Source organism: Leifsonia sp. TF02-11 (assembly GCF_017565305.1).
Classification (GTDB): domain Bacteria; phylum Actinomycetota; class Actinomycetes; order Actinomycetales; family Microbacteriaceae; genus Leifsonia.
The window spans coordinates 56,118-112,116 of the sequence record NZ_JAGEKP010000003.1; the positions used below are offsets into that span (position 1 = coordinate 56,118).

The 55,999-nt window shown below is 70.2% G+C and carries 51 protein-coding genes, 2 rRNA genes and 2 pseudogenes (2 of these 55 only partly in view); 21 read left to right on the plus strand and 34 right to left on the minus strand.

Going from position 1 to position 55,999, the window contains the following annotated elements; translation table 11 throughout:
- A protein-coding gene (locus JNB50_RS02370; RefSeq protein WP_208039139.1) for an MFS transporter crosses the window boundary here: on the plus strand, positions 1–591 show its 3' portion. Its footprint begins 708 nt before the window's first position; the window shows 591 of its 1,299 coding nt (coding positions 709–1,299); its start codon lies off the left edge, out of view; it ends in the stop codon at positions 589–591.
- 219 nt (positions 592–810) lie between these two features.
- On the opposite strand, the gene JNB50_RS02375 is transcribed toward JNB50_RS02370, so the two are convergent.
- The 5 genes from JNB50_RS02375 to JNB50_RS02395 all read right to left on the minus strand — a co-directional run bounded on the left by JNB50_RS02375 (position 811) and on the right by JNB50_RS02395 (position 7,195).
- Positions 811–2,247, minus strand: a complete 1,437-nt coding sequence (locus JNB50_RS02375; RefSeq protein ID WP_208038515.1) for a rhamnulokinase family protein — start codon at positions 2,245–2,247, stop codon at positions 811–813.
- Complete coding sequence (locus tag JNB50_RS02380; protein ID WP_208038516.1) at positions 2,244–4,280, minus strand: bifunctional aldolase/short-chain dehydrogenase; 2,037 nt, start codon at positions 4,278–4,280, stop codon at positions 2,244–2,246. Before JNB50_RS02380 ends, JNB50_RS02375 begins: the two co-directional genes overlap by 4 nt.
- 54 nt (positions 4,281–4,334) lie before the next feature.
- The gene (rhaI, locus tag JNB50_RS02385; RefSeq protein WP_208038517.1) at positions 4,335–5,498 is read right to left on the minus strand and encodes an L-rhamnose isomerase; all 1,164 of its coding nucleotides are present in this window, start codon (positions 5,496–5,498) and stop codon (positions 4,335–4,337) included.
- A 61-nt stretch (positions 5,499–5,559) separates the two neighbouring features.
- Positions 5,560–6,855 (minus strand): MFS transporter, encoded by a 1,296-nt coding sequence (locus tag JNB50_RS02390; protein ID WP_307794577.1) that lies wholly within the window; start codon positions 6,853–6,855, stop codon positions 5,560–5,562.
- A gap of 22 nt (positions 6,856–6,877) precedes the next feature.
- Positions 6,878–7,195 carry an L-rhamnose mutarotase gene (locus JNB50_RS02395; protein ID WP_208038518.1) on the minus strand — a complete coding sequence of 106 codons (318 nt, stop codon included), beginning with the start codon at positions 7,193–7,195 and terminating at the stop codon, positions 6,878–6,880.
- Positions 7,196–7,311: 116 nt separating this feature from the next.
- Between JNB50_RS02395 and JNB50_RS02400 the strand changes: the two genes are divergently transcribed.
- Positions 7,312–8,322, plus strand: a complete 1,011-nt coding sequence (locus tag JNB50_RS02400) for a LacI family DNA-binding transcriptional regulator (RefSeq protein WP_208038519.1) — start codon at positions 7,312–7,314, stop codon at positions 8,320–8,322.
- Here JNB50_RS02400 and JNB50_RS24895 read toward each other — a convergent pair.
- A pseudogene (locus JNB50_RS24895) lies at positions 8,204–8,512 on the minus strand (hypothetical protein); the annotation flags it as partial. The gene JNB50_RS02400 and the pseudogene JNB50_RS24895 overlap by 119 nt on opposite strands.
- Positions 8,513–8,648: 136 nt before the next feature.
- Between JNB50_RS24895 and JNB50_RS02405 the strand changes: the two are divergent.
- Together JNB50_RS02405 and JNB50_RS02410 are read left to right on the plus strand one after the other, a co-directional pair.
- The gene (locus tag JNB50_RS02405) at positions 8,649–9,500 is read left to right on the plus strand and encodes a fumarylacetoacetate hydrolase family protein (protein WP_208038520.1); all 852 of its coding nucleotides are present in this window, start codon (positions 8,649–8,651) and stop codon (positions 9,498–9,500) included.
- Between the two features lie 44 nt (positions 9,501–9,544).
- Entirely contained in the window at positions 9,545–10,291 is a 747-nt protein-coding gene (locus JNB50_RS02410) for an SDR family NAD(P)-dependent oxidoreductase (RefSeq protein ID WP_208038521.1), read from the plus strand.
- Between the two features lie 83 nt (positions 10,292–10,374).
- On the opposite strand, the gene JNB50_RS02415 is transcribed toward JNB50_RS02410, so the two are convergent.
- The 4 genes from JNB50_RS02415 to JNB50_RS02430 form a co-directional block, all read right to left on the minus strand.
- Positions 10,375–11,655, minus strand: a complete 1,281-nt coding sequence (locus tag JNB50_RS02415) for an enolase C-terminal domain-like protein (protein WP_208038522.1) — start codon at positions 11,653–11,655, stop codon at positions 10,375–10,377.
- Between the two features lie 114 nt (positions 11,656–11,769).
- Positions 11,770–12,480, minus strand: a complete 711-nt coding sequence (locus JNB50_RS02420) for a GntR family transcriptional regulator (RefSeq protein WP_208038523.1) — start codon at positions 12,478–12,480, stop codon at positions 11,770–11,772.
- Between the two features lie 30 nt (positions 12,481–12,510).
- Entirely contained in the window at positions 12,511–13,494 is a 984-nt protein-coding gene (locus JNB50_RS02425) for an aldo/keto reductase (RefSeq protein WP_208038524.1), read from the minus strand.
- Positions 13,491–14,627 (minus strand): mandelate racemase/muconate lactonizing enzyme family protein, encoded by a 1,137-nt coding sequence (locus JNB50_RS02430; protein WP_208038525.1) that lies wholly within the window; start codon positions 14,625–14,627, stop codon positions 13,491–13,493. Before JNB50_RS02430 ends, JNB50_RS02425 begins: the two co-directional genes overlap by 4 nt.
- Positions 14,628–14,757: 130 nt before the next feature.
- Between JNB50_RS02430 and JNB50_RS02435 the strand changes: the two genes are divergently transcribed.
- Genes JNB50_RS02435 through JNB50_RS02445 form a run of 3 tightly spaced genes read left to right on the plus strand, consistent with a single transcriptional unit; the run spans position 14,758 to position 16,563 of the window.
- Positions 14,758–15,588: an amidohydrolase gene (locus JNB50_RS02435; protein WP_208038526.1), complete on the plus strand. Its 831-nt coding sequence runs from the start codon at positions 14,758–14,760 to the stop codon at positions 15,586–15,588.
- Between the two features lie 36 nt (positions 15,589–15,624).
- Positions 15,625–16,305, plus strand: coding sequence for a nucleoside/nucleotide kinase family protein (locus JNB50_RS02440; protein ID WP_208038527.1), 681 nt, complete (start codon positions 15,625–15,627; stop codon positions 16,303–16,305).
- A gap of 9 nt (positions 16,306–16,314) precedes the next feature.
- A complete protein-coding gene (locus JNB50_RS02445; protein WP_208038528.1) occupies positions 16,315–16,563 on the plus strand; it encodes a glutaredoxin family protein in 249 nt (82 codons plus the stop codon).
- Here JNB50_RS02445 and helR read toward each other — a convergent pair whose 3' ends face one another.
- Together helR and JNB50_RS02455 are read right to left on the minus strand one after the other, a co-directional pair.
- Positions 16,564–18,753: an RNA polymerase recycling motor ATPase HelR gene (helR, locus tag JNB50_RS02450; protein WP_208039141.1), complete on the minus strand. Its 2,190-nt coding sequence runs from the start codon at positions 18,751–18,753 to the stop codon at positions 16,564–16,566.
- A 156-nt stretch (positions 18,754–18,909) separates the two neighbouring features.
- The gene (locus JNB50_RS02455; protein WP_208038529.1) at positions 18,910–19,539 is read right to left on the minus strand and encodes an MBL fold metallo-hydrolase; all 630 of its coding nucleotides are present in this window, start codon (positions 19,537–19,539) and stop codon (positions 18,910–18,912) included.
- Between the two features lie 124 nt (positions 19,540–19,663).
- Between JNB50_RS02455 and JNB50_RS02460 the strand changes: the two genes are divergently transcribed.
- Both JNB50_RS02460 and JNB50_RS02465 read left to right on the plus strand, forming a co-directional pair.
- Positions 19,664–20,635, plus strand: a complete 972-nt coding sequence (locus tag JNB50_RS02460) for an aldo/keto reductase (RefSeq protein ID WP_208039142.1) — start codon at positions 19,664–19,666, stop codon at positions 20,633–20,635.
- A 14-nt stretch (positions 20,636–20,649) separates the two neighbouring features.
- Positions 20,650–21,510 (plus strand): aldo/keto reductase, encoded by an 861-nt coding sequence (locus JNB50_RS02465; RefSeq protein WP_208038530.1) that lies wholly within the window; start codon positions 20,650–20,652, stop codon positions 21,508–21,510.
- Between the two features lie 35 nt (positions 21,511–21,545).
- Here the strand turns inward: JNB50_RS02465 and JNB50_RS02470 are convergent, their stop codons facing one another.
- From JNB50_RS02470 to panD, 4 genes and pseudogenes are all read right to left on the minus strand, one after another.
- Positions 21,546–22,436 carry a LysR family transcriptional regulator gene (locus tag JNB50_RS02470; protein ID WP_208038531.1) on the minus strand — a complete coding sequence of 297 codons (891 nt, stop codon included), beginning with the start codon at positions 22,434–22,436 and terminating at the stop codon, positions 21,546–21,548.
- Positions 22,437–22,528: 92 nt separating this feature from the next.
- The gene (locus JNB50_RS02475; protein WP_208038532.1) at positions 22,529–22,849 is read right to left on the minus strand and encodes a MazG nucleotide pyrophosphohydrolase domain-containing protein; all 321 of its coding nucleotides are present in this window, start codon (positions 22,847–22,849) and stop codon (positions 22,529–22,531) included.
- 29 nt (positions 22,850–22,878) lie between these two features.
- Positions 22,879–23,409: a hypothetical protein gene (locus JNB50_RS02480; RefSeq protein ID WP_208038533.1), complete on the minus strand. Its 531-nt coding sequence runs from the start codon at positions 23,407–23,409 to the stop codon at positions 22,879–22,881.
- A gap of 77 nt (positions 23,410–23,486) precedes the next feature.
- A pseudogene (gene panD, locus JNB50_RS02485) lies at positions 23,487–23,714 on the minus strand (aspartate 1-decarboxylase); the annotation flags it as partial.
- Positions 23,715–23,788: 74 nt separating this feature from the next.
- Between panD and JNB50_RS02490 the strand changes: the two are divergent.
- On the plus strand, positions 23,789–24,691 hold the full coding sequence (locus JNB50_RS02490; protein ID WP_208038535.1) for a hypothetical protein: 903 nt from the start codon (positions 23,789–23,791) through the stop codon (positions 24,689–24,691).
- Positions 24,692–24,695: 4 nt separating this feature from the next.
- Here the strand turns inward: JNB50_RS02490 and JNB50_RS02495 are convergent, their stop codons facing one another.
- The 5 genes from JNB50_RS02495 to ddaH all read right to left on the minus strand — a co-directional run bounded on the left by JNB50_RS02495 (position 24,696) and on the right by ddaH (position 29,495).
- A complete protein-coding gene (locus tag JNB50_RS02495; RefSeq protein ID WP_208038536.1) occupies positions 24,696–25,358 on the minus strand; it encodes an MOSC domain-containing protein in 663 nt (220 codons plus the stop codon).
- Positions 25,359–25,420: 62 nt separating this feature from the next.
- Positions 25,421–25,702 (minus strand): hypothetical protein, encoded by a 282-nt coding sequence (locus tag JNB50_RS02500; protein WP_208038537.1) that lies wholly within the window; start codon positions 25,700–25,702, stop codon positions 25,421–25,423.
- Between the two features lie 61 nt (positions 25,703–25,763).
- Positions 25,764–27,269 carry a peptide MFS transporter gene (locus JNB50_RS02505; RefSeq protein WP_208038538.1) on the minus strand — a complete coding sequence of 502 codons (1,506 nt, stop codon included), beginning with the start codon at positions 27,267–27,269 and terminating at the stop codon, positions 25,764–25,766.
- A gap of 59 nt (positions 27,270–27,328) precedes the next feature.
- Positions 27,329–28,594 carry an ornithine--oxo-acid transaminase gene (rocD, locus tag JNB50_RS02510; RefSeq protein ID WP_208038539.1) on the minus strand — a complete coding sequence of 422 codons (1,266 nt, stop codon included), beginning with the start codon at positions 28,592–28,594 and terminating at the stop codon, positions 27,329–27,331.
- A gap of 40 nt (positions 28,595–28,634) precedes the next feature.
- Positions 28,635–29,495, minus strand: a complete 861-nt coding sequence (gene ddaH, locus JNB50_RS02515; RefSeq protein WP_208038540.1) for a dimethylargininase — start codon at positions 29,493–29,495, stop codon at positions 28,635–28,637.
- A 203-nt stretch (positions 29,496–29,698) separates the two neighbouring features.
- Here ddaH and JNB50_RS02520 point away from each other — a divergent pair, with 203 nt between their 5' ends.
- From JNB50_RS02520 to JNB50_RS02530, 3 genes are all read left to right on the plus strand, one after another.
- Positions 29,699–30,136: an Lrp/AsnC family transcriptional regulator gene (locus JNB50_RS02520; protein WP_185275485.1), complete on the plus strand. Its 438-nt coding sequence runs from the start codon at positions 29,699–29,701 to the stop codon at positions 30,134–30,136.
- Positions 30,137–30,268: 132 nt separating this feature from the next.
- On the plus strand, positions 30,269–30,985 hold the full coding sequence (locus JNB50_RS02525) for a response regulator transcription factor (RefSeq protein WP_208038541.1): 717 nt from the start codon (positions 30,269–30,271) through the stop codon (positions 30,983–30,985).
- Complete coding sequence (locus JNB50_RS02530; protein WP_208038542.1) at positions 30,982–32,415, plus strand: cell wall metabolism sensor histidine kinase WalK; 1,434 nt, start codon at positions 30,982–30,984, stop codon at positions 32,413–32,415. Before JNB50_RS02525 ends, JNB50_RS02530 begins: the two co-directional genes overlap by 4 nt.
- Before the next feature lie 7 nt (positions 32,416–32,422).
- On the opposite strand, the gene JNB50_RS02535 is transcribed toward JNB50_RS02530, so the two are convergent.
- On the minus strand, positions 32,423–33,274 hold the full coding sequence (locus tag JNB50_RS02535; RefSeq protein ID WP_208038543.1) for an aldo/keto reductase: 852 nt from the start codon (positions 33,272–33,274) through the stop codon (positions 32,423–32,425).
- Between the two features lie 49 nt (positions 33,275–33,323).
- On the opposite strand from JNB50_RS02535, the gene JNB50_RS02540 reads away from it, so the two are divergent.
- On the plus strand, positions 33,324–33,569 hold the full coding sequence (locus JNB50_RS02540; RefSeq protein WP_208038544.1) for a hypothetical protein: 246 nt from the start codon (positions 33,324–33,326) through the stop codon (positions 33,567–33,569).
- Between the two features lie 21 nt (positions 33,570–33,590).
- Here the strand turns inward: JNB50_RS02540 and JNB50_RS02545 are convergent, their stop codons facing one another.
- Positions 33,591–37,295: a bifunctional proline dehydrogenase/L-glutamate gamma-semialdehyde dehydrogenase gene (locus JNB50_RS02545; RefSeq protein ID WP_208038545.1), complete on the minus strand. Its 3,705-nt coding sequence runs from the start codon at positions 37,293–37,295 to the stop codon at positions 33,591–33,593.
- A gap of 162 nt (positions 37,296–37,457) precedes the next feature.
- Between JNB50_RS02545 and JNB50_RS02550 the strand changes: the two genes are divergently transcribed.
- The 3 genes from JNB50_RS02550 (at position 37,458) to JNB50_RS02560 (ending at position 40,645) form a co-directional block, all read left to right on the plus strand.
- The gene (locus tag JNB50_RS02550; protein ID WP_208038546.1) at positions 37,458–38,384 is read left to right on the plus strand and encodes a LysR family transcriptional regulator; all 927 of its coding nucleotides are present in this window, start codon (positions 37,458–37,460) and stop codon (positions 38,382–38,384) included.
- A gap of 23 nt (positions 38,385–38,407) precedes the next feature.
- On the plus strand, positions 38,408–39,994 hold the full coding sequence (locus JNB50_RS02555; protein WP_208038547.1) for an NAD(P)/FAD-dependent oxidoreductase: 1,587 nt from the start codon (positions 38,408–38,410) through the stop codon (positions 39,992–39,994).
- Positions 39,995–40,090: 96 nt separating this feature from the next.
- The gene (locus JNB50_RS02560; protein WP_208038548.1) at positions 40,091–40,645 is read left to right on the plus strand and encodes an SRPBCC domain-containing protein; all 555 of its coding nucleotides are present in this window, start codon (positions 40,091–40,093) and stop codon (positions 40,643–40,645) included.
- A gap of 25 nt (positions 40,646–40,670) precedes the next feature.
- Here the strand turns inward: JNB50_RS02560 and JNB50_RS02565 are convergent, their stop codons facing one another.
- Complete coding sequence (locus tag JNB50_RS02565; RefSeq protein ID WP_208038549.1) at positions 40,671–41,624, minus strand: DNA-3-methyladenine glycosylase; 954 nt, start codon at positions 41,622–41,624, stop codon at positions 40,671–40,673.
- A 118-nt stretch (positions 41,625–41,742) separates the two neighbouring features.
- On the opposite strand from JNB50_RS02565, the gene JNB50_RS02570 reads away from it, so the two are divergent.
- Positions 41,743–43,113, plus strand: coding sequence for an FAD-binding oxidoreductase (locus JNB50_RS02570; protein ID WP_208038550.1), 1,371 nt, complete (start codon positions 41,743–41,745; stop codon positions 43,111–43,113).
- 28 nt (positions 43,114–43,141) lie between these two features.
- Here JNB50_RS02570 and JNB50_RS02575 read toward each other — a convergent pair whose 3' ends face one another.
- Positions 43,142–43,693 carry an acyl-CoA thioesterase gene (locus JNB50_RS02575; RefSeq protein WP_374222234.1) on the minus strand — a complete coding sequence of 184 codons (552 nt, stop codon included), beginning with the start codon at positions 43,691–43,693 and terminating at the stop codon, positions 43,142–43,144.
- Between the two features lie 86 nt (positions 43,694–43,779).
- Between JNB50_RS02575 and JNB50_RS02580 the strand changes: the two genes are divergently transcribed.
- Positions 43,780–44,694 carry a LysM domain-containing protein gene (locus JNB50_RS02580; RefSeq protein ID WP_208038551.1) on the plus strand — a complete coding sequence of 305 codons (915 nt, stop codon included), beginning with the start codon at positions 43,780–43,782 and terminating at the stop codon, positions 44,692–44,694.
- 18 nt (positions 44,695–44,712) lie between these two features.
- On the opposite strand, the gene menD is transcribed toward JNB50_RS02580, so the two are convergent.
- Positions 44,713–46,512 carry a 2-succinyl-5-enolpyruvyl-6-hydroxy-3-cyclohexene-1-carboxylic-acid synthase gene (menD, locus tag JNB50_RS02585; RefSeq protein WP_208038552.1) on the minus strand — a complete coding sequence of 600 codons (1,800 nt, stop codon included), beginning with the start codon at positions 46,510–46,512 and terminating at the stop codon, positions 44,713–44,715.
- Positions 46,505–46,861 (minus strand): PLDc N-terminal domain-containing protein, encoded by a 357-nt coding sequence (locus JNB50_RS02590; protein ID WP_208038553.1) that lies wholly within the window; start codon positions 46,859–46,861, stop codon positions 46,505–46,507. Before JNB50_RS02590 ends, menD begins: the two co-directional genes overlap by 8 nt.
- 42 nt (positions 46,862–46,903) lie before the next feature.
- Here JNB50_RS02590 and JNB50_RS02595 point away from each other — a divergent pair, with 42 nt between their 5' ends.
- Positions 46,904–47,209, plus strand: coding sequence for a DUF4229 domain-containing protein (locus JNB50_RS02595; protein ID WP_307794578.1), 306 nt, complete (start codon positions 46,904–46,906; stop codon positions 47,207–47,209).
- Here the strand turns inward: JNB50_RS02595 and JNB50_RS02600 are convergent.
- From JNB50_RS02600 to JNB50_RS02610, 3 genes are read right to left on the minus strand one after another with little or no spacing between them, the layout of a single operon-like run.
- Positions 47,197–48,180, minus strand: coding sequence for a 1,4-dihydroxy-2-naphthoate polyprenyltransferase (locus JNB50_RS02600; protein ID WP_208038554.1), 984 nt, complete (start codon positions 48,178–48,180; stop codon positions 47,197–47,199). The genes JNB50_RS02595 and JNB50_RS02600 overlap by 13 nt on opposite strands.
- Positions 48,181–48,206: 26 nt before the next feature.
- Positions 48,207–49,424 (minus strand): AMP-binding protein, encoded by a 1,218-nt coding sequence (locus JNB50_RS02605; protein ID WP_208038555.1) that lies wholly within the window; start codon positions 49,422–49,424, stop codon positions 48,207–48,209.
- 40 nt (positions 49,425–49,464) lie between these two features.
- Positions 49,465–50,376: a 1,4-dihydroxy-2-naphthoyl-CoA synthase gene (locus JNB50_RS02610; RefSeq protein ID WP_208038556.1), complete on the minus strand. Its 912-nt coding sequence runs from the start codon at positions 50,374–50,376 to the stop codon at positions 49,465–49,467.
- 57 nt (positions 50,377–50,433) lie between these two features.
- Between JNB50_RS02610 and JNB50_RS02615 the strand changes: the two genes are divergently transcribed.
- A complete protein-coding gene (locus tag JNB50_RS02615) occupies positions 50,434–51,426 on the plus strand; it encodes an o-succinylbenzoate synthase (protein ID WP_208038557.1) in 993 nt (330 codons plus the stop codon).
- A 21-nt stretch (positions 51,427–51,447) separates the two neighbouring features.
- Here the strand turns inward: JNB50_RS02615 and JNB50_RS02620 are convergent, their stop codons facing one another.
- The 4 genes from JNB50_RS02620 to JNB50_RS02635 form a co-directional block, all read right to left on the minus strand.
- The gene (locus JNB50_RS02620; RefSeq protein ID WP_208038558.1) at positions 51,448–52,467 is read right to left on the minus strand and encodes an HAD-IIA family hydrolase; all 1,020 of its coding nucleotides are present in this window, start codon (positions 52,465–52,467) and stop codon (positions 51,448–51,450) included.
- Positions 52,442–53,335 carry a hypothetical protein gene (locus JNB50_RS02625; RefSeq protein WP_208038559.1) on the minus strand — a complete coding sequence of 298 codons (894 nt, stop codon included), beginning with the start codon at positions 53,333–53,335 and terminating at the stop codon, positions 52,442–52,444. The genes JNB50_RS02620 and JNB50_RS02625 overlap by 26 nt, the downstream gene beginning before the upstream one ends.
- A 1,001-nt stretch (positions 53,336–54,336) precedes the next feature.
- A 5S ribosomal RNA gene (gene rrf, locus JNB50_RS02630) occupies positions 54,337–54,453 on the minus strand.
- Positions 54,454–54,587: 134 nt separating this feature from the next.
- A 23S ribosomal RNA gene (locus tag JNB50_RS02635) occupies positions 54,588–55,999 on the minus strand; it runs 1,700 nt beyond the window's last position.

Sequence of the window (55,999 nt, forward strand, 5' to 3'; positions counted from 1 at the left end):
TTCCCGATCTTCATCTCGACCATGTCGGTGAGCGTGTTCCACCAGGGCGCCGGCGAGTACGGACTGTTGTCGTCGATCATGGCGATCGGCTCCGTGATCGGCGCGCTGCTGGCCGCCCGCCGCGAGCGGCCGCGGATTTCGATGCTGTTCGCCGGCGCCGCCTTCTTCGGCGCGGGCTGCGCGATCGCCGCCGTCATGCCGACCTACTGGCTGTTCGCGCTGGCGCTCATCATCATCGGCGTCTCGTCGCAGACCTTGATGACCACGGCGAACGGCACCGTGCAGATGACGACGGACCCGCTCCTGCGCGGACGGGTGATGGCGATCTACATGGCGATCTTCATGGGCGGAACGCCCATCGGCGCGCCGATCGTCGGCTGGGTCGCCGACGCGTTCGGCCCGCGCTGGGCGCTGGGGGTCGGCGCGGCGAGCGGTTTCGCGGCGGCCCTGGTCGGCGTCTTCTACCTCGTGAAGTACCGCGGGATGCGCGTGCGCTTCACCGGCCTGCGCCCGCGCGTGGTGCTGAGCCCGCGCGAGGAGGCCCGCGAAGAACTCGAGGAGGTCGAGGCGACCGCGACTCGCGCCAGCTGAGCCGGTCGCCAACGGAGGAGCTGCGGCCACGGCACCGGCGTGTCGGCAGCCACCGGAGGACATCCGGGCCACCCCGTGCCCAATCTCCTCCGTTGCCCGCATCCGCGGGGCGGTGCGGGCGTCGGAAACGGAGGACATCCGCGCCACACCGTGCCCAATCTCCTCCGTTGGCCGCCACAGCGCGGCGCGCTCCCGCGGATCTCCTCCGTGCCCGACGCGTCAGCGCGGCTCGTACCGCACCGGCGCGTAGTTGCGGGCGACCAGCGCGCGCAGCGTCTCCAGGTCACCGGACACCAGGCCGGCGGCACGCGCCTGGACGAGCGCGTTGCCGAGCGCCGTCGCCTCCACGGGACCGGCCAGCACCGGCAGCCCGCAGCGATCGGCCGTCGCCTGACAGAGCAGCGCGTTGCGGGCTCCCCCGCCCACCACGTGCACGGTCTCGACCCGCACCCCCGACAGTTCGGAGGCGGTGCGCACGGAAGCGGCGAAGGCCTCGGCCAGGGACTCGATGATCACGCGCACCGTCCCGGCGGGGCTCGCCGGCGCACGGAGGCCGCGCTCCGCGAACCACTCGGCGATGCGCGAGGGAAGGTCCCCTGGCGCCAGGAAGCGCGGGTCGTCCACGTCGAACAGCTCCGACGGTCGCGGAAGCGCCGCCGCCTCGGCGAGCAGCCTCTCCAGGTTCACGGGGAGGCCACGCCGCTGCCACTCGCGGATCGACTCGCTGAGCAGCCAGAGCCCCATCACGTTGTGGAGGTAGCGGATGCGGCCGTCGACTCCGCCCTCGTTCGTGAAGTTGGCTGCGCGACCCGCTTCGCCGACGACCCGCTCGGCCAGCTCCACCCCGACCAACCCCCACGTTCCGCAGGAGATGTAGGCGGCCCGCGAGGCGTCCATCGGCACGGCGACCACCGCGGACGCCGTGTCGTGCGACCCTACGGCGGTGACAGTGGGACCGGACCCGGAGAACGGGAGGTCGAGCGACGGCAGTAGGGAGCCGACTCCGGTTCCGGCGTCGACGAGCGGAGCGAAGAGCCCGCGTCGCAGCCCCAGCCGTTCGATGAGCGCGTCGTTCCACGATCCGTCGGCGGAGAGGAGCCCGGTCGTCGAGGCGTTGGTGCGCTCGGCGATCGTCTCGCCGCTGAGCCAGTACGTGATGAGATCGGGAACGAGCAGGAAGCCGTCGGCCGCTTCCGACACGCCGGTCTCCTGGTCGTGCGCCAGCTGGTACAGCGAGTTGAAGGGGAGGAATTGCAGGCCGCCCTCGCGGTACAGCTCCGCGGGAGAGACGCGGGCGTGCACCAGCTCGACCCCTTCTGCCGTGCGCTCGTCGCGGTAGTGGTACGGCTCGCCGAGCAGCCGGCCGTCGCTCAGCAGCCCGTAGTCGACGGCCCAGGAATCCACGCCGACGCTCGCGAGGTCCGGCTCCGATCGCGCGACGGAGCCCAGCCCCTCCAGCACGTGCGAGAACAGGCCGGTCAGATCCCAGTGCAGGGCAGAACGACTCCCTTCCCACAGTCGCACGGGCGTGTTGGGGAAGCGCGCGGCCTCGGTGAGCTCCACCGTGTTCGCGCCGACCCGCGCGTGCATGACGCGGCCGCTCGTCGCTCCTAGGTCGACGGCGGCGACCGCACCGGCCGAGCTGGGCGTGTTCATCGGAGGAAGGCTGCGGCGACGCCGGCGTCGACGGGGATGTGGAGGCCGGTGGTGTGGTCGAGGTCGCTGGAGGTGAGCACGGCGACCGCGTTGGCGACGTTCTCGGGCAGCACCTCTCGCTTCAGCAGGGTGCGCTGCGCGTAGTACTTGCCGAGCTCTTCCTCCGGCACGCCGTAGACCGCGGCGCGCTTGGCGCCCCAGCCGCCCGCGAAGATCCCGGAGCCGCGGACGACGCCGTCGGGGTTGATCCCGTTGACCTTGATGCCGTGGTCGCCGAGCTCGGCGGCCAGCAGCCGCACCTGGTGGGCCTGGTCGGCCTTGGTCGCGGAGTAGGCGATGTTGTTGGGCCCGGCGAACACGGAGTTCTTGGAGGAGATGTAGACGATGTCACCGCCGAGGCCCTGCTCGATGAGGACCTTCGCCGCCGCCTTGGAGACCAGGAACGACCCCTTGGCCATGACGTCGTGCTGGAGGTCCCAGTCGGCTTCCGTGGTCTCCAGAAGCGGCTTGGAGATCGACAGGCCGGCGTTGTTGACGATCAGGTCGAGTCCGCCGAACTGCAGCAGGGCCGCCTGGATGCCGGCCTGGATATCGGCCTCGCTGGTGACGTTCGCCGCCACCCCGATCGCGACATCGGTGCTGCCGAGCTCCGCCGCCGCGGCCTGCGCCTTCTGCAGGTCGAGGTCGGCGATGATCACGCAGGCGCCCTCGGCCGCCAGACGGGTGGCGATCGCCTTGCCGATCCCGGAGGCCGCGCCCGTGACCAGCGCGATACGGCCCGCGTGCGACTTCGGTTTCGGCAGCCGGGCCAGCTTCGCCTCCTCCAACGACCAGTACTCGATGTTGAACTTCTCCGCCTCATCGATCGGCGCGTAGGTCGAGAGCGCCTCCGCACCGCGCATCACGTTGATCGCGTTGATGTAGAACTCGCCGGCAACACGGGCGGTCTGCTTGTCCTTGCCGTAGGAGAACATCCCGACGCCCGGGATGAGCACGATCGCCGGGTCGGCGCCCCGCATCGCGGGCGACTCGGGCGTCGCGTAGCGCTCGTAGTACGCGGTGTACTCCGCTCGATACTGCTCGTGCAGCTCTGTCAGCCGCGCGATCGAGTCCTCGATCGAGGCGTCGGCGGGGAGGTCGAGGATGAGCGGCTTGACCTTGGTGCGCAGGAAGTGATCCGGGCACGAGGTGCCGAGCGCACCCAGGCGGACGTGCTCCACCGAGGCGAGGAAGTCGAGGACCACCCCGTCATCGGTGAACGAACCCACCTGGGGCTTGTCGGTCGATGCCAGCCCGCGGATGGTCGGTGCCAGAGCCGCCGCCTTCGCCCGACGCTCGGCCGGGGTCAGCGGCTCGTTCGCCGGGATGCGCGCACCGAAGGGCTCCGGACGGCCGTGCGCTGCGATGTAGTCGGCGGCGGTCTGGATGATCCACAGCGAATTCGCCTCCGCCTCCTCCGATGTGTCGCCCCACGCGGTGATGCCGTGGCCGCCGAGCACGGTGCCGATCGCGTCCGGGTTCGCCGCCTTGATCGCGGCGATGTCCAGCCCCAGCTGGAAGCCGGGACGGCGCCACGGCACCCACACCACTCGACCCCCGAACACCTTCTCGGTCAGCGCCTCGCCATCGGCCGCCGTCGCGATCGCGATGCCGGAGTCGGGGTGCAGGTGGTCGACGTGCGCGGCGTCCACGAGGCCGTGCATGGCCGTGTCGATCGACGGCGCGGCACCGCCTTTGCCGTGCAACGTGTAGTCGAACGCGGCGACCATCTCGTCCTCACGGTCCACGCCCGGGTACACGTTCTGGAGGGCACGCAGCCGATCGAGCCGCAGCACCGCGAGGCCCTGCTCCGTGAGCGTGCCGAGGTCGCCGCCGGAACCCTTCACCCACAGCAGCTCGACCGGTTCCCCCGTCACCGGGTCGGTCTCGGTGCCCTTGGCGGAGGTGTTGCCGCCGGCGTAGTTCGTGTTCTTCGGGTCGGCGCCGAGGCGGTTCGACCGGGCCAAGAGGGCCGCGACGGTCTCATTCGTCATTGTGCGTGATTCCTTCTGCGTGATGGTCTGCGAGGGTGAAACCGGGATGAGAGGTTACGCGCCCCAGCCGGCCTGGGTGCCGCCGACGCGCTCGGTCTCGATCTTCTGCTGGTAGCCGGAGGCCTTGTAGGCGGCCATCGGGTCGGCCGGGAGGCCGCGCGACTCGCGCCAGGCGGCCAGATCGGCGCGCACGTCGGTGTTGAACGCGTCCATGAACACGGTGTTGGCGGCGAGCACATCACCGGCGGCCTGGGCGGCGGCGAGCGCCTCGGTGTCGACCAGCAGAGCCTTGGCGGTGGCCTCCTGGACGTTGAGCACCGAGCGGATCTGGCCCGGGATCTTCGCCTCCAGGTTGTGGCACTGGTCGAGCATGAACGCGACGTCCGGGTTGGCGTAGCCGCCGCCGCGGATGACCTCGAACACGATCCGGAACAGCTGGAACGGGTCGGCCGCGCCCACGATCAGATCGTCGTCGGCGTAGAACCGGCTGTTGAAGTCGAAACTCCCGAGCTTCCCCAGGCGCAGCAGCTGCATGACGATGAACTCGATGTTCGTGCCCGGCGCGTGGTGCCCGGTGTCCAGGCACACCATCGCGCGCTCGCCGAGCGCCGCGGTCTGCACGTAGCTCGTCCCCCAGTCCGGGACATCGGTGTGGTAGAACGACGGCTCGAAGAACTTGTACTCCAGCACCAGCCGCTGGCCCTCGCCGATCCGCTCGTAGATCTTCGCGAGCGAGTCCGCCAGGCGGTCCTGCCGCGCCCGCATGGAGTCCTGACCCGGATAGTTCGTCCCGTCGGCGAGCCAGATCTTCAGGTCGCGCGACCCGGTCTCGTTCATGATGTCGATGCACTCGAAGTGGTGGTCGATCGCCTTCTGGCGGATCCGGTCGTCCCAGTGCGTGACCGACCCGAACTTGTAGTCGTCGTCCTGGAACGTGTTCGAGTTGACCGTGCCCAGCTCCACGCCGTTGTCCTCCGCGTGCTTACGGAGGTCGGCGTAGGAGTCCACCTTGTCCCACGGGATGTGCAGGGCGACCGTCGGCGCGAGCCCGGTGTGCTTGTGCACCTGCGCCGCGTCCGAGATCTTCTCGAAGGGGTCGCGCGCCGTTCCGGGGGTGCCGAACACGCGGAAACGCGTGCCCGAGTTGCCGAACGCCCAGCTCGGGAGCTCGATCGCTTGCAGCGCCAGCTGCGAGCGGATGTCATCGGTGAGGGTCATGGTCTCCCTTTCGTCGGGACGGGTGGAAGGTGGGGCGGGTGGACGGTGGGGCGGGTGGTGATCAGACGCGCGCGTCCTCGCGCGCGCCACGTGAGGGGCTATAACGCTCGGCCTCGATCTGCCGCAGCGACTTCCCCTGCGTGGCCGGGGCCCAGATCACACCGATGAGGAGCGCGACGGCGAGGAAGCCGATGAGGATCAGACCGACCGTCGGCACTCCGCTGCTGGCGAGCAGGAGCGGGAAGACCGAGCTCAGCAGGCCGACGGCGATACGGGCCGCGAAGAACAGCACGCCCTGGGCGCTCGCGCGGTACGGGGTGGCGAACAGCTCGGCCGTCCAGACCCCGTAGAACGCCTGCGCGCCGATGCCAGAGGCCACACCCCAGGTGATCGCGAAGGTCAGCAGGGTCGGGAGGCCGGGAGGGGCGAAGACCAGGACGAACCAGGCCACGATGCCGAGCAGCGCGCCGATTCCGTAGAGCACGCGCCGCGACATCCGGTCGCCCAGCTGCATGAAACCGAAGTAGGTCGCGGCGACGGTGCAGCCCCAGACCAGCACCTGCAGGAGGTCCTGCTCGACGGCGCTGTGCACGCCGGCGGCCTCGTAGACGCGCGGCATGAAGATGCCGGCCTGGCCCGCGACCAGATTCCAGAACCCGTAGACACCGAAGAGGAAGAGCAGCGCGGTGACGTTCACGCGCTTGGAGAAGAGGGCACGCATTCCGCGACCGGAATCGGCGGTGGACACGGCGCCCGTCTTGACGTCCGTCCAGAGCTTCGACTCCGGCAGGCCCTGACGGACCCACCAGACGATGCCGGCCACCACGAAGAGGTGGAAGAAGATGATGCGGCTGCCCAGCAGACCGAGCGGAGCAAGCGCAGCCGCGAGCGCGAAGCCGACGAGCGGGCCGATCGACCAGGCGAGCTGCGCCATCCCGACGTGCTTTGCACGCGCGTGGTCGGGCGCCTGCTCGGCGATGTAGGTCCAGGAGGCCGGCACTCCGGCGCCGACGGCGATCCCGGTGATGAGGAACGCGGCGAAGAGCATCCCGGGGTTCAGGGCGAACACCGCGAGGAGGACGCCGATCATGTAGAGCAGAAGGTCGTACGTGTAGATGAACTTGCGGCCGAGGCGGTCGGTGAGCGGGCCGCCGAGGATGGCGCCGATGGCCGCGCCGAACGCGTTCGCGCTGAAGGCGGCGAGGATGCCGACGAACCCGTCGGTCAGGTGGAACTCCGCCTGCCAGAACCCGAGGCTGGTGGCGATCGCGATGATCGACCCCGACTCGATGTAGTTGCTCATGGCGACCGAGCTGGTGGCCCGCCATCCGGTGGTGCTGCTGCTTCCGACTCTCACGTCGTTGTGTTTCCTTTACTGCTCACTTGAGAAAGAAGTACTCGGTCAACCGCTTCATGGTGGAGTCGGGCGCGGCCTCCTCGGCGAAGAAGCCGGCCATGGTCGCCTGCCAGCGCGCGTTGACCTCGCGCTCATTCATCGCGGCGATCGCACCCTCGAAGTCGTCGGTCTCCAGGACACCGACGACCAGGGCAGCCTCGCGGTCGACGTACAGCGAGTAGTTCGACCAGCCGGTCTCGCGCAGGGCGTCGAGCATCTCCGGCCAGACGACCTCGTGCGCCGCCAGGTATTCCTCCACCCGCTCCGGCTTGAGCCGCATCGTGAAGCACACCCGTTCCACATCAACCTCTTCGTCGCAATGAATCGATTCAACCTGAATCGATTCAAAGCGTATCACGGAACCGGACGCCTGCGCCGCCCGCTCCATTACGATTGCTGGCGGGAGGGAATCGCTTCATGGCTTCTGCAAGCGTCAAAGACGTCGCGGCGCTCGCTCAGGTGTCGGTGGGAACCGTGTCGAACGTGCTCAACCGCCCCGACATCGTCTCCCCAGAGACCGTCGAGCGGGTGCACCTCGCGATGGAGAAGCTCTCGTACGTGCGCAACGAGGCGGCACGCCAGCTCCGCCTCGGCCACAGTCAGGCGATCGGCCTCATCTCGCTCAGCGGTGCAAACCCGTTCTTCACCGACGTCGCGACCGCGGCCGAGAACGCGGCATCCGACGCGGGCTACGAGGTCATCGTCGGCAACAGCAACGAACGCAGCGAGCGCGAGGCCGGCTATCTCAACCTCTTCGAGGAGCTCCGCGTGCGCGGAGTGCTCCTCTCGCCGGTCGGCGACGTGGCCCCGCGTCTGCGCCGGATGCGCGACCGAGACATCCCCGTCGTCCTGGTCGACCGCGAGAGCAGCGACAGCTCGTTCAGCTCGGTGACCGTCGACGACGTCGCCGGCGGCGCCCTGGCCGCTCAGCACCTCATCGATACCGGGCGCACGCGCCTCCTGTTCGTGGGAGGCCCCGTCGCCATCCAACAGGTGAGCGACCGGCTCGCCGGCGCCCGGTCGGTCGTCGACCAGTACCCCGGCATCGCACTGGAGGAAGTCTTCGGCGACGCGCTCACCGTGCTCGAGGGCCGCAGGATCGGCCAGACGATCGCCGACCGCGCCCCCGGCGACCGGCCGGACGCGGTCTTCGCCGCCAACGACCTGCTGGCCATCGGCCTCCTGCAGTCTCTGTTCGTCGGCGGAAGGCTGGCCGTCCCCGACGAGATCGCCCTCGTCGGCTACGACGACATCCTCTTCGCCGGAGCCTCCGTCGTGCCGCTGACCTCGATCCGGCAGCCGAGCCACCTCATCGGCGAGACCGCCGTCCGGATCCTCCTCGAGGAGGCGGACGACCGGTCGCTGGAGCCGCGGCACATCCGCTACCAGCCCGAGTTGGTGGTCCGGGAGAGCACGACGCCGCGCTGAGCCGGACCGGCACCCGAGAGGCCGCGGCGCTCCGGGCCGCGCGGTGGGCGGGGTAGGTGCCGGCGATGACGCCGATCACGGATCCGGGCGCGGGGAGCAGCGACGTCGCACCCAGCGCGCGGCGGAGGCCGATCTCGCCTGATCTCTCCTTGACCGACAGGATCGTCACGTCGATGATCCCGAGTGCGCCGAGTTCCTCGCAGCGTCGTCGCACGTACATCCCGCGAGAGCGGTGGCGACGCGCATCGGATGTCCCTCTCCCGGACCCGATCTTGGATTCCTATAGGAAATAGTAATAGGCTGTAAGTCCCTGCGAAAGGACCCCGATGCGATACATGCGACTCGGCCCCGCCGGCGCGGAGCTCCCGGTCGTCAGCGACGGCGAGACCGCGTGGGATCTGCGCCCCCTGACGGCCCACATCGACGGCGCCTTCCTGGCCTCCGACGGACTCGCCCGCGCGGAGGCCGCCGTCCTGGCGGGGACGCTTCCCGCGATCGACACGGCAGGGCTCCGCGTCGGCGCTCCGATCGCCCGCCCGCAGGCGGTCATCTGCATCGGGATGAACTATGCGGCACACGCCAGAGAATCCGGAGCCGAGCCGCCGAGCGACATCGTGGTGTTCTACAAGCACCCGAACACCGTGGTCGGGCCGAACGACGACATCCTGCTCCCGCCGGGCTCGACGACGACCGACTGGGAGGTGGAGCTCGCGGCCGTCATCGGCACCCGCGCCCGCTACCTCTCCTCCCCCGCCGAGGCGCTGGGCCACATCGCCGGATTCGCTGTCTCGAACGACGTGTCGGAGCGCGAGTATCAGCTCCAGCGCTCGCTGGGCCAGTGGAGCAAGGGCAAGAGCTTCGAGACGTTCAATCCGCTCGGCCCCTGGCTCGTGCCGACCGCGGAGGTCGGCGACGGGTCGGGGCTGCGGATCTGGTCCACGGTCGACGGCGAACCCCGGCAGGACTCGAACACCTCCGACCTGATCTTCGGCGTCGCCGAGATCGTCTACCGGCTCAGCCAGTTCACCGCCCTCGAGCCGGGCGACCTGATCAACACCGGCACACCGGAGGGCGTCGGGCTCTCCGGGCGTTTCCCCTACCTCGGCGTCGGCGACGAGGTGCGAATCGGGATCGACGGTCTCGGCGAGCAGGCGAGCACGGTCCGCGCGGCGCGCTGACCCGGCGAACACGAACAGATCACACCAGCGCGAAGGAGACGTCGTTGTCCGATTTCGAAGGGCTCGTGGCCGCGGTCACGGGTGGAGCATCCGGCCTCGGCAGGGCCATCGCCGACGAGCTCGCGAGCCGAGGCGCCCGCGTCTACGCGCTCGACCTCGACGCGGCAGCGGTCGCCGCACCCCACGTCGGCATCCGCTGCGACATCGGTGACGACGCCAGCGTGCGCTCCGCGATCCAGCAGGTGGCCGCCGACGCCGGCCGGCTCGACATCGTGATCGCCAACGCCGGCATCGGCGCCCAGGGCGACGTGGAGGCCAACGACGACGCCGAGTGGACGCGCGTCCTCAACGTCAACGTGATCGGCTCCGCCCGCACCGTCCGACACGCGCTTCCCCACCTGAAGGCCTCCCCCTCGCCGGCAGTCGTCTTCACCAGCTCCATCGCCGCGTGGGCCGGCCTCCCCCAGCGCGTGCTCTACTCCGCCTCCAAAGGCGCCATCTCGGCCATGACCCTCGCGATCGCAGCCGACTGCCTCCCCCTCGGCATCCGCGTCAACGCCGTCGCGCCGGGAACCGCGGACACCCCGTGGGTGGGCCGCCTCCTCGACGACGCCGCCGACCCCCACGCCGAACGCGCCGCACTGGAAGCCCGCCAGCCCAGCGGCCGGCTGGTGCAGCCGCAGGAGGTCGCCGACGCCGTCGCCTACCTCGCCTCGCCACGCTCGACCTCCACCAACGGCGTCATCCTCGCCGTCGACGGCGGCATGTACTCCCTCCGCCCCCGCCGCTGACGCAGCCGAACGGGAGTGCCGAAGGGCACGTTGTTGTCCCTTTCGCGTGCCGAAAGGGACAACAACGTGCCCTTCGGCGTCCGTCAGGGGAGGTAGCGGTGCGCGTACAGCGACTCGGGCAGCATCTCCATGCCGGTGCCCGGCGTCAGCGGAGCGCGGTAGCGGCCGCCGACCAGCTCGACCGGAGCGACGAAGTGCTCGTGGAGGTGCTTGGTGTACTCGATCATGCGACCCTCCTGGCTGCCGGAGACCGCGACGAAGTCGAACATCGAGAAGTGCTGCACCGCTTCGCAGAGCCCCACGCCGCCGGCGTGCGGGCACACCGGTACACCGAACTTCGCGGCCAGCAGCAGGATGGCAAGGTTCTCGTTCACCCCCGCGACGCGCGTCGAGTCGATCTGCACGATAGCGGTGGCGTCGGCCTGCAGCAGCTGCTTGAACAGCACGCGGCTCATCGCGTGCTCCCCGGTCGCGATGGGCACGGGTGCCACGGCGCGCGCGATGGCGGCGTGGGCGAGCACGTCGTCGGGACTGGTCGGCTCCTCGACCCAGGCGAGGTCGAACGGCTCGAGTGCGCGGATCCACTCGACGGCCTGGTCGCGATCCCAGCGCTGGTTCGCGTCGATGGCGATCCGGATGTCGGGTCCGACCTCGTCGCGCGCGATCCGGAGGCGACGCAGGTCGTCCTCCAGCCGGTCGCCGACTTTGAGCTTGATCTGCAGGAAGCCGTCGTCCACGGCTTCTCGCGCCAGCCTGCGCAGCTTGTCGTCGGAGTACCCGAGCCAGCCGGGCGTCGTCGTGTAACCGGGATAGCCGGTTGCCAGGATCTCCGCCTCGCGACCGGCGCGGCTGGGCTCCGCCGCGCGCAGGAGCGCGAGCGCATCCTCCGGCGTCAGCGCGTCGCTGAGGTAGCGGAAGTCGACCAGAGCGACGAGCTCCTCCGGCGTCATCCGCGCGAGGAGCTGCCACAGCGGGAGGCCGGCGCGCTTGGCCTTGAGATCCCAGAAAGCGTTGACCACGGCGCCGATCGCCATGTGCATGACGCCCTTCTCGGGACCGAGCCAGCGCAGTTGCGAGTCGTAGACGAACTCGCGCCAGAATCCGCCGAGGTCGTCGAGGATCGCCTCAACGTCGCGCCCGATCACCCGCTGCGCCAGCGCCTCGATGGCCGCGACCTGGACGTCGTTTCCTCGACCGATGGTGAAGACGAAGGAGTGGCCCTCCAACGCGTCCGGGGCGTCCGTGCGCACGCGCAGGTAGGCGGCGGAGTAGTCGGGGTCGGGGTTCATCGCGTCCGAGCCGTCGAGGAACGCCGAGGTCTCGAAGCGCACGTCCAGGGTCTCGAAGCCGATCACGGTGCTCATGTCAATATCCTATTGGATATAGCCACAAAGTCTCCAGCTGAGACCCGCGCACACGCGAGAACGCCCACGTGGTCAGGCACGTGGGCGTCGTCTCGACGGCGTCTCTCGCGGGAGTTACCGGGCCTCGGCGGCCTTCAGGCTCGACGAGATGCGCGCGTACGACGTGGTGAGATGGTTGCGCATCGCCTTCTCGGCCCGAGGTCCGTCGCCGGCACGCAATGCCTCCAGCACCGCCTCGTGCTCTCCGGAGGTCTCATCGACGACACCGTGCGTGAAGTAGATGCGGTACTGGTGGAGGTGAGGGCGCAGCCGCACGATCGCGTCGGCCAGCAGCCCGTTGCCGGAGTGGATGGCGATCAGACGGTGGAACTCGGCATCCTGGTTGGCGAAGTCTTTGTAGTCCTTGAACCGGTCGTCTCCGGAATGCGACGCCTGGCCGCTGCGGTGCATGTCTTCGCAGAGCTGCTCGAGCTGATCGAGGGTCTCCGCGTCGATCTCGCCGGCGGCATGGCGGGCGGCGTACGGCTCCAGCAGCCGCCGCATCTCGAACAGCTCCCGGAGTCCCTCGCTGTCGAGCAACGGCGCGGCCGTGTAGCCCTTGAGCGCCTTCTTCACGACGAGCCCTTCGGACTCCAGCCGCGCGAGCGCCTCGCGCACCGGCGTGGGTGAGACGCCCAGCTGGCGCGCGATCCCGTCGATGCTTGCGCGGCTGCCCGGCTCGATCACCTGGTCCATCAGCAAGCCGAGCACCGCGTCGTAGACGTCGTCGGCCAGCGCGCGACGCGCGGGCAGCAAGTGTTCGCCAGCGGAAGGTTCGATGCTCATGTGCACATCCTAGGCTCGCGAGCCCGATCGCTAGAGGAAAGAGGATGCAGGATCGACGGGAGCGATCAGACGCTCCGCATCCAACTCGGCCCAGAGCGCAGCCGGAACGTCAGGCGCGGCCAGGGCGGCGTTGCGGACGATCTGCTCCGGGGTGTCCGCGCCGAGCACGACGGTTGAGACCGCGGGATGCCGGAGCGGGAATTGCACCGCCAACTGCGGGAGCGTGACGCCGTAGAGTGCGGCGACATCGGCGATCCGGTCGACGCGTCGGATCAGCGCTTCCGGGGCCGCGGCGTAGTCGAACGTCGCCCCGGCGACAGGCCGATCGGTGGCGAGGAGGCCGGAGTTGAACACCGCCGCGACCACCACCTGCACGCCGCGCTCCTCCGCCGCCGGCAGCAGATCGGCCGCAGCCGTGCCGTCCAGCAGCGTGTACCTGCCCGCGCACATGACGATGTCGAGGTCGGTCTCCCGAACGAACCGCGACAGCATCGCGGACTGGTTCATCCCGGCACCGTAGGCGCGGATCACGCCTTGCGACCGCAGCTCCGCCAGGGCGGGGAAGGCGCCGTCGAGCGCCTCCCGTTCGTGGTCGTCGGGATCGTGGACGAACAGGATGTCGATGCGGTCGAGACCGAGCCGGGTCAGGGAGTCCTCCACGGACCGCAGCACGCCGTCGCGGGAGAAGTCGAAGCGGCGCCGCAGCGTCGACGGCACGTCGAACAGGTTGCCGATGTCGCTCTGGCCCGGGCGGTAGTCCGGGTTCGGTTCCAGCAGGCGGCCGATCTTGGTCGACACCACGTACTCGTCTCGCGGCAGGCCGCGCAGGCCTTCGCCGAGCCGCTCCTCCGCCAGCCCGAGCCCGTAGTGGGGTGCGACGTCGAAGTAGCGGATCCCGGCCTCCCACGCGGCGGGGATGATCGCCGGCCACACGTCGTCCGGGCGAGCGGCGTACAGATTGCCGAGCGCGGCGACGCCGTACCCGATCGCGCCCAGCTCCACGCTCGTCATCATGCCACGCGACGGTCGTCGATCGCGTCGAAGTCCCAGTCGATCCCGAGCCCCGGGGCGACGGGCGCCACGCCGTGCCCGTCGCGGATGACGAGTTCTCGCTTCGTCACGGCGCGCAGCTGCGGGATGTGCTCCAGATAGAGCGCGTTCGGCACCGCGCAGCAGAGCGACACGTGGAGCTCCATGAGGAAGTGCGGCGCGACCGCGACGTTGAACGACTCGGCCAGGTGCGCGACCTTGAGCCACGGCGTGATTCCGCCGACCCGCGCGACGTCCACCTGCAGGATGGAGGCCGCACCGGTCTGCAGGTACTCGCGGAAGTGCCCGACCGAGTAGAGCGACTCGCCCACCGCGACCGGGAGCGTCGTCGACGCGGCCAGCCGGCGGTGGCCCGCGACGTCCTCCGCCGGAAGCGGCTCCTCGAACCAGAAGATGTCCAGCGGTTCGAAGAGTGCCGCCCGGCGGATGGCCTCCGCTGCGGTCAGCGACTGGTTGGCGTCGACCATGAGGTCCATGCCAGGCCCGACCGCGGCGCGCACGGCCGCGAGGCGCTCGGCATCCTCGTGGCCGCGCGGCTTGCCGACCTTGATCTTCACGCCGCCCAGCCCGCGCCGCTGCGACTCGAGCGCCTGGGCGACCAGCTCGTCGGTGTCGAAGTGCAGCCAGCCGCCCTCGGTGTCGTAGAGCGGGATGCTCGGCCGCGCGCCGCCGGCGGCGACCCACAGGGGAAGCCCGGAGGCCTTGCACCGCGCATCCCAGACGGCGGTGTCCACGGCGGCGAGCGCCAACGACGTGATCGCGCCGACCGTGGTCGCTCGCGTCGCCGAGAAGAGCGCCCGCCAGACGGCCTCCGGGCGGTGGGCGTCCAACCCGATCAGCACGTCGAGCAGGCACGTGCGCAGCAGGCTGAGCACAGCCTCGCCTCCGGTGCCGATCGTGTAGCTGTAGCCGATGCCCTCAACGCCGCCCGCGGTGCGGAGGCGGACGAAGATCGTCTCCTGCTTGAGGAAGGACTGCACGGCGTCGGTCCGGACGGTCTCGACCTCGAGGTCGCTCAGCCATGCCTCCGCGCTGACGATGGTGCCGTCGACGGCCGTGTGGGAGGCGGGGGCGAGGTGGGGCGGCGCGGGTGTCACGGGGCGGACTCTCCTTCGCGTGGATCGCGGGTCGGGGATCTTTCGGCCAAAGCCTATTGCCTATAGGATATGGAGAGTCCGTGTGATCCACAATCGATACATCCACCGCGCTTTCGAGGAGGAGCCGACCATGACCGTCGACGCCCACCTCCATCTCTGGGACCTGGAGCGGGTCGCGTACCCCTGGTTGACCGAGGCGCTGGCACCGATCGACCGCACATTCGCTTTCGGAGAAGCCCAACCCCAGCTGGAGCGGGCGGGTGTCGACCGAGTCGTCCTGGTGCAGGCCGCGAACTCGGTGGAGGACTCGGCCGCGATGTTCGCGGTGTCCTCCCCGATGGTCGCGGGTGTCGTGGCCTGGGTCGACCTGCTCGACCCTGCCACGGCCTCCCGTCAGCTCGACGCGTGGTCGGAGCATCCCTCGTTCGTCGGCGTGCGGCATCTGATCCACGACGAGCCGGACCCCGACTGGCTCGGGCGGCCGGTGGTGCGCTCGTCGCTCGGGCTGCTGGCGGCACGCGGTCTGACCTTCGACGTGATCGGGGTGCTCCCCCGCCACCTGGAACACGCGATGGCACTGGCCGACGAATACCCGTCGCTGCAGCTCGTGATCGACCATCTCGGCACCCCGCCGGTCGGCGCAGCGACGGCGGAACCGTGGGCGGGCCTGCTCACGGAACTCGCGCGCCGCCCGAACGTCTCCGTCAAGCTCTCCGGCCTGACCACGCTCCGCGGCGGCTCGGACGCTCCCCGACTGCGGCCATACGTCGAGCACGCCCTCGAGGCGTTCGGCGCGTCCCGCGTGCTCTACGGCGGCGACTGGCCGGTGTCGACGCTCGTGGGCTCCTATGCGCAGACGCGGGCGGTCGCCGACGAACTGCTCGCCGGGGCGTCCGCGGAGGAGCGAGCCGAGGTGTTCGCGCACTCGGCCGAGCGGGCGTATCGGCTGCCGACGGGCTGAGATCCCGTCGAGGCGATCTGCACCGACAATGGTCGAATGGACTTCGACCCGTCGCCGACCGACCCGGCCGCCCTCGCGCACCGCGCGCTCGCCCTCGTCCCGGCCGAGGGACGGGCGATCGTCGGCATCGCAGGCAGTCCCGGATCGGGCAAGACCACGCTGGCCCGCGCGGTCGTGGCGGCGGCGAACGCCGCGGCCGGTGCGGAGGCCGGGTCTGAGGTCGCCGCGTACCTCCCGATGGACGGCTTCCACCTCGCCGACGCGACCCTGGAGGCGTTGGGCCGCGGCGAGCGCAAGGGCGCCATCGACACCTTTGACGGCTGGGGCTTCGTCGCGCTACTGCAACGGGTCCTGGCCGATCGCGCGAACACGGTTTATGCGCCCGCGTTCGACCGGGCGGTCGGTGAACCTGTCGCCGGCAGCATCGCGATCGACCCCGGCGTGCGACTCGTCGTGGTCGAGGGCAACTACCTCCTCGCGCCCGCTGAGCCGTGGGCGCGCATCCGCGACCTCCTGGCCGAGAGCTGGTTCGTCGCGACGCCGGAAGCCGAACGGCTGCGGAGGCTGATCGAGCGCCACGTCCGGCACGGCCGCACGCCGGAGGCCGCCCGGGCGTGGGCGACCGACGTGGACGGCGCCAACGCCCGCCTCATCGAGCCGACGGCCGCGACCGCCACACTGATCGTGGACGGCGGACTCCCAGTCGCCGCTCCGTAGGCTGGGAGGATGACCGACTCGTTCGAAACCGTCACCGTGTTCGGCGCCGACTGGTGCCGCGACTGCATCCGCTCCAAGGCCCTCCTCGACCGCCTCGGCGCCGACTACGAGTACATCGACCTCGTCGCGCGCCCGGAGGAGGCCGACCGCGCCCAGGCGATCAGCGGCCGCACCAACATCCCGGTGATCGTGTTCCCCGACGGCCGCCACCTGGTCGAGCCGACCGATCCGGAGCTCGAGGCGGCGCTGGCGCTCTAGCTAGCTCAGCACCACCAGCTCCCGCGTCGACCGCGTCATCGCCACGTAGTGGTCGACGGCGCCCTCGATCCCCTCGCCGAAGCCATCGGGGTCGACCAGCACGACGAGGTCGAACTCGAGCCCCTTCGACTGTGCCGGCGTGAGCACGCGCACGCGATCGGAGGGCGGGACGACCGCCGCCGCGGCCTCGATTCCGGCCGGCTCCGCGATGACGCAGCCGATTCCGGCCGGGTCGGCTGCGAGCCACCCGGCGACGCTCGCGGCGAGGTCGCCGCGCATCCCGTGCGCGACCGGGAGCCCGCTGCTGCGCACCGAGGTCGGCACGTTGGCGTCCGGGATGGCCGCGCGGATCACCGGCTCCGCCTCGGTCATGATCTCCTGCGGAGTGCGGTAGTTGATGCTCAGCGTCGACACCCGCGCGTCCGGGATGCCCACCGCGGCCAGCCTCGTCGCCCACGCCTCCGTGAAGCCGTGCCTCGCCTGGGCCCGGTCGCCCACGATCGTGAAGCTGCGCGACGGGCACCGCCGTAGCAGCATCCGCCACTCGGCGTCGGTGAGCTCCTGCGCGTCGTCGACGACGATGTGCGCGAACGGCCCGGCGAGCACGTCCGGGTCGAGGGTGGCGAGCGCCGCCTCGTCGATCAGCGAGGTCTGCGCGTCCGCCCCTCTCAGCATCGTCACAAGGCCCTCGCCGTCGTCGGCCGCGATCAGGTCGTCGACCACGCGGTTCCTGCCCTCGCGCTCGAACGCGAGCACCGCCTCGCGCTCGCGACGCACCCGGGTCGCCGCCGGGTCGCCGATGCGCTGGCGCGCGGCGTCGAGCAGCGGGAGGTCGGAGAGCGTCCACGCGCGCGGGTCGTCGCGCTGCAGCAGCGCGACCTCCTCCGCGGTCAGCCCGGGCGCGCACTCCCGGAGGTAGGCGGGCACCGAGAAGAGGTCGCCGAGCACACCGGCCGGGTCGAGGAGCGGCCAGGCGCGGGTGAACGCGGTACGCAGCGCAGCGCTCTGCACGAGCTGAGCACGCAACGGTGCGGCGGCGACGGAGTCTCCGGCCTTCGCCTCCAGGATCGTGAGCAGCTCCTCCCACACCTCGTCGCGGGCTTCGTCGTGCGGGGTGCCGGCGCCGGCCACGTCGAACGCGTCGGCCCAGTCGTCGGGCGTGAGCGGGAGGTCGGCCCACTCGGTCTCGACCACCATCCCGCGCGACGGCGGCGTCTCGTAGTGGCGCACTGCCCTCTCGACGGCCGCGACCAGCGCCGACGACGCCTTCAGCCGGGCGACCTCCTCGTCGGCCTCCGGCGCCGCGGTCGCCCCCTCGGCGACGAGGTCGCGCAGGGTGCACAGCTGCACGCCGTCCTCACCCAGGCTCGGGAGCACATCGGAGACGTACGCCAGGTACGCGGGGCTGGGACCCACGAACAGGACGCCGCCGTGGCCGCGCGAGAGCCGCGGGTCGGCGTACAGCAGGTAGGCGGCGCGGTGCAGCGCGACGACGGTCTTGCCGGTGCCCGGGCCGCCGTCCACGACCAGCGCGCCGCGGGAGCCGTCACGGATGATGGCGTCCTGATCGGCCTGGATGGTCGCGAGCACGTCGCGCATCCGCGGCGACCGGCTCGCCCCGAGGCTCGCGATGAACGCCGACTGGTCGTCCAGCGCCGCGCGGGATGCCGCGTCGTCCAGCGCATCCGGTGCGAAGACCTCGTCCCAGTAGTCGGTGACGCGACCGTTCGTCCACCGGTAGCGCCGCCGGCTGACGAGCCCCATCGGGTCGCCGTGGGTCGCACCGAAGAACGGCTCGGCGGCGGGCGATCTCCAGTCGACCAGCAGCTTTCGTCCGTCGCCGTCGGTGAGCCCGAAGCGACCGATGTAGGTCGGCTCCCCGCCGACCGCGCCGCCGTCCGGGGCGGCAGGGACCATGCGCCCGAGGCAGACGTCGCGGCCGTACCGGCCGAGCGCGCGCAGTCGAGCGCTCAGCCGGCGGACCTCGGTGTCGCGGTCGAGCGCTTTCTGGCCGTGGCCTCCCGGAGCGCGCAGCTCGGCGGCGAGCTGGTCGGACAGCTCGGCGACGGTGCGGCGGAGGGTCTCATCGACGGCGGCGAAGTGCTGCTCATCCCGGGCGATGAGGGCGGGATCGGCTTTGAATTGAAGGTTTTCGGGCAGGGCGAAGGCAGTGGAGGTCGCAGTCACGATCGTCGATTCTGCGCCGCCACCACCCCCTTGCCGCAAGCCCCACCCGGTCGCATATCCTGGAACTGCAGGCACACACCGCCGCGCACGCGAAATCTCCGCGTGGTCGGCGGTTTTTCGTTGAGTTCGGGCGTACTCGCGGGCTACGCGTTCCCGTGGCTACGCGGTCAGGCGGGCCGGGGCGCCATGGCCCGGGCAGACGAGCCGCGGCGTCGAGGCCGAGAGCGCGGAGAGCGTTGCGTCGGCGGCCGGGCGGTCGCTGATCAGGAAACCGGGGAAGTGCACGAGCCGGCCCTTCGAGACGCGAGCGGCATCGCCGATGAAGGCGACCCCGCGCCAGCGCACGATGTGATGGCCGGGCGTGTGGCCCGGCGCCGGCTCGGCCACGATCGCTGGAGCGATCTCCACGCCGACGTCGCCCGGCAGCGCGGTCAGCTCGGGAAGCTCTGCGCGTCCCAGCCACCCCGACCGGAACATCGCGCGACGCAGCCGCGTCGGCGCCTCGGTCTCGCCGCGAAGGATGCGGATGTCGAGGCCTCCGAGCCAGACTCGGGCGCCGGTCGCGCGCTGAACGGCGGCCGCACCCCCGACGTGGTCGGGGTCGTAGTGCGTGAGCACGATGTCGGTGAGCTTCGCGATGCGGGCAGCGGACAGCTCCTCGACCACGGCGTCCGCGCTCGAGGGCAACCCGGTGTCGACGAGGACGGCCCGGTCGCCCTCCTCGATCAGGTAGGCGTTGCCGCCGCTGGCGGAAGTCAGCCGGTGGACACCGGGGATCACGTCGCGCATGAGTGGGATGCTAGCCCGCGTGTGCGCTGCTGACGCGCGATCCATCACCGCCGGCGCACAATCCCATCACGACCTCCTGTTGGACTTCTCGTCCGGACGGGCGGAGGCTGGCGGCATGACAGACATGCAGTACACCCACCTGGGGCGTTCCGGCTTGTCGGTGTCCCGGCTGGTGCTCGGCACGATGAACTTCGGGCCGGAGACGACGGCGGAGGACTCCTTCGAGATCATGGATGCCGCTCACGCCGCCGGCATCAACTACTTCGACACCGCGAACGTCTACGGACGCAGCAAGGGCCGCGGCGCGACCGAGTCGATCATCGGCGACTGGTTCGCGAAGGGCGACGGGCGCCGCGAGCGCACTGTCCTCGCCACCAAGCTCTACGGCGCGATGGGCGACTGGCCGAACGAGGGCAAGCTGTCGGCGCTCAACATCCGCCGCGCTCTCGACGCCAGCCTGAAGCGGCTGCAGACCGACTACATCGACATCTACCAGTTCCACCACGTGGACAGGGACACCCCGTGGGACGAGATCTGGCAGGCGATCGAGGTCGCCATCACCCAGGGAAAGATCCTCTACGCCGGCTCGAGCAACTTCGCCGGCTGGCACATCGCGACCGCGCAAGCCGAGGCCCGCAAGCGCGACGCCCTCGGCCTCGTGAGCGAGCAGTCGATCTACAACCTCCTCACCCGGCAGGTCGAGCTGGAGGTGCTGCCCGCCGCCCAGGCCAACGGCGTCGGCGTGATCGCCTGGTCGCCTCTTCACGGCGGCCTGCTCGGCGGGGTGCTCCGCAAGCAGAACGAGGGCCGACGTCGCCTGGAGGGGCGCGCTGCCGAGACGCTCGCCACGCAACGCGACGCGATCGAGGCCTACGAGTCGTTCGCGGCCGACCTCGGCCACGAGCCGGGCGACGTCGCGCTCGCCTGGCTGCTCAGCCGCCCTGGCGTCACCGGACCGATCATCGGCCCGCGCACCCGCGAACAGCTGGAGGCCGGCATCCGCGCCCTCGACGTCCACCTCGACGGCGCAGCGCTCGACCGTCTCGACGAGATCTTCCCGGGCCACGCGACGGCGCCCGAGGACTACGCCTGGTAACGAAAGGATCCCGAGTGAAGAACCGCAGAATCGGCGATGTCGAGGTCTCCGCGATCGGCTTGGGCGGCATGCCCATGTCGATCGAGGGGCGCCCCGACCGCAAGCGCTCCATCGACACCCTCCACGCCGCCCTCGACGCCGGTGTGACGCTGCTCGACACCGCCGACGCGTACCACCTCCACGCCGACGAGGTCGGCCACAACGAGGAGCTGTTCGCCGAAGCGCTGCGCACCTGGAGCGGCGACGCCTCCACCGTGCTGGTCGCCACCAAGGGCGGCCACCTGCGCCCCGGCGACGGCAGCTGGTACGTGGACGGCCGCCCCGAATACCTGAAGGAGGCCGCCAAAGCCTCCCTCGCCCGCCTCGGCGGAGATGCACTGGGCCTGTACCAGTTCCACCGGCCCGACCCCGCCGTTCCGTACGAGGACTCGGTCGGAGCGATCCGCGACCTCCTCGACGAGGGTGTCATCCGGCTGGCCGGCATCTCCAACGCGAACCCGGAGCAGATCCGCCAGGCTCAGAGCATCCTCGGCGGCCGCCTGGCGTCGGTGCAGAACCAGTTCTCGCCGGCATTCCGCTCCAGCGAGCCCGAACTGCGCCTCGCGGACGAGCTGGGCATCGCCTTCCTGCCGTGGAGCCCGCTCGGCGGCATCACCCGCGCCGGTGACCTCGGCGACCGGTTCGCGCCGTTCGCAGAGATCGCGTCGGCGCGCGGGATCAGCCCCCAGGTGGTCGCGCTCGCGTGGGAGCTGGCGCAGAGCCCGCACGTCATCCCGATCCCGGGCTCCTCGCGCCGGGAGACCATCCTGGACTCGATCACGGCGGTGGACGTCGTCCTCACCCCCGAGGAACTCGCCCGCCTCGACGCCGCCTGACCCCGCGGCTCGCTGGCGCCCTGCCGAGGGGGGCGTCAGGCGGGCTGCGTCGGCGCCTCGACGCGCGCCAGCTGGCGCAGGAAGGCCGCAGCGGCCGGGCTCGGCTCATCGGAGACCGCCACGGCGACCGTCCACTCGGGCACGTCCCCGCTGAGGGCGACAGCGCGCAGCTGGTCCGGACGCTTGCGGGCGAAGCTCTGCGGCACCACGGCCACGCCGAGGTTGTAGCCGACGAGGTCGAGCAGCGGGTGCACGTCGTTGACCTCCATCGCAGCGCGGTAGTCGAACCCGGCCGCAGCGAAGGCGCGCCGGGCGAGCGCCTGGGCGCCCCAGCCCTCCTGGAACCCGACCAGCGGCTCGCCGCGCAGCGCGTCGATCGGGATGCTGGTCTCGGCAGCGAAGCGATGGTCGGGATGGCAGAGCACCAGCAGCTGTTGCGTGCTCAGCGCGCGCAGCCGCACGCCGCTGGGCGCGTGACCGGTGTCGACCACCACGGCGACGTCGGCGCGACCGCCGGCGACCGCATCCACCAGCTCCTCCGATCCCGAGTAGCGCAGCCGCACCTCCACGCCGGGGTTCGCCGTGCGGAACGCCGCCAGTTCTGCCGGCAGGTCCACCGATCCGAGGCAGGGCTCTGCACCGATGGTGAGCCGGCCGCGCAGCAGCCCCCGCACCGCGGCCACGGCATTGCGCGCGGCCGCCGCGCTCGCGAGCGTGCGCACCGAGTCGGCGAGCAGTGCCTGACCGGCCGTCGTCAGCTCGACGCGCCGGGTGCTGCGGATGAAGAGGGAGGTGCCGAGCTCCTGCTCGAGCGAGCGGATGGAGGCCGACAGCCCGGACTGTGAGATCTGCAGCAGCTCGGCGGCGCGAGTGAAGTGCCGCTCTTCGGCGACCGTGACGAAGTGTTCGAGCTGGCGGAGTTCCATTCAGCAAGGATACTGGTCAATACACCCCGCATCATCGACGCGGGCGGATAGGGAGTACCCGCCCGCCGCTCATTTTCAGCGGAGGCCACGGCCTAGTCGCCGGACTGCTGCGGCTTCCACACGAACCATTTGCGTGCGACCTCCGCCTCCAAGTCCACGTCGAACCGGCGCGCGATCAGCAGCACCTGCGCCAGAACGTCGGACAGCTCGGCGCGGAAGTCCGCCTCCCGCTGCGGCTCCGTTCGGCCCTTGTCGCGCGTCTGACCCGACCTCGCGAGATACGCCTGCATCAGCTCGCCGACCTCCTCGCCGAGCTTGAGCAGGAACCAGTCGTCCGTGCGGTCGATGTCGTGGCGCTCCGCGTAGTGCGCGGACACCGCCTCGACCTCGTCTTGCAGTGCTGCGATCTCCATGCTCCGATCCTGGCAGCGACCGCAGACCCCTACCGCCGCAGCACACTCGGCCGAGGCAGTCCCAGGTCTTCGAGCAGGTCGCCGAGCATGCGGTCGAGCTCAAACCCGGCCTGCGTGATCTTGTTGTTGCCGAAGCCGCGCAGCGGAGCGCTCGGCTGGTCGGCGCTCAGCACCGTGCTGCCCTCCCCCGCCGCGTGCAGCTCGACCCGGAACGGCGCATACAGCGCTGCGGACGCGTCGTGCCGGTACATCCGCGCAGCCGTCGCGTAGTCGCCGACGAGGTAGCCGACGCCGGGGACGTCGATCCCGCCCACCCGCATCACGGCGGTCGCGTCGCTGCTCCAGAAGCGCACCAGCCGGTGCGATCCGGGCCCGGCGAGCGAGCGCGTCAGCGTCGTCCAGTCGGCGCCGGAGTCGAGCAGACGGCGCAGGAGGTCGTGGTCGAGTTCCGGGACCTCCGCCTCGAACGCGGCGCGCAGTGCGGCGAACGGCACCTCGGCCTCCAGCTCGATGCGGGTCCCGTCGATCGGATGGAGGCGCTCGGTGGCGCGGTAGGTCACGCCGGCCCAGCGGTCGACGCGGCTGCCGGGCCACCGACCGCCACGGCGAACGGCGGCGCGCCCACGCCCTCGGCGAGCGCCTCGGCCGGATCGACGCCGATGACTCCGCTGCCGCGCGCCCCCGCGATCAGGTAGGTCTCGAACCGGGAGCCGTTGGTGACGTCCACCACCGCGACCTGCTCGCCCGGAAGCAGGTCGGCGGCCTCCATCAGGTCGAGGTCGACGGTCAGCGAGCCGACGTAGTGGAGGTCGGCGTGGGTGACCGTCGCACGGTGGATCTTCGACGTGAACATGGTGCGGAGCACGGCCGGTCCTTTCGTGGTCTCCTCCCATTGTCCCGCGGGTTCGGAGGGCACCGGCCGCAACGGGAGAATGGAGCGTGCACAACCTCGGACTCCTCTTCGACGTCGACGGCCCGATCGCCAGCCCCGTCACCCGGACCATCGCCATCCGCAGCATCGTCACCGACCTGGTCGCCATGACCGCGGCAGGAGTCCCGATCGCCTTCATCACCGGCCGTTCCGGCGACTTCATCCGCAACCAGGTGGTCGCTCCGCTGTGCGACGCCGGTCTCGGCGAGGCGCTCGCGTCGCACGGTGCGCGGATGTTCGGCGTCTTCGAGAAGGGCGGCGCGTGGGCGCCGATCACGGGCGACGGGATGGGCGAGGTCGCCGTCGACGCCACCGTCGCTCTTCCCGAGGCGGCGGTCGACGGCATCCGGCGCCTGGTCAGGGACCGCTTCGCCGACACGATGTTCTTCGACGAGACCAAGCGCGCGATGATCTCGGTCGAGCAGCGCACCGATGTCGACTCCGAGACCTATGCCGGGGCGCAGAGCCGTTTCCAGGACGCCGCCTTCGACCTGCTGTCCGGGCTCGGCCTCGGCCTGCGGTACGGTGAGCGCGTCGCGCCCGACGCCGACGGCGCCGTGCCGTTCCGCATCGACCCGACGATCATCTCCTCCGACATCGAGTCGGTGCTCCTCGACAAGGACCGGGGCGCCCAGCGCGCCTTCGACTACTTCGCAGAGCGCGGCCCGCTCCCGCACCGCTGGCGTTCGATCGGCGACTCGCGCAGCGATTACAAGATGGCCGACTTCGTGCACAGCACCGGCCGGGAGGTCGCGCATGTCGACGTGCGCCCGGCCGACGGTGTACTCGATCGCCCCTACGAGGTGATCACGATCGGGGGCGCCGTCCACGACACCGCCGGCGCCGAGTTCCTCGCCCACTGGAGGCGCGAACTGGGGCTCGACGGCGACGAGGGCGACGGCGCGGTCTGACGCCTCACGCGGCCCGGCCGCGCACCTTCGCGATCGACTCCGTCATCTCGCGGTACAGCTCGACCTGTCCGTCGGCCTCCGCGGCGAGCAGCGCGTCCGCCTGTGCGGCATCCGCTCCGGCGAACCACGACGCGACGGTGACGCCGTGGCCCGGCTTGCGGACGACCTCCACCGTGTCACCCGCGCCGACGGTGCCCGTGTGCACGACCGCGAGGTAGGCGCCGACGCGTCCGGCCTCGGTGAAGCGCCGCACCCACTGCGGCTCGCCCATGCGTCGTTGAAAGGTCGCGCACGGCGTTCGCGGGCAGGTGACCTCGACGACGAGCGTGTCGCCGATGCGCCAGCGCTCGCCGATCTCCGCACCGTCGACGTCGACGCCGACGGTCCGCAGGTTCTCGCCGAACAGCCCGGGCGGGATCGCCCGGCCGAGCTGTGCCGCCCAGTAGTCCGCCGCCTCGTCCGCGTACGCGTAGAGCGCTTTGCCGACGCCGCCGTGGTGCTTGCGATCGGCCTGCACGTCGCCGTAGAGCCCGAGGGTGCGCACCTTCAATCGCGGCGTGACCGGCTGCTTGTCGATCGCGGTCACGCCGACGTTGCCGTCGTCGGGCCGCAGCTGCGCCACGCGACAGACGGCGAGGATGCGTGCGGTGCTGTCGTACGGAGCCATGCCTCCAGTATGACAACCGGCCGCCGGAGGTCGCTATCGCACCCTGCGGACGCCTGTTCGCCTCACGCCGGACGCGGCCGCACGAAGGCCACGACGGCACCGGCCAGAAGCACGAGGACCCCGATGCCGGCAACGCCGAGCGCGAGCCACAGCCCCGTGTAGTCGGGCACGATGCTGCGCTGCGTGTACTGGGTATAGACGTTCACCGGCAGGGTCATCATCGGGCCAGAGGCCACCGACCGCCCCGCCGCCTCGATCGCCGCGAAGGCCCACACGACCCCGACGACCGTCGCCAGGCCGCCGGCCCCGAGCAGCCACACGACGTACGGGCGGTGAGATCGCATGAGAAGACCCTAGACCCGGCTGTGTCCCGTGGCTAGCTGACCGACTACAGCTAGCGGCCCGCTAGCGCACCCCGCGCATCATCCGCAGCACCCACGGGCTCAGCAGGGCGAGGAGGAGGCCGATCACGACGGCGACCGCACCGATCACTCCGAAGTAGATGCCCTCCGTCGCCGGCGAGTACAGCTTGGCGAGCTGCCCGGCCATCGCCGTCCCGAGCGCAACGGAGAGGAAGTACAGGGCGACCATCTGCGCCTGGAACGCGTGCGGAGCGAGCTTCGTCGATGCCGAAAGCCCGACCGGGGATATCAGCAGCTCGGCGACCGTGAACACCAGCAGGATGCCGACCATCGCCAGCAGCGGGGTGCTGTTCTTGCCGCCGCCCGCCCAGAACAGGAACAGGAAGAACGCCAGTCCCATGACGACCGTCCCCGCGGCGAACTTCAGCGGAGTCGGCGGCTGCCGGTCGCCCCACTTCGTCCAGATCGCGGCGAAGACGCCCGACAGGATGATGATGAAGATCGGGTTGATGGACTGCACCCACGAGACCGGGAACTCCCAGCCGAACAGGTTGCGATCGAGCCGCTTGTCCGAGTAGATCGTGACGACCGTGAACTGCTGCTGGTACAGCGACCAGAACGCCGCGTTGGTGATGAACAGCGGGATGAACGCGATGATCCTGCTGCGCTCGTCGCCGGTCAGCAGACGCGAGCCGAGGATGACCACGAAGTACGCGATCGCCGCGACGATCGTGACGCCGATCACCCAGAGCGCCAGGTTGATCGCGTTGATCACACCGGAGAGCACGAGGGCGACGATCACGATGATCCCGGCGACGCCGATCCCGATCACCAGTGGATAGCGGCCGGAGGGCAGCGGGTTCGGCACCTCGCGCGCGGCATCGGGGAGGCGCTTGCGGCCCAGCGAGTACTGGATGAGACCGATCGCCATCCCCACCGCGGCCAGACCGAACCCCCAGTGGAAGCCGAGCGTCGACTGCAGCAGTCCCGTGAGCAGCGGTCCGAAGAACGCACCGAGGTTGATGCCGAGGTAGAACAGCGAGAAGCCCGCGTCGCGCCGCGAGTCGTGCTCGTCGTAGAGGGTGCCGACGATGCGGGTGGCGTTCGCCTTGAGGCCTCCGCTCCCGACCGCGACGAACAGGAGGCCGACGATGACGCCTGCATAGCTCGGCAGCAGGGCGAGCGCGATGTGCCCGGCCATGATGACCACGGCGCTCCAGAACAGCACCCGCTCCGACCCGAACAGCCGGTCGGCCAGCCACGCGCCGAGGATCGTCGACAGGTAGACGGCGCCGCCGTACGCCCCGACGACCCCCGCAGCGGTCGCCTGGTCGATCCCGAGGCCGCCCTGCTCCGCAGAGTAGTAGAGGTAGATGAGGAGGATGCCCTGCATCCCGTAGAACGAGAACCGCTCCCACATCTCCACGCCGAAGATGTTCGCGAGGGAGCGCGGCTGCCCGAAGAAGCCCCGACTCGCGTCGCTTGTGGCGGTCGCGCCCGCGCCGCGGGTCTGGCCTTCCGGCCGGTTGCTGCTGCCCGTGTCGGTCATGCCGCCCATGCTCCCACCGCGACCCGCCGAGGTGAACACTGCGTTCTACGTCGGCGGGCTCAGGAGCGCGCGGCGAGGTCCTCCAGCACGGCCTCCAGCTGCTCGACCGCCCAGTCGAGGTCGGCCGGTTCGACCACGATCGGCGGGGCCAGTCGGATGGTGGAACCGTGGGTGTCTTTGGCGAGCACGCCTCGCTCCATCAGCAGTTCGCAGACCTCCCTGCCGGTGGCGAGGGCCGGGTCGATGTCGATGCCGGCCCACAGGCCGGCGCCGCGCACGCGCAGCACGCCCTGACCGACCAGCCGCTCGAGGGCGGCGCGCAGGCGAAGGCCGAGGAGCTCGGCCCGCTCCTGCGGCTCACCGGTCGCCAGCAGCGCCACGACCGCGCGGCCGACTGCAGCTGCCAGAGGGTTCCCGCCGAAGGTCGACCCGTGCTCTCCGGGGCGCAGCACCCCCAGCACCTCGCGGTCGCCGACCACCGCCGACACCGGCACGATGCCGCCGCCGAGCGCCTTGCCGAGCAGGTAGAGGTCGGGCACGACGCCGACCAAGTCGCACGCGAACGTCGAGCCCGTCCTGCCCAGACCCGACTGGATCTCGTCGGCGATCAGGAGCACGCGACGCTCGTCGCACAGTGCCCGCAGCGCAGGCAGGAACTCCGGCGGCGGAACGATGATCCCGGCCTCGCCCTGGATCGGCTCGACGAGCACGGCGACCGTGTTCTCGTCGATCGCTGCTGCGACAGCGTCGGCGTCACCGTAGGGCACGCTCCGGAATCCCGGCGTGTACGGGCCGAACCCGGCCCGCGCGTCCGGGTCGTCGGAGAAGCTCACGATGGTCGTGGTGCGACCGTGGAAGTTCCCGGCCATGACGATGATGTTGGCCTGCCCGTCCGCGACGCCCTTCACGCGGTAGCCCCAGGCTCTGGCGACCTTGATGGCGGACTCCACCGCCTCCGCGCCGGTGTTCATCGGCAGCACCAGGTCTTTTCCGGCCAGCGCCGCGAGCTCGGTGACGAAGGGGCCGAGCTGGTCGTTGTGGAAGGCGCGGCTGGTGAGCGTGATGCGTTCGAGCTGGGCGCGGGCGGCGTCCAGCAGCAGCGGGTTGGAGTGGCCGAAGTTGACCGCGGAGTACGCGGCGAGGCAGTCCAGGTACCTCCGCCCGTCGATGTCGGTCACCCACGCTCCCAGACCTTCGGCGACCACGATGGGAAGCGGATGGTAGTTGTGCGCCGCGTGCTCGTCCTCGAGTGCGATCGCCTGCGCCTGGCGGTCCGTCGGGGCGGGGCTCGAGGGGTGGATCCGGTGGGCGACGGTGTCGGTCATGGTCGTCCTCTCACTGTTCTGTCTCATCGTGGGCTCGGCGTCATCGCCGGAGTTCGAGCGTGCAGCACTTGACGCCGCCACCACCGAGCAGCAGCTCGGAGAGGTCGACGCCGATGGGTTCGTAGCCGTGATCGCGCAGCTGGCGGGCGAAGCCGACGGCACGGGAGGCGATCACGACGTGGTAGCCGTCGGAGTAGGCGTTGAGGCCGAGCACGGCGGCGTCGGCTCCGTCGACGAGGATCGCGTCGGGGTACCGCTCGGCGAGGAGCGCGCGGCTGTCGGCGTCGAACGCGCGCGGGAGGTACGCGATGTGCTCCCGCCCCGGGGCGTCGTCCAGCACTGCGAGGGCGGTGTCCAGGTGGTAGAAGCTGGGATCGACGAGACGCAGCGTGACCACCTCACGCCCGAACACCTCGGCGAGCTCGCGGTGGCTGGCATCGCTGCTGCGGAATCCGGTTCCGGCGAGGATCGTCTCGCCGACGAGGAGGAAGTCGCCCTCGCCTTCGTTGATCTCGTGGGGCGCCACGACCTCGAAGCCTGCGGTGCTCAACCAGTCGCGGTACGCGGGACCCTCCGGTTGTCGTTCCGCATACGCGAAGCTCGCGCCATAGGCGACATTGCCGATCACGAAGCCGCCATTTGCGGCGTAGACCATGTCGGGGAGGCCGTCGAGCGGCTCGATGAGCTGCACATCGAAGCCGAGAGTGACGTAGAGGCGGTGCAGTTCCTCCCACTGCCGCATCGCGAGGGGCGTGTCCGTCGGCAGGCCGGGATTCATCCACGGGTTGATCCGGTACACCACCTCGAAGTGCTCCGGCGGGCACATCAGGACCGCTCGCGCCCGGGGAGTGCGCACCGGGCGCTCGGCGCGGGCGCGCTCCTCCTCGTCGGTGATGGACATGACGACCGTGTCACATACGATTGTCAGCGATTGTCTGCGTCTGAGCGCACGAAATCGCCGTCGAATCGCGGTTCGCGCACTCTTCTTGCGATCGGGGAGCCGTCGACGGCGATGAGCAACGCCCACGCGCATCCTTTGCGCGACGGCGCACGATCCTCGCGTAATCTTCCCCTTCGCGCAACGATCCACCGTATGCTTGCGCCGTGGACAACCTCGATCGCAGCATCCTCGACCTGCTCCGCCAGAACGCGCGCGCCGGCTACGGCGACATCGGCGGGGTCGTCGGCCTGTCGGCCTCGGCGGTCAAGCGCCGCGTCGACAAGCTGGTCGCCGACGGGGTTATCCGCGGCTTCACCATCCAGGTCGACCCCGCGATCGACGGCATGAGCACGGAGGCCTACGTCGAGCTGTTCTGCCGGGGGACGGTCTCTCCCGAGGAGCTGCTGCGAATCCTCTCCGCGGTTCCGGAGGTCGTGGACGCCGGCACGGTCACCGGCAGCGCCGACGCGATCGTCCACATCCGCTCCCGCGACATCCCGAGTCTGGAGGCCGCGCTCGAGAAGGTGCGACTGGCGCCCAACGTCGACCACACGCGGAGCGCCATCGTGCTCTCCCGGCTCATCAACCGCGGCAACAGCTGACCGCGCACCGAGCCGGCTCCGGACCGCGATCAAGCAAACCTGACGGTCGTTCTGCGAGAACATTCAGCAGACGCTAAGCAAGGGAGGCCGTGATCCGAGCGCGGACACGGCGATCAGTGGCACGATGGGCGCATGAAGCTCCTCGTTGTCGAAGACGATCCGGACATGGGAGGCCTCGTCGAGCGCGGCCTGGCCGCTGAGGGTTACGACGTCACCCTGGTCACCAACGGCGTCGACGCCCTCATCGCCCTGCGCGGCGACGCGTACTCCGCCGCCGCGATCGACGTCATGCTGCCCGGCATGAGCGGCTTCGAGCTGTGCCGCCACATCCGCGAGGCCGACAACTCGATGCCGATCCTCCTGCTCACCGCACGCGACGCGATCGAGGACCGCGTGCACGGCCTCGACTCGGGCGCCGACGACTACCTGACCAAGCCGTTCGCGTTCGCCGAGCTCGCAGCCCGGGTCCGCGCGCTGCTGCGCCGCGAGCCGAGCGGCATGCGCCCCCAGGTGAGCGTCGGCCGGCTGACGATCGACTCGCACGAGCACCAGGCGCTCGTCTCTGGACACGAGATGCCGTTGAGTCGGCGCGAGTTCACGCTGCTTCGACTGTTCGCGACGAATCCCGACAAGACGCTGTCGCGTTCCGACATCCTCGAGTCGGTGTGGGGCACCACGGACAACATCGGGACCAACGTCATCGACCAGTACGTCTCGTACCTCCGCAAGAAGCTCGACCTCGCCGGCGCCGGTCTGTCGATCGTGACCGAGCGCGGTCGCGGCTACCGGCTGGACGCGAAGAACGCACTCGACGCGAAGCAGCCGTCGGCGGAGGCTCCGGCGCCGTGACCTGGCTGCGGCGCCTGTCGATCACCGCGCGCATCACGATCGGCAGCCTCGTCGTCGCCACCCTCTTCGGCCTCGTCGCCGTCGTCGTGATCCGGGTCGGAGTGGCCTCCATCCTCCACAACGCCACCAACACCCTGCTGACCAACGATGTGACCGCGCCGGCGGCCTCCGTCGAGGCGAACCCGGCCGGCCCGTTCGACCTGCCCGGCGGAGGCCAGGAGCTGGCCGTCGTCGACGCCAACGGCGACATCCTCGCCTCGACCCTCCCCGAGTCGCTGGAGGACCGCATCCCCCGGCTCCTCGCGCTCGGCTCCTCCCCGTCGACGTTCTCGGTCAACGGCAACACCTACGACGTCCTGGTGCGCACCGTGGCGACGACCGCGGGCGATGTGCACGTGATCGCGGCCCGCAACGACGAGACGACGTCCCTCATCCTCGACCGCCTGACACTTGCCCTGTTGGTGGGTGCGCTGGTCCTGATCCTCGGCTTCGGCGCTGCGTCGTGGTTGCTGGCGCGCACGGCGTTGCGCCCGGTGAGCCGGATGCGCGAGCAGGCCGACCGCATCGCGGGCGGCGAGAGCACCGGTTCGGGCGACGATCCGGAGGGGCTGCTGACGGTCGGCCCCGCCCAAGACGAGCTCTCCGAGCTGGCGACGACCCTGAACGACCTGATCAGGAGGCTGCGCGCCTCGGCGGATCGGGAGCGCCAGATGGTGTCCGACGCCAGCCACGAGCTGCGCACGCCGCTGGCGGTGCTGCGCGGGCAGCTCGAGCTCGCCGAACTCGACGCGGGAGATGCGGACGCGCTCCTCGACGACATCCGCTCGTCGCATTCCACGGCTCTGCGGCTCGGCCAGTTGGCCAACAACCTTCTGGAGCTGTCCCGCATCGAGGCCGGCCCGTCGAGCGGTCGCATCGACTGGCGCACGCTCGTCGACGAGCTCACCGACGCCATCGACCGTGCCCGCCTACTGGTAAGCAGCGACGAGGACGCCCGCCCGATCTCGGTGGACTTCGACTACGACCCCAAACGCCGTCCGGACCCGGCGTCCCGGGTCGCTCTCTCGCCGACGGACTTCGGGCGCATCCTGGACAACCTCTTGGGCAACGCCATCACCGCGATCCGCACCAAGAAGGCGGGAGCGGGCCCAGAGGACGTGGTGAGCGCGACCCTGAACGTCGAGACGCGCTCGGTGGTGTTGACGGTGCACGACTCGGGTCCGGGGATGCCGGAGGACTTCATCCCGGTCGCGCTGGACCGGTTCACGCGCGCCGACGGCGCCCGCACCTCGACGTCGGGAGGCGGAGGCGGACTCGGGCTGGCGATCGTCGCAGCGCTGGCCGGCGCCGCGGGAGGCTCGGTGCAGCTCGCGAACGCACCGAGCGGCGGCCTCGTGGTCACCGTGCGGTTGCCGCTGGTGCGCGTGTAGAGCCTGTTCAGTGCCCGGTGCGGTCGGAGTCGACGCCCGCGTCGGGGCCCTGGTCGAGCCCGTCGAGCACAGCGAGGTCGTCGGTGTCGAGTTCGAAGTCGAAGACCGCGAGGTTCTCGGCCATCCGCTGCGGGTTGCGCGACTTGGGGATCGCGACGAGCCCGTTCTGCACGTGCCAGCGCAGCACGATCTGGCCGGGGGTGCGACCGTGCTTGTCGGCGACCGCTGCAAGCGCGGGCGACGCGAGCAGGTCGCCGGAGCCGCCGATGGGGCTCCACGATTCGGTCACGATCCCGTGCTCGACGCCGTAGGCGCGCTGTTCGAGCCGCGGGATGGCGGGGCTGAGCTCGATCTGGTTGACCGCCGGCGTCACTCCCGTCTCGGCGATGAGCCTGTCGATGTGCGCCGGCTTGAAGTTGGAGACTCCGATGGCCCGTGCTTTGCCGCTCTGCTGCAGTGCGATGAAGGTCTGCCAGGTGGAGACGTACTGGTCGCGCGCGGGCAGCGGCCAGTGGATGAGCAGCAGGTCGACGTAGTCGAGTCCGAGCCGCTGCAGGCTGGCGTCGAGTCCGGCGACCGCACGGTCGTCGCCCTGGTAGCCGCCGTCCAGCTTGGTGGTCACGAACCAGTCGTCGCGTGGGAGTCCGCTGGCCCGGATCCCGCGACCGACGCCGGTCTCGTTGCCGTACTTGGCCGCCGTGTCGACGTGCCGGTAGCCGACCTCGGCCGCCGCGACGATCGCACGCTCGACCTCCGCGTCGTCGAGCGGCCAGGTGCCGAGACCGAGCTGGGGGATGCTGGTTCCGGAGTTCAGCGCGATCGCGGGCACGGCCGTGGAGAGGGACGGATTCTCGGTCATGCGTCTCAGCGTACGCCCGGGTAAGGTGGCGCTCGTCGGAAGGAGCGTCATGACCGTCATCCCACCCGTCCCGTCCGATCCGGACGACGTCGCCCTCGCGGTGGAGGCCGCGATCGAGGCCGAGGACCTCGCAGCGCTGCGGCGCCTCGCGGACGCCGGCAGCTCCGACGCCGAGGACGCCCTCGTCGAGCTCGCGGCCGAGCGCGGCGACCTCGATGAGCTACGTCGCCTCGCGGCAGCGGGCAACACCGATGCCGCCGACGAGCTCCTCGAACTGGAGGAGGAAGAGGAGTAGACCGCTACCGGCGGCGAGTCTTCAGATCACCCCCTCGGACAGCCGCGTCGGGTTGCCGAAGCGGTGGTTGGTGATCGAGATCGCCTGCTCGTGCACGAACGGCAACACCTCGACGCGACCGGAGGGGGTCACGGCGCCGCTGTAGACCGCGACATCGGGGCTTCCGCCGAGCGCGGCGGCCAGTGCGGCGGGGTCGCCGCCGATGAGTCGGATGCGGTGGGCGCTGATGCGGCGTCCCCGCACGCGGGAGAGCCAGTGCGCGTCGGTCTCGACGACGACCTCCACGTCTCTGGCCTTGAGCACCTGTTGCGTCGCGCGCGGGAGCGTGATGCTGGTGCTCACGGTGAACGGAGAGCGGGCGACGGTCGCCGCAGCGAGCACCCGCAGCAGCTCAGGCAGTCCGCTGCCCTCCGACAGCCGGATCGCCACGGGGACGGGCCGGTACCGGAAGATGTTGCGCTCGACCCCGAGTCCCGAGACGTCTTTCGCCTGGTGGTACTCGGTCGCGACGGCGATCGCATCGCTGAGGGCGGACCGGCGCACGAGGTCGAAGGCCGGGTAGTCCATGGCGGACTGCCCCGATTCGATGAGGTCCGTCACGCGCGGTTCGAGACCGCGCAGGTGCAGGCTGGAACTCGAGGCACCCGTCTCCGCCTCCCACGAGCCCAGCCCGATCAGATAGTTGGGTCCGCCGGCCTTGGCGCCAGCCCCGACAGAGGACCGTTTCCAGCCGCCGAACGGTTGACGACGCACGATGGCGCCGGTGATGCCGCGGTTCACGTAGAGGTTTCCGGCTTCGACGGTGTCCAGCCACAGCGCCAGCTCTTCCGAGTCGAGGGAGTGCAGCCCCGCTGTGAGGCCGTACTCGATCGCGTTCTGGTACCGGATCGCGTCGTCGAGCGTGCGTGCCGTCATGATGCCGAGCACCGGACCGAAGAACTCGGTGAGGTGGAAGTACGATCCCGGCTGCACGCCCGTGCGGATGCCCGGCGACCAGAGCCGGCCGCTGTCGTCGAGCTGTTGGGGACGGACGAGCCACTCTTCGTCGGCACCCAGTGTGGTGAGCGCGTGCAGGAGCTTGCCCGAGGCCGGCTCGATCAGAGGACCCATCTGGGTGACCGGGTCGCTCGGGTAGCCGACCCGAAGGCTCTTCGTCGCATCGACGAGCTGATTGCGGAATCGCTCGGACCGGGCGACCGATCCGACGAGGATGACCAGGCTCGCCGCGGAGCACTTCTGGCCGGCGTGGCCGAAGGCGCTCTTCACGATGTCGGCGACCGCGAGGTCGCAGTCCGCGCTCGGTGTGACGATGATGGCGTTCTTGCCGCTGGTCTCCGCGAGCAGGGGGAGGTCGGGCCGCCACGAGCGGAACAGCCTGGCCGTCTCGTACGAGCCGGTGAGGATGACCCGGTCGACGCGCGGGTCGGAGACCAATTGCTGCCCGAGTTCGTTCTCTGCGACGTCGATGAGCGCCAGGAGCTCTTGCGGGACCCCCGCCTCCCACAGGGCTTCGACCATGACCGCTGCCGCGCGCCGCGCCTGCGGCGCCGGCTTGATGATCACTCCGCTGCCCGCGGCGAGCGCCGCAAGCACTCCCCCGGCCGGGATCGCGACGGGGAAGTTCCAGGGAGGCGTGATGACGGTCAGCGACGACGGGACGAACCTGGCGCCCTGCACGACGTCGAGCTCACGAGCGAGCGACGCGTAGTAGTGGGCGAAGTCGACCGCCTCGCTCACCTCGGGGTCCGCTTCTGCGATGGTCTTGCCCGTCTCCGCCGCCATCACCTCGATGAGTCGGTCGCGGTTGGCTTCGAGGGCGTGGCCGGCCCGGTCGAGCAGCGCGGCGCGTTCTGCGCCGCTGCGTGCACCCCACGCGTGCCCCGAGGTGCGCACCGCGGCGATGATGCGATCGAGGTGCCCGGCGTCGACGACCTGGGCGTCCGCGATGGTCTTCGCTCCCAGCTCGCTCGCCACCGATCGCGCCAGGATTCGGCGGCCCCACGCACGGTTCGCGGCAAGGGACGGGTCGGTGTCAGCCGTGTTGTGGAACCCCGTCGCCGTCCCGTTCGGTACGGCAGGGCCGACCGAACCCGCCGAACCAGCCAGTGCAGCCGGCCCACCGGGCACCGCTGCCGTCGTCGGCGGCTCGAGCAGTCCGCCTCCCGATCCGCGACTGAGCCCGAGCACCACACTCGTCAGCCCCTCGGGCGCCGGTTCGGCTTCGACGGCGGGCGGCCGCAAGAACGACTCCGCGGTCTCCTGCTCCCACTCCCGTGTTCGGTCCTGTCTGCGGTTGGGCAGGGGCGCGGCGCCGTACGGCAACGGGTCCGCCTCGAGGTCGGCGACCGAGGCGAGGAACCGGTCCCGCTCCCGATCGAACAGCGCGGGGTCTGAGTCGAGCTCGAACACCGCCGACATGAAGTTCTCGTGGCTGGCGTTCTCTTCGAGACGGCGGATGAGGTACGAGATCGCGACGTCGAACTCGCCGGGGTCGACGACGGGTGTGTAGAGCAGGAGCCGGCCGACGGTACGCTTGACGGCCTCAGCCTGGGCGGTCGCCATGCCGAGCAGCATCTCGAAGTCGATGCGATCGGCCACCCCGCGGCGGGACGCGAGCAGCCACGCGTAGGCGACGTCGAACAGGTTGTGCCCGGCGACCCCGATCTTCACGGCGCCGGTGTGTTCGGGAGTGAGCGCCCAGTCGAGCACGCGCTTGTAGTTGGCGTCGGTCTGCTGCTTGCTGCCGTAGGTGGCGAGCGGCCAGTCGTGTACTGCCGCGTCTACGCGCTCCATCGCGAGATTGGCACCCTTGACGACCCGCACCTTGATGGCGGCTCCGCCCTGGATGCGGCGCTGCGTCGCCCACTCCGTCAACCGTTGGAGCGCGTCGAGCGCGTCGGGCAGGTACGCCTGCAGCACGATTCCGGCCTCCAGGCCGAGCAGCTGCGGGCGGCTGAGAATGCGTTCGAAGACCGCGATCGTGAGGTCGAGGTCGCGGTACTCCTCCATGTCGAGGTTGATGAACTTCGGCGCAGGTGACGACGCCGCGAGCTCGTAGAGCGGAACGAGTCGTTCGACGACCCGGTCGACGGTCTCGTCGAACGACCACATCGAAAGCTGCGATGCGATCGAGGAGACCTTGATGGAGACGTAGTCGACATCATCTCTGGCGAGGAGTGCGCGCGTGCCGTCGAGGCGTCGCGCCGCCTCCGTCTCGCCGAGCACGGCCTCCCCGAGCAGGTTGAGGTTGAGCCGTGCGCCGTGACCGGCGGGATCGCGCGGGGCGCGCAAGTGGGCGATGGCCGGGCCGAGCTTCTCCGGCGTGGCGTCGACCACGAGGTGGCCGACCATGCTGCGCAGCACGCGCCGGGCGATCGGGATGACGACCCACGGGAGGACGGGACCGAAAACGCCGCCGAGCCAGATCGCCGCGCGCATATACCACGGCAGGAACCGCGGGATCTTCTTGGCGACGCGCTGGAGGTTGTATCCGGCCACGAAGAGGTCCTGCGGGCGAGCGACGCCGTCGACGAACCCCACAGCGAAGTCGAGCCCGTCGGGGTCGCGGAGCACGCCGGCGAGGCGTTCGGCGGCAGGGTCGCGAGGCGCTTCCGCGCCTGAACCGCTCCCGGTGCCGCTCCCGCTCTCGGCCAGCCAGCGCCGAACGAGCTCGACCGCCTCCTGGGCCAGCACCGCGGGCCGCACCTCGTCCGTGTGTTCAACCATGTCCACGACTGTATTCCTCGCTCCTGGGGCGACGCGGGACCACTCCCGATCGGTGGAGAAGTCACAGCCGACGACGCCTGTGGAAACATTCTCGACGAGCGCTACTATCAGCAAAAGCGAACGTTTCCGAACGATATCGTTCATCCAAGTCGAATGGTTGAGATGCTCGACATCCGCAAGCTCCGCCTGTTGCACGAACTGAGGATCCGTGGCACGGTCACAGCGGTCGCCGCGGCCCTCTCGTACAGCCCGTCGTCCGTCTCGCAGCAGCTCGCCGCGCTCGAGCGCGAGACCGGCGCCGTCCTCCTGGTCAAGTCGGGTCGTCGGCTCCAGTTCACCCCGCAGGGCGAGCTGCTCGCCCTGCGGGCCGCCGAGCTCCTGGATGCCCTCGATGCCGCCGAGTCCGCCGTCTCGGAGTCCGCCGTCGCCGGTTCCGGTGCCACCGTCTCCGGCGTCGTCCGGGTCGCGGTGTTCCAGTCCGCTGCCCACGCGATCCTGCCCGCCGCCATCGACACGCTCGCCCGTGACTACCCGGCGCTCCGGGTGGAGGTCACCGAGCGTGAGCCGGAGCAGGGCCTCTTCGAAGTGTCCGCGCGCGACTTCGACCTGGCGGTCGCCGAGCAGTACCCGGGCAGCACCCGGCCCCTGCGCTCCGAACTCGACCGGGCGGAGCTCGCCGCCGACAGCATCCACCTGGCGGTCTCCGCCGACGCGAACGCCCGCATCCGCGCTGCCGACCTGTCGAGCGCAGCCGACGCCCCCTGGGTGCTCGAACCCGTCGGCACGGTGTCGCGCACCTGGGCCGTCCAGGTCTGCCGCACCGCAGGATTCGAGCCGGATGTGCGTTTCGAGACCGCCGATCTGGTCACCCACATCCGGCTCATCGCGTCGGGCAACGCCGTCGGGCTGCTCCCCGGTCTCGTCTGGGCCGGAGGTCGCCCCGAGGTCGACCTCCTCCCGCTTCCCGGTGCCCCGCGCCGCACGATCTTCACGTCCGCACGCCGCGCGGCAGCGACCAGCCCCGGAGTCGTCGCCGTGCGCGCAGCACTGGCCGCGGCGGTTCCCGCCGACCACACGCGGCAGCCCTGAGCACGTACCGTAGGCTCTGACGCATGACCGACCCCGCAGCCTCCCCCGCCGCGTCCCACGATGTCGTGATCGTCGGCGGCGGGCACAACGGCCTCACCGCCGCCGCCTATCTCGCCAAAGCCGGTCGCAGCGTCATCCTGCTCGAGCGCCTCGACGACGTCGGCGGAGCGGCGGTCAGCGCCCAGGCGTTCCCCGGCGTCGAGGCGCGGCTCTCGCGCTACTCGTACCTGGTCAGCCTCCTCCCGCAGCGGATCATCGACGACCTCGGACTCGACATCCGGTTGGCCCGGCGGCGCTACTCGTCGTACACCCCGGTCCCCGGCGACCCGGAGGGTGCGGGACTCCTGATCGACAACACCGACGCCGAGGCGACGGCCGCCTCTTTCGCCCGCATCGGGGCGGCCGGTGACGCCGAGGCGTTCACCCGCTTCTACGAGTCGACCGGCGCCGTCGCCCGCGCGCTCTGGCCGACGGTCACCGAGCCCCTGCTCACGCGCACGGAGGCCAAGGCCCTCGTCGGCGACGACGAGCTGTGGGACGCGCTCATCGAGCGCCCGATCGGCGGCTTCATCGAGTCGCGCCTCAGCAACGACCTCGTGCGCGGTGTCGCGGCGACCGACGCCCTCATCGGCACGTTCGCCAGCGTCTCCGACCCCGACCTCGCCCAGAACCGCTGCTTCCTCTACCACGTCATCGGCCAGGGCACGGGCGAGTGGGACGTCCCGGTGGGCGGCATGGGCTCGGTCACCGGTGAGCTCGCCCGCGTCGCCCGCGAGGCCGGCGCCCGCATCGTCACCGGCGCGGAGGTCACGTCGATCCGCCCCGACGGCTCGGTGTCGTACACCCGCAACGGCCATGAGCGCCGAGTGGAGGGCCGGCACGTCCTCGTCAACGTCGCGCCCGACGTCCTCGACACTCTGCTGGGCGAGCCCGCCGATCCGCCGCGGCCGCGCGCGGAGGGCGCTCAGGTCAAGGTCAACCTGCTCCTGAAGCGCTTGCCGCGCCTGCGCGACGACTCGGTCGACCCGGCCGCCGCGTTCGGCGGGACGTTCCACATCAACGAGACCTACACGCAGCTGGAGGCCGCCCACGACGGCATGCTGCGCGGAGTGATGCCCGAGCTCCTGCCGTGCGAGATCTACTGCCACACGCTCGCCGACCCCAGCATCCTCGATCCCGATCTCGCCGAGAGCGGCGCCCAGACCATCACCGTCTTCGGCCTGCACACCCCCGATCGCTGGCTGACCGACGACAACAACGACGCGACGAGGCGGCGCCTGCAGGGCGCCGTGCTCGCCTCGCTGAACTCGGTGCTCGCGGAGCCGGTGGAGAGCCTGTTGCTCACCGACGGCGAAGGCAACCCCTGCATCGAGACGAAGACCACCCGCGACCTCGAGCACGCACTGAACATGCCGGGAGGCAACATCTTCCACGGCCCGCTCTCCTGGCCGTTCGCCGAAGACGACGACGCCCTCGGCACACCGGCCGAGCGGTGGGGCGTGGCCACGCGCCACGAGCGCATCCTGCTGTGCGGCTCGGGCGCCCGGCGCGGCGGCGCAGTGAGTGGGCTCGGCGGCCACAACGCCGCGATGGCTGTCTTGGAGGAGTGAGAGGACTCGCACGCGACACCCAGGGATGGCCCACTGCCTTTATCGAACGCGTGTGACTATGGTGAGCAACAGGAGGGGCTCTTCAGGGAGGTCACCATGCTGCCGCAACCGACAGGACGACTGGTTCGCAAGGAAGACGGGGTCTATGTGGTCCTCGACCGCATCTTCAAGGCTCCGATCGAGGAGGTGTGGTCGTACTTCACGCGATCACCGCGACTCGCGCAGTGGATCGGCGAGTACACCGGCACCGGGTCGACAGGCGCGGTCAAGTTCCGCATGAACGCGGAAGGGGACGATGCTGACTGGCAGAACGTGGCGGTCATGCTGTGCGAGTCGCCGCACCGCCTCCATGTCGACGTCGGCAAGGCTCCCGACTCCCTCGTGATGTTCGTCCATCTCACCGAGGCGAGCGGCCACACCACCGTCACCTTCGGGCAGCGGCTGCGTTCGATCGCCGGCTCGGCCGACTACTGCGTGGGCTGGGACTACTACCTCGACCGGCTCGTCGCCGCGCACGACGGCAAGCCGATGCCGAACTGGGACGACTACTACCCGTCGATGCGCGACCATTACCAGACGCTGTGCCGCGAGCTCGACCACGACCTCCGACTCGAGCACGCCACGGCGCAACGGGACGGCACGACCGGCTGAACGCGGGCACGATCGCGGTCGGCGTTCAGTGCCAGCGGTGATCCTGGAGGGCGACGCGCGGCCCGCGACGCTGGAAGCGGAAGCCGCTCGCGAGGATCAGCCGAACCACCCGCTGACGGTTCCCCCGCCACGGCTCGAGCAACTCGAGCATCCCGTCGTCGTCGACGCGCGACCCGGTGAGCGCCTCGCCGATCTGGTGGGCGAGGTGGTAGTCGCCGACGCTGACCAGGTCCGGGTGGGCGTGCGAACGCTGCAGCGTCTCGGCCGTCGTCCACTGTCCGACTCCGGGGATGGTCCGCATCGCCGTCTCCGCCTCGTCGAGGGAGGCCGCGGCCCCGATCGCCCGTTCGAGTGAGGGAGCGACCGCCAGCACGGCCTGGATCGCGCGGGCGCGACGCGGGTCGACGCCGGCTCGGTGCCAATCCCAGGAGGGGATGCCCCGCCACTGCTGCAGCGTCGGCACCACCCGCATGCCCTCCGGGGCGGGGCCGGGCGCCGGCTCGCCGTACCAGCGCAGCAGGCGCGCCCAGGACCGGTACGCCTCCAGGCTCGTCACGCGCTGTTCGACGATCGCCGGGAGGAGCGCCTCCAGCACCAGGCCGGTGCGCGTGAGCCGGAGCCCGGGGTTGCGGTGCAGGCTGTCGCGCAGGAGCGGATGCGACCGCACGTCCAGGCCCGACCAGTCGTCGCCTCTGCCGAGCAAGCCGGGAACGGCGTCGATCGCCCAGCGCGCGCCCGCACCCCAGGCGGCGGCACGCACGCTGCCGTCGGCGGCGGGGCGAAGGATCCGGAGCGTCGCCGGCCCCTCCGGCGTGCGCCAGGTGCGCCACATCCCCTGCAGATCCCACGACGTGGTCGGGTCGTAGGGACCGCGCCCGAGCTGACCGATCGTCCCCGCGAGGTCGAGGGCGCCCGCGGGGCGGTAGACCGTCTCCACCGCGCGCCCGGAGCGGGCGTCGGCGGGGTGGAGTGCGGTCATGAACGGCATGCTACGTCACACGGCTGACCGCTGGGCCGATCGCGGGGCCGCCCCCGACCTCCGCTCTGCGCGGGCAGGGCTGGCCCGTTTTGTCGGTGGTCTCCCCTACCTTCTCCCCATGGGAATCGAAATCACAGCCGATGATCTCGCGCGCCTGCGCGAGCGGGTACAGGGAACCGTCTACATCCGCGGCGACGCGGGACTCGCCGCCGAAGTCGCCTGCTTCAACCCGGCGATCCGGCACGACCCGGATGTCGTGGTCGCCGTCGTGAGCGAGGGCGACGTCGCCGAAGCCGTGCGCTTCGCCCGCGAGCACGATCTCCCGGTGCGCGTGCAGGCCACCGGGCACGGGTCGGAGTCGCCGATCGCCGGAGGACTCATCGTCTCCACCCGGGCGCTCGACTCGATCGTCATCGACGCTCCTGCACGCCTCGTCCGGATCGGCGCAGGCGTCCGCTGGGCTCCCGTCATCCAGGAGGCGGCCGAGCACGGGCTCGCCCCGATCACCGGGTCGTCCACCAGCGTCGGCGCCGTCGGCTACACCCTCGGCGGAGGCCTCGGGCCGCTGGCCCGCTCGCACGGCTTCACCGCCGACTGGGTCCGCGGCTTCCGGGTGGTCACCGCTCAGGGCGACATCGTCACCGCAGCTGCCGACTCCCACCCCGAGCTCTTCTGGGCCCTGCGCGGAGGCAAGGGCGGCCTGGCGGTCGTCACCGAGATGACGCTCGAACTGGTGCCGCTCACGACGCTGTACGCCGGCAGCGTCTTCTTCGAGGGCGACGCCATCGAGCCGGCCTTCCGCGCCTGGGTCGACTGGGCCGCCGGCCTGGGCGAGGAGGCGACGACATCCGTCGTGCTCCTGCGGATTCCCGACGTCGACGGCCCTCCGCCGCCGCTGCGCGGCCGCACGGTCCTCAGCGTGCGGTTCGCCTACCCGGGCGACAGCGCGACGGGCGAGCGCCTGTTCGCCCCGATGCGGGAGGCCGCCCCCGTCTTCCTCGACGCCGTGGCCGAGATCCCGACGACCGCGGTCGCGAGCATCCACAACGACCCCGAGCAGGGCTCGCCGGCGTGGATCCGCGGATTCATGCTCGACGACTTCGACGCCGCCGACGGCGACACGCTGCTGGAGGTCGCCGGCCCCCGCGTCGACAGCCCGTTCCTCGCTCTCGAGATCCGGCAGCTGGGAGGCGCCGCCGGCCGCGACACCGCAGACGGCACGGCGGTCGGCGGGCGCGACAGCGGCTACACGCTGAGCGCGATCGCCGCCGATCCTGCGACGTTCGACAGCGTTGCTCCGGCGGCGGCCGAGGCGCTCTCGCGCGCTCTGCAGCACCGCATCTCCGCGGTCACCAACGTCAACTGGGCGGCCGACCTCAGCGACCCGTCGACCTTCGAGAGCGCGTGGCCGGCTGCGGTGTACTCCAGGCTCGCCGAGGTGCGCGCCTCCTACGACCCCGATCGCGTGTTCGCGTTCGGGCCGAGCTGAGCACGCCGCTCGCCGCGAGCGGACGCCGTCACTCGCTCCAGACGCTCGGGGCCTCCGCGCGCGTGGACGGGAGTGCGGCGTCCGCTCCCCACTCCAGCAGCCATTCCGGAACCGTCACGTCGGTCGGGGCCGGCCCGACCGCGTCGAGCAACTCGTCGATCGAGACGACGCCGCCCGATCGCTTCAGAAAGCGGCCGCGGATGAACGCCTGGGTGTAAATCTCTCCGTCGACGGTGAAGCGCTGCTCCACATAGACGGCTTTCGCGTCGAAGCCCAGGATGCGCGACTCCACGACGAAGGGCTGCCAGAGCTCCAGCGACTTGCGGAACGAGATGGTCTCCGACGCGACGACCGGATACCAGCCGCGCTCCTCGAAGATCGCCCAGACCCCGTTCCGGCGGAGCAGATCGAAGCGCCCGATGTCCGCGATCGACAGGTAGACCCCGTTGTTCATGTGCTTGAGGATGTCGAGGTCGGTCGGCAGCACCCGGAAGCGGGTCCGTGCCACGTCCCAGTGATCGAGCCGCGGGCCGAAACGGGAGAGGAACGCGTGAAGCATCGTCCGGAAGATCATGTGCACGCGGTCATGCTAGTGACGCCTCACCGCGAGCTCATCTTCGTTGTCGACGGCCTCCAAGCCCGCTAGGGTTCTTCGAGGGGGAAATCGTGTCGTTTCGAACAAACCACGGCCGTCGTCGGCCGTCGGACCATTCCGCACGCACGCGCAGGGGATGGGCCTCGCTCGTCGCCGCCGTGGCCGTGGCCTCGCTGCTCACCGGCTGCGCACTTTTCGGCGGAGGTGCGAAGCCCACCGCGTCTCCCACCCACACCAAGACCCCCAAGCCGACGAGCACACCCCTGGGTCAGAGCAGGAGTCTCGCGACGGTCACTCCGGTACCAACGAGCACACCGGTCCCTGCTCCGACGCTGACTCCGGTGCCACAGGGAACGGTCGTCGCCGAGGGCAACGTGGCGTCGCCCCTGGGCAGCATCCACTTCCACTACCGCATCTTCTCCAACGGCAACAACACCTACTCGGCCCAGTACACGAGCTTCACCTCGACCGTCCCTGTCCCGGTGTCCGTCACCCTCATCGAGGTCGCGCCGAGTGTGGGCGACGGCCTCACCTACCACGGCGTCGGCGATCACCTGCTCGGCGGCCCGACGTCGGCGGCGCAATCGTCGACAGGGCTGATCGCCGACAGCCAGCCTTCGTACCTCGCCGCGCTGGTGACCTATTCCTCGGCCGCCTCCTTCGACGGCGTGCCGCAGGAGCTCGGCCCCGACAAGGTCCTCGCCGTCAACACGGTCCACTGGTCGGTGCCGGTGCGGCAATCGAACGTGCACCCGGTCGACGGCGGAACCCGCACCAACGCCGCGGGAACCGTCACAGCGAAGACTGCGAGCGGCGCCCCCAAGAGCTACGAGGTCGCCCAGGGCGACACGACGACCGCCGTCGCCGATCGGTTCGGCATCCCGGTCGAATGGCTGCTGTGGCTCAACCCAGATCTCCCCGGCGGCGCCGGCAACCAGTTCCTGTACGCGTCGACGAAGCTGAACCTCGACCCCGACAGTCTCTGAGCCCTCGCCCGTGCCGGTTCACCGCGGCAGCGGGACCTCCAGGATGCTCGGCCCGGCAGGCGGCGCCGAGAGCGCCTGATCCAGCTCACCCTTCGTGCGTGCCACACTGTGCGCCCACCCGTAGGCGCGCGCGAGCGCGGCCAGGTCCACCGATTGCGGAGTGTAGAGCACCCGGTCGAACGCGTCGGCGGGAGCCGTCGCCGCCACTTCGAGCCCGTCGAAGATCGTGCCGCCGCCGTCATTGCCGACGACGACCTGCAGGTGCGGCCGTTCCTCGCCGGGCGCGCCGAGCAGCGCACCGACATCGTGCAGCAACGCGAGGTCTCCCAGCAGCACCCGGGTGACGCCGGTCGCTCCGCCCTCCGCTCGTGCCGCCGCCGCGCTGGCGAGCGCTATCCCCGTCGCGGTCGCGATCGTCCCGTCGATCCCGGCGAGCCCACGGTTGGAGTGGACGACGATCTTCTTGCCGGGAACCAGCCGATCGGCGTCGCGAATCAGCCGAGAGGCACCGAACACCAGGCGGTCGTGCGGCCAGGTGTATCGCCACACCGCCTCTGCGAGCAGCAGACGCGTGATCGGCGCACGCACGGCCGCGAGCTCCGCGCGGGCGAACGCCAGGGCGTCGGACGGCTCGTACGAGCGCGCCTTCTGCACGTCGGGGGCGGTGGCAGCCGGATCGGCGGAACGCTCGGCCTCCTCGGTGAGCCTGCGGCTGGCGAACACCCAGCTGCCCACCCACGCGCGCACTTCCGGGCTCCGGACGTCGACAGCCTCCGGAGCGGCCACTCCGCCGACGATGCGCGCACGATGACCGGGGTTGTACGCCTCGGCGCCCGTCGGGGCGACGACGATCACCTCGACGTCGGCCCGCTGGAGGAGCGTGGGCACCTCCCTGCTGAGCGTGGGATGCCCGAACACGACGGCCCGTTCGACGCGGCCACCGAAGTCGTCCTCGCGGAGGAGTTCGCGGTACGCGACCACCAGTTCCGGCCCGAAGCGCGATCCGCTCGAGACCTCGGCGAGCAGCGGATATCCGCCGGCACGCGCGAGCTCGGCCGCGGCGGTGCCCGCGTCGGCGCCCGCGACGACCACGGTCAGAGGTCCGTCCTCGAGCTCGACGACCGATCGGCCCAGTACGTGCGGTCCGACGGTCGTGGGGAGCTCGCCGCGCTCGAGGCCCGTGATGCTCGGAACGGCCACCGAGAGCGGCTCGCGGAACGCGACGTTGAGGTGCACAGGGCCGGGATCGGCGGTCGCGGCTCCGACGGCCTCCTCGACCGCGGCCCGCGCGATCGACCGGGCGGCGTCCTGCTCGCCCGCGGCGCCGATCGGGGCGGGGATGTCGCGCATGGATCGGACGACGGTCCCGTATAGCCCGTCCTGCCGGGTGGTCTGGTTGGACCGGATGCCGCGCAACTCGTCGGGCCGGTCTGCTGTGACCACGATCATCGGGAGGCCGGCCTCGTGGGCCTCCAGCACGGCGGGGTGGAGGTTGGCGGTCGCGGTACCGCTGGTGGTGACGATCACCGTCGGCGCTCCGGTCTCCCTGGTGAGCCCGAGCGCCAGGAACCCGCCGACCCGTTCGTCGATGCGGACATGGAGCCGGGCGGCGCCTGCGCGTTCCAGCTCAGCGGCGGCGAGCGCGAGAGCCTGCGAGCGGGAGCCGGGGCTCACCACGAGATCGCTGACGCCGGCTTCCACGAATCCGACCAGGAGCGCAAGCGCATAGTCGGTCGCGGGGCTGTCGACGCGTGGCAGTCGACCGGCCGTGCCGGCTTCGACGTCCGCGGGCTCTTCCGAGACCCGCGGGTCACCCATCCCGTCGGCCGGTCTGGTCGTCGGGGCCGTTGTCGTCGAGCTCGGCGAGCTCCTTCTCGAGCCGCTTGATGCGCTCTTCCTGGTCGTGGTCGATCCGCAGCTTGCCGAGGAACTCCGGGTCATCGTCCGGAGCGCTGACGCGCCGGGCCGACTCGGCTCTCGCGCGCCGGCCGCGGCCGACCAGGAACCAGAGGATCCCGCCGATGATCGGGAACAGGATGATGATGAGCAGCCACAAGGGCTTGGGTAGGCCACGCACCCGGGAACGGTCGAAGAGGGCGCAGTCTGCCACCGAATAGATGTAGAACACCGCGGCTGCGACGCCGAGGACTATCCAGAGGCGAACCATGGCTACATCGTAACTCTCAGAGAGCGTGCCTAAGCTGGGAGGGTGAAGCGGATTCCCTCTTGGTTGACCTACACCGTGCTGCGCCTGGTGGTGTTCGTCGTGCCGCTGATCATCCTTCTCGTGATCGGCATCGTCTGGTGGGCCGCGGTCATCGCCGCTGCTCTGATCGGGCTCTGCCTGTCGTATATCCTGCTCAGCAAGCCGCGCAACGCCGTCTCGTCAGACCTGTACGCGGTTCGCCACCGCGACAAGCCGGCCCCTTCGCCCGACGACGAGGAGGACGCCGCGATCGACGCCGCACAGCCCGACGCGGAGCAGGGCGGAACCGCTTCCGGTCAGAAGGCGTAGGCCGCGCCCAGCGCGAGCGCCACGAGCAGCCCGGTGATGCTGGTGAGCTGCAGGGCGGTGATCAGTTCGCGCGGCGTCTTGCCGAACAGCGTGATGACGCAGGCCGGAAGGGCTGCGAGCAGGGCGAACATGCCGAACCACGCGAACGGGTAGAACAGCGCGAGCACCGCCAGGATGCCGAAAGGCACCAGCAGGAACACGCAGAACACGATGCGCGAGGCCACGTTGCCCAGGAGGACGGCGAGGGTGCGCTTGTGCGCCTGCTTGTCCGGGCCGATGTCGCGGATGTTGTTCACCATGAGCACGGCACAGGCGATCAGCCCGGCGATCACCCCGCCGAACCACGCCTCCTGGTTCACGGATCCGGCGAGCATATAGGTGGTGCCGGCGGTGGCCACCAGGCCGAAGAAGACGAACACGAAGACCTCGCCGAGCCCGTAGTAGCCGTAGGGGCGCTTGCCGCCGGTGTAGAACCAGGCCGCGGCGATGGCCGCCGCGCCGACGATGAGCACCCACCAGTACTGGGTGAGGAGGACGAGGATGAGGCCGGCGACGGCGGCCAGTCCGAAGAACGTGAGCGCGACGGCGAGCACCTTCTTCGGCGCCGCCTTGCCCGACCCGGTGAGCCGGCCTGGTCCGACACGGAACTCGTCGGTGCCGCGGATGCCGTCGGAGTAGTCGTTGGCGTAGTTCACGCCGATCTGGAGCAGCACGGCGACTGCGAGGCAGAGCAGCGATCGCACGGGGTGCCAGATCCCCACGCCTTCGACCACCTTGGCGGCGCCGACGCCGATGATCACGGGTGCGACGGCCAGCGGGAGCGTGCGGAGGCGAGCGCCGGCGATCCAGTCGGACGCCGTCGCCGGCCGCACGGCCGATGCCTTCGCACCGGGGCGCCCGCTCCTGCCGCCACGTGGTCCTCGCGCCGGCGGGGGCGCCATCCGCTGCATCCGGGAGTTGTTCTGGCTCATCACAGAGCGAATCGTAACAACAACGGCTATGTCTCCGACGACGCGGGGCCGTCGACGCGCGCGAGACGTGCGGCGCCGACGCGGTCGGGCTTTCCGCTGCTGAGGCGCGGGAGGGCTTCCACCGTGACGATGCGCGCAGGAGCGGCGGCACGCCCCAGCTCGCGGGCGACGAGGTCGCGCACGTCGGCGATGCTGTCGCTGCCTGTCGCGACGACGACCGGCACTTGCCCCCACTCGTCGTCGTCCGCCGCCACCACGACGACCTCGCCGAGCGTCGGCATTCCTCGGACGATGCGTTCGACGGCGTCGAGCAGCACCTTCTCGCCCCCGGAGATGATGACGTTGTCCGACCGCCCGCGCACTGTCACGCGCCCGTCGACGACCTCGCCCAGATCTCCCGTGCGGTACCAGCGGACGCCCGCGTCTTCGTGAAAAGACGCGGCGGTCCGCTTCTCGTCTCCGACGTAGCCTTCGGCCAGCGTCGGCCCACTGATCTCGAGCAGCCCCTCCACGGACCGCACGGCCGTCGTCCCGATGGGGACGCCGTCGTAGACACAGCCCCCCGCGGTCTCACTGGACCCGTAGGTGGTCAGGAGCCGAGCGCCGAGCGTCTCCGCGCGTTCCCGAAGGCGGGGATCGAGCGATTGCCCGCCGACCAGGATGCCGTCGAACCGCCGCAGCGCCGCGCCTGCCTCCCGAGCGCCCGCCTCTGCCGCTTCGACGATCCGCGCCAGCTGCACCGGCACGAGGGAGGTGTAGAGCTGATCGCCGTCGAGCTCCGCCGCCAGCTCGGCGAACCGCAGCGGGTCGAAGTGCCCGTCGCCGTAGTACACCGGCTCTGTGCCCGCCGCGAGTGAGCGCACGAGCACCTGGGCCCCGGCGACGTAGTGCGTCGGAAGCACCAGCAGCCACTGCCCCTGACCTCCCATGGCGCCGGCGGAAGCGGCAGCGCTGGCGAGGAGAGCGTCGACGGAGAGCGCGACCCGCTTCGGAACCCCGGTCGACCCCGAGGTCTCGATGACGAGCGCGACGTTCTGGGGCGCCCGCTCACCGCTCCCTGGCCACCCGCTCTCCGGCGATCCACCCGACGCGGCGCCCTGCGGACCGCCGCTCCCCGACGACCCACCCCGCAGACCCCCGCTCCGCGGGACAACCGCCGGCCCTCCGTCGGCGAGCGCCGCGCGGAGTGCGGCGAAAACCTCCGCAGGCTGCCCCGCGTCGACCACCCGGTACTCCCGTGTCACCCGCTCACCCCGTCACCGGGGGTCGGCACCGCCGGCCCGCTCAGTACTGCCACGGGAACGGCGACCAGTCCGGCTCGCGCTTCTCGAGGAACGCGTCTCGCCCCTCGACCGCCTCATCGGTGCCGTAGGCCAGGCGCGTCGCTTCGCCCGCGAACACCTGCTGCCCCACGAGCCCGTCATCCACCGCGTTGAAAGCGAACTTGAGCATTCGGATCGCGGTCGGAGACTTGGTGAGGATCTCCTCCGCCCACTCCACGGCCGTCTCCTCCAGCTCGGCGTGGGGCACGACGGCGTTCACCGCGCCCCGTTCGTAAGCGCGCTGCGCGGAGTACTCCCGAGCCAGGAAGAAGACTTCGCGCCCGAACTTCTGCCCCACCTGCCGCGCGAAGTACGCGCTGCCGTAGCCGGCGTCGAACGACCCGACGTCGGCATCGGTCTGCTTGAACCGGCCGTGCTCCGCGCTCGCGATCGTGAGGTCGCAGACCACGTGGAGCGAGTGCCCTCCACCTGCGGCCCAGCCGGGCACGACCGCGATGACGACCTTGGGCATGAACCGGATGAGCCGCTGCACTTCGAGGATGTGCAGGCGCCCGCTCCGCGCGCTGTCGATCCCGGAGGCCGTCTCACCGTCGGCGTACTTGTAGCCGTCGCGGCCGCGGATGCGCTGGTCACCACCCGAACAGAAGGCCCAGCCGCCGTCTTTGGGGCTCGGCCCGTTGCCGGTGAGCAGGACCACACCGATGCGCGGGTTGGTCCGCGCGTCTTCGAGCGCGGCATAGAGCTCGTCGACCGTGTGCGGCCGGAACGCGTTGCGCACCTCCGGCCGGTTGAACGCGACGCGTGCGATCCTCCCGGTGACGTCGTGGTGGTACGTGATGTCGGTGAGCGTCCCGAAACCCGGGACGTCCTTCCACACCGCGGGGTCGAAGAGCTCTGATACTGCCGAAGACATGCCCCCAGCCTACGATCGCGCCGATCCCGGCGGATGCTCGCGTGCCAAACTTGTGGAATGCTGGCCCACCTCGACGAACTGTTAGGGACGGCGTGCGTCGTCCAGCTCCCGATGCGAACGCGGTTCCGCGGCATCACGCTCCGCGAGGCCGTCCTCTTCGAGGGGCCGGAGGGCTGGACCGAGTTCTCGCCGTTCGTCGAGTACGACGACGAGGAGGCCTCCGCCTGGCTGCACGCCGCCATCGACTTCGGGTGGCGTGCCCAACCCACCCCGCTGCGGGAGCTGATCCCGGTCAACGCGACGGTCCCCGCCGTCGCCGCGGAGGCCGTGGCGACGGTTCTCGACCGCTACCCCGGCGCACGGACGGCGAAGGTCAAAGTCGCGGAGCCGGGACAGACGCTCGCCGACGACGTCGCTCGCGTGCGTGCCGTCCGCGATCGGCTCGGGCCGGAGGGGCGCATCCGCATCGACGCGAACGCGCTGTGGAACGTGGACGAGGCCGAGCACGCCATCCACGCGCTCGCCCCGTTCGACCTCGAGTACGTGGAGCAGCCGTGCGCGACCGTCGAGGAGCTCGCCGAGATCCGCGCCCGCACGCGCTACATGGACATCCCCGTCGCCGCCGACGAGAGTGTGCGCAAGGCGAGCGACCCGCTCGCCGTGGCGCGTGCCGGAGCCGCCGATCTGCTCGTGATCAAGGCACAGCCGCTCGGCGGAGTGCACGCAGCGCTCCGGATCGTGGCCGAGGCGGGCCTTCCCGTCGTCGTCTCCAGCGCGCTGGACACCTCGATCGGGATCGCGATGGGCGCTCGCCTGGCAGCCGCGGTGTCGGAGCTCGACTTCGATTGCGGGCTCGGCACGGTGGCGATGTTCGAGGAGGATGTGGCGGTGGACCCGCTCGTTCCGGTGGAGGGGGCCATCCGTGTCGAGCGCCCGGAGGTCTCGGCCACGCAGCTCGGTCGGCTCAGTGCGCCGGCAGACCGCCGCGACTGGTGGCTCGAGCGCGTCCGTCGCTGTTACCGGCTGGTGGAGCGAGCGACAGCGCTCTGACCCCCGCCCACATCTGGCCGGTCAGGCGTAGAGGCGCTCCGGAACCTCGAGTCCGTAGATCGCGCGTCCCGAGTCCCAGATCGCCGCGCACGCGGCTCTGAGCAGGTCGAGCTCATCGACGCCCTCGTCGAGGATGCGGACGTCGTTGCCTTCGATCGCGACCGTCGACTTCCCGACCGTCACTGCGCCGTTGCGCGCAGTCTTCGCCTCGGGGTACGGCTCGCCGAGTCCGCGAAGGTCGCGCAGGATGTAGGTCGGTCGCGAGTCGGCGTCGGCGGCGAGGAGCTGCTTCGCGCGGTCGATCCCGGTCAGCACGAGCACGGAGTCGATTCCCGCCCGGTTCGCACCGAGGATGTCGGTATCGAGTCGGTCGCCGATGAACAGGGGCTTGGTCGCGTGGAATCGGGCGATGGCCTCGTGGAAGATCGCCACCTCCGGCTTGCCCGCCACCAGCGGAAGCCGACCTGCCGCGGTGTGCACCGCCGACACGAGCGTGCCGTTGCCTGGCGCGATGCCGCGCGCGACGGGGATCGTCCAGTCGGTGTTCGTCGCGATCCAGGGACGTTCGCTGTCGCTGCGTCCCTGCAAAGCGAACGCCGCTTCGGCCAGCTGCGCCCAGCCGACCTCCGGCGCGAAGCCCTGGATCACCGCGGCCGGGTCGTCGTCGGCTGAGCGAGTGACGGCGAACCCACCCTTCTGCACCTCGTCGACCAGGCCGTCGCCGCCGACGACGAGGATCGTCGATCCCGCCGGCACGTGCTCGCTCAGCAGCCGGACCGCTGCCTGCGGCGAGGTCACGACGTCGCGCGGCTCGACGTGGAGGCCGAGGTCGCTCAGGTGGGCGGCGACGGATGCGTCGGTCCGAGAGGCGTTGTTGGTGATGTAACCGACACGAGTAGTTTCGGCGACACCGTTCAGGCTCTCGACCGCGTGCGGGATCGCATTCGGCCCGGCGTAGACCACGCCGTCGAGATCGGCCAGCACGAGGTCGACGCCGGTCAGCGGCGTCGCGGCCTCACTCGTCCGTCGAAACAGCGCCATCGTCCGGCTCACCCTCCAGGTCTAAGTCGTCGCCGGCCTCCGGCTCACCTTCCAGGACGACGTCCTCACCGGCGTCCAGCTCACCCTCCAGGACGACGTCCTCACCGGCGTCCAGCTCACCCTCCAGGACGACGTCCTCACCGGCGTCCAGCTCACCCTCGAGTTCGAAGTCCTCCTCGATGACGTGGATAGTCTCGAGCTCTGCGTCCGCGTGCGCCTCCTCGAGAGCGAGCTCGGCCCGCTCCGCGCGCTCGCGCCAGATTGCCGCGTCGGCGTCGCGCCCGAGGGCCTCGAGCACTTCCGCGTAGGCGTGGAACAGGTCGGGGCTCCAGCTGAACGCACGATTCGGGTCGAGCTGCGGGATCTCCAGCTCGGCAAGCGCCGCTTCATCCTGGCCGAGGTCGAGGCGAGCACCGGACATGGCGATCGCCAGCGACACCTGCACGTCGTTCGGCAGGCTCGCCCGGTCGACGGATCGCCCGAGCTCGAGCGCACGGTCGGGTCGGCCGACGCCGCGCTCGCTGTCGACCATGAGAGCGATCTGATCGTTGGACCCGGTGATCCGACGGTAGGTGCGCAGTTCACGCAGGGCCAGCGCGAAGTCGCCGGTCGCGTAGGCCGTGATCGCGAGCGTCTCTCGGACGACACCGATCCGGCCGGCCCGACGGGAGGCCGACAGCGCGTGACGGTGCGCCAGCTCAGGATCCGTGTCGATGAGCCGAGAGGCCATGACCAGGTGCTGTGCGACCCACTCCGCGTTGTCCTTGCTCAGCGTCTTGAGCTCGATGCGCGCTTCCTTTGCGAGGTCGCGGGCCTCGACATCTGCGGGGAGGTCGGGGTCGTCATGCCGCGGACGAACCGACCGCAACTCACGAGCGCGCTTCTCTTCTTCGGTCAGCTCGTACTGGTGGTCGCGGGCATCCCGGTCACCGCGGGCAGGCCGGCCGCCCTTGGTCCAGAGCTTGTCGTCGGAGCGCCCCGCGCCGGATCGCCCGCCGCCGGAACGCGGACCTCCCGAACGTCCGTCGCGCCCGTCGGATCGCCCGCCGTATCCGCCGCCGGCGCTGGGCTTCCTGTTCGAATCCCACGATCCGCCCTGACGCGGCGCTCCATCACGCTGCGGCCGATCACCGCGCGGAGCACCATCTCGCTGTGACCGATCACCGCGCGGGGCACTATCACGCTGCGACCGGTAGTCGCGCTGGCCGCCGCGTGCGTCGCCACCGTCACGACCGTAGCGACCGCCGCCACTCTGACCATCGCGGCGGTTCTGGCTACCACCAGACTGGCCATCGCGACGATACTGACCACCGCTCTGACCGTCGCGGCTGTACTGTCCGCCGCGGCCACCGGATCCGGCGCCGCCGCGCTGACCATCGCGGTTCCAGTTGCCGTCCCGCTGTCGGTCCCGATCGCCGGAACGTGCCGGCGATCCCGAGCGAGAAGGCCCGCCCGTGCTGTTCCGTCGCGGGGAACCGTCGCCCGCCTGGGAACGCCCACGTCCCTGTGCAGATGAGTCGCGGCGCGGACCGCCTTCGGACGAGCCGCCCCGGCCGGCGCCGCCGCGGTTAGTGGACCCGCCGCGATCGTACGAGCGACCGCCGCTCTGCGAACGGCCACCGTTCTGCGAACGGCCTCCGCTGGAGGAGTCGTCGCGTCGTCCCCGACCAGTCCCGCGGCCGCGGTCGTCGCCGCGGGACGCGGATGTCCGGTCGTCGTCTGCCGGTGTATCGCTCACGACTTCTCCCTGTCGAGGTGGCGGGTCTCAGCCCAGCCTAGGTGCGTGGATCGCGCAAGGAACCGCTCGCGCGAAATTGTCCTGTTAACGCGAAATGGCCACCCATCACTGGGTGGCCATCTCACAAAGAAGTCCGGCGGTGTCCTACTCTCCCACAGGGTCCCCCCTGCAGTACCATCGGCGCAGAGAGTCTTAGCTTCCGGGTTCGGAATGTAACCGGGCGTTTCCCTCTCGCTATGGCCGCCGAAACACTATTGATGTATCAAAGTGAACGATCAAGCTTCGCTTGAATCAGTTCTCGACCGTACATCGAGAACCACATAGTGGACGCGTGCAATCTCATGGCCCCTCATACCAGCCTTACAACAGTATGAGAGTGGTGATTATCAAATTATCGGCTTATTAGTACCGGTCAGCTCCATGGGTCTTTAGTCCCCACTTCCACATCCGGCCTATCAACCCAGTAGTCTAGCTGGGAGCCTCTCGCCCGAAGGCATGGAAATCTCATCTCAAGGCCGGCTTCCCGCTTAGATGCTTTCAGCGGTTATCCATCCCGAACGTAGCTAATCAGCGGTGCTCCTGGCGGAACAACTGACACACCAGAGGTTCGTCCAACCCGGTCCTCTCGTACTAGGGTCAGATCCTTTCAAATTTCCTACGCGCGCAGCGGATAGGGACCGAACTGTCTCACGACGTTCTAAACCCAGCTCGCGTACCGCTTTAATGGGCGAACAGCCCAACCCTTGGGACCTACTCCAGCCCCAGGATGCGACGAGCCGACATCGAGGTGCCAAACCATGCCGTCGATATGGACTCTTGGGCAAGATCAGCCTGTTATCCCCGAGGTACCTTTTATCCGTTGAGCGACAGCGCTTCCACAAGCCACTGCCGGATCACTAGTCCCGACTTTCGTCCCTGCTCGACTTGTCAGTCTCACAGTCAAGCTCCCTTGTGCACTTACACTCGACACCTGATTGCCAACCAGGTTGAGGGAACCTTTGGGCGCCTCCGTTACTTTTTGGGAGGCAACCGCCCCAGTTAAACTACCCATCAGGCACTGTCCCTGAACCGGATTACGGTTCTAAGTTAGATATCCAGAGTGACCAGAGTGGTATTTCAACAATGACTCCACGAACACTGGCGTGCCCGCTTCAAAGTCTCCCACCTATCCTACACAAGCCACACCGAACACCAATACCAAACTATAGTAAAGGTCACGGGGTCTTTCCGTCCTGCTGCGCGTAACGAGCATCTTTACTCGTAGTGCAATTTCGCCGAGTTCGCGGTTGAGACAGCTGGGAAGTCGTTACGCCATTCGTGCAGGTCGGAACTTACCCGACAAGGAATTTCGCTACCTTAGGATGGTTATAGTTACCACCGCCGTTTACTGGGGCTTAAATTCTGAGCTTCGCCGAAGCTAACCCTTCCTCTTAACCTTCCAGCACCGGGCAGGCGTCAGTCCGTATACATCGTCTTGCGACTTGGCACGGACCTGTGTTTTTAGTAAACAGTCGCTTCCCACTGGTCTCTGCGGCCTTCAAACGCTCCAGGAGCAAGTCCCTTCACGCCTCAGGCCCCCCTTCTCCCGAAGTTACGGGGGCATTTTGCCGAGTTCCTTAACCACGATTCTCTCGATCTCCTTGGTATTCTCTACCTGACCACCTGAGTCGGTTTGGGGTACGGGCGGCTGGAACCTCGCGTCGATGCTTTTCTCGGCAGCATAGGATCACCCATTTCGTCTTACGACTACGCATCGTGCCTGGGCCTATGTGAGAGACGGATTTGCCTATCTCT

Coding starts and splice junctions, on each gene's coding strand:
- JNB50_RS02375 (WP_208038515.1), bottom strand. CDS start 2,247: ATGAACACGCCCAGCTCGGCCGGTGCGGTCGCCGCCGTCGACCTAGGA.
- JNB50_RS02380 (WP_208038516.1), bottom strand. CDS start 4,280: ATGACGAATGAGACCGTCGCGGCCCTCTTGGCCCGGTCGAACCGCCTC.
- rhaI (WP_208038517.1), bottom strand. CDS start 5,498: ATGACCCTCACCGATGACATCCGCTCGCAGCTGGCGCTGCAAGCGATC.
- JNB50_RS02400 (WP_208038519.1), top strand. CDS start 7,312: ATGGCTTCTGCAAGCGTCAAAGACGTCGCGGCGCTCGCTCAGGTGTCG.
- JNB50_RS02405 (WP_208038520.1), top strand. CDS start 8,649: ATGCGATACATGCGACTCGGCCCCGCCGGCGCGGAGCTCCCGGTCGTC.
- JNB50_RS02415 (WP_208038522.1), bottom strand. CDS start 11,655: ATGAGCACCGTGATCGGCTTCGAGACCCTGGACGTGCGCTTCGAGACC.
- JNB50_RS02420 (WP_208038523.1), bottom strand. CDS start 12,480: ATGAGCATCGAACCTTCCGCTGGCGAACACTTGCTGCCCGCGCGTCGC.
- JNB50_RS02425 (WP_208038524.1), bottom strand. CDS start 13,494: ATGATGACGAGCGTGGAGCTGGGCGCGATCGGGTACGGCGTCGCCGCG.
- JNB50_RS02435 (WP_208038526.1), top strand. CDS start 14,758: ATGACCGTCGACGCCCACCTCCATCTCTGGGACCTGGAGCGGGTCGCG.
- JNB50_RS02440 (WP_208038527.1), top strand. CDS start 15,625: ATGGACTTCGACCCGTCGCCGACCGACCCGGCCGCCCTCGCGCACCGC.
- JNB50_RS02445 (WP_208038528.1), top strand. CDS start 16,315: ATGACCGACTCGTTCGAAACCGTCACCGTGTTCGGCGCCGACTGGTGC.
- JNB50_RS02455 (WP_208038529.1), bottom strand. CDS start 19,539: ATGCGCGACGTGATCCCCGGTGTCCACCGGCTGACTTCCGCCAGCGGC.
- JNB50_RS02460 (WP_208039142.1), top strand. CDS start 19,664: ATGCAGTACACCCACCTGGGGCGTTCCGGCTTGTCGGTGTCCCGGCTG.
- JNB50_RS02470 (WP_208038531.1), bottom strand. CDS start 22,436: ATGGAACTCCGCCAGCTCGAACACTTCGTCACGGTCGCCGAAGAGCGG.
- JNB50_RS02475 (WP_208038532.1), bottom strand. CDS start 22,849: ATGGAGATCGCAGCACTGCAAGACGAGGTCGAGGCGGTGTCCGCGCAC.
- JNB50_RS02495 (WP_208038536.1), bottom strand. CDS start 25,358: ATGGCTCCGTACGACAGCACCGCACGCATCCTCGCCGTCTGTCGCGTG.
- JNB50_RS02500 (WP_208038537.1), bottom strand. CDS start 25,702: ATGCGATCTCACCGCCCGTACGTCGTGTGGCTGCTCGGGGCCGGCGGC.
- JNB50_RS02505 (WP_208038538.1), bottom strand. CDS start 27,269: ATGACCGACACGGGCAGCAGCAACCGGCCGGAAGGCCAGACCCGCGGC.
- rocD (WP_208038539.1), bottom strand. CDS start 28,594: ATGACCGACACCGTCGCCCACCGGATCCACCCCTCGAGCCCCGCCCCG.
- ddaH (WP_208038540.1), bottom strand. CDS start 29,495: ATGTCCATCACCGACGAGGAGGAGCGCGCCCGCGCCGAGCGCCCGGTG.
- JNB50_RS02525 (WP_208038541.1), top strand. CDS start 30,269: ATGAAGCTCCTCGTTGTCGAAGACGATCCGGACATGGGAGGCCTCGTC.
- JNB50_RS02535 (WP_208038543.1), bottom strand. CDS start 33,274: ATGACCGAGAATCCGTCCCTCTCCACGGCCGTGCCCGCGATCGCGCTG.
- JNB50_RS02540 (WP_208038544.1), top strand. CDS start 33,324: ATGACCGTCATCCCACCCGTCCCGTCCGATCCGGACGACGTCGCCCTC.
- JNB50_RS02545 (WP_208038545.1), bottom strand. CDS start 37,295: ATGGTTGAACACACGGACGAGGTGCGGCCCGCGGTGCTGGCCCAGGAG.
- JNB50_RS02550 (WP_208038546.1), top strand. CDS start 37,458: ATGCTCGACATCCGCAAGCTCCGCCTGTTGCACGAACTGAGGATCCGT.
- JNB50_RS02555 (WP_208038547.1), top strand. CDS start 38,408: ATGACCGACCCCGCAGCCTCCCCCGCCGCGTCCCACGATGTCGTGATC.
- JNB50_RS02560 (WP_208038548.1), top strand. CDS start 40,091: ATGCTGCCGCAACCGACAGGACGACTGGTTCGCAAGGAAGACGGGGTC.
- JNB50_RS02565 (WP_208038549.1), bottom strand. CDS start 41,624: ATGACCGCACTCCACCCCGCCGACGCCCGCTCCGGGCGCGCGGTGGAG.
- JNB50_RS02570 (WP_208038550.1), top strand. CDS start 41,743: ATGGGAATCGAAATCACAGCCGATGATCTCGCGCGCCTGCGCGAGCGG.
- menD (WP_208038552.1), bottom strand. CDS start 46,512: ATGGGTGACCCGCGGGTCTCGGAAGAGCCCGCGGACGTCGAAGCCGGC.
- JNB50_RS02590 (WP_208038553.1), bottom strand. CDS start 46,861: ATGGTTCGCCTCTGGATAGTCCTCGGCGTCGCAGCCGCGGTGTTCTAC.
- JNB50_RS02600 (WP_208038554.1), bottom strand. CDS start 48,180: ATGAGCCAGAACAACTCCCGGATGCAGCGGATGGCGCCCCCGCCGGCG.
- JNB50_RS02610 (WP_208038556.1), bottom strand. CDS start 50,376: ATGTCTTCGGCAGTATCAGAGCTCTTCGACCCCGCGGTGTGGAAGGAC.
- JNB50_RS02615 (WP_208038557.1), top strand. CDS start 50,434: ATGCTGGCCCACCTCGACGAACTGTTAGGGACGGCGTGCGTCGTCCAG.
- JNB50_RS02620 (WP_208038558.1), bottom strand. CDS start 52,467: ATGGCGCTGTTTCGACGGACGAGTGAGGCCGCGACGCCGCTGACCGGC.